General features: G+C 67.9%; 48 protein-coding genes and 1 pseudogene (1 of these 49 cut by a window edge). 29 read left to right on the forward strand and 20 right to left on the reverse strand.

The window, feature by feature from the left end; all coding sequences use genetic code 11:
* Nucleotides 1-60: 60 nt before the first annotated feature.
* Nucleotides 61-1,503 carry an NAD-dependent succinate-semialdehyde dehydrogenase gene (locus tag ACSFA5_RS00250; protein WP_435441994.1) on the forward strand — a complete coding sequence of 481 codons (1,443 nt, stop codon included), beginning with the start codon at nt 61-63 and terminating at the stop codon, nt 1,501-1,503.
* A gap of 29 nt (nt 1,504-1,532) precedes the next feature.
* Here ACSFA5_RS00250 and ACSFA5_RS00255 read toward each other — a convergent pair whose 3' ends face one another.
* From ACSFA5_RS00255 to ACSFA5_RS00270, 4 genes are all read right to left on the reverse strand, one after another.
* Nucleotides 1,533-2,249, reverse strand: coding sequence for an MgtC/SapB family protein (locus ACSFA5_RS00255; protein WP_435441995.1), 717 nt, complete (start codon nt 2,247-2,249; stop codon nt 1,533-1,535).
* 110 nt (nt 2,250-2,359) lie between these two features.
* Nucleotides 2,360-5,128 (reverse strand): magnesium-translocating P-type ATPase, encoded by a 2,769-nt coding sequence (gene mgtA / locus ACSFA5_RS00260; RefSeq protein ID WP_435441996.1) that lies wholly within the window; start codon nt 5,126-5,128, stop codon nt 2,360-2,362.
* A gap of 206 nt (nt 5,129-5,334) precedes the next feature.
* Entirely contained in the window at nt 5,335-5,532 is a 198-nt protein-coding gene (locus tag ACSFA5_RS00265) for a hypothetical protein (RefSeq protein ID WP_435441997.1), read from the reverse strand.
* 379 nt (nt 5,533-5,911) lie between these two features.
* Entirely contained in the window at nt 5,912-6,307 is a 396-nt protein-coding gene (locus ACSFA5_RS00270) for a Slp family lipoprotein (protein ID WP_435441998.1), read from the reverse strand.
* Between the two features lie 351 nt (nt 6,308-6,658).
* On the opposite strand from ACSFA5_RS00270, the gene ACSFA5_RS00275 reads away from it, so the two are divergent.
* On the forward strand, nt 6,659-7,120 hold the full coding sequence (locus ACSFA5_RS00275; RefSeq protein WP_435441999.1) for a low molecular weight protein-tyrosine-phosphatase: 462 nt from the start codon (nt 6,659-6,661) through the stop codon (nt 7,118-7,120).
* A 31-nt stretch (nt 7,121-7,151) separates the two neighbouring features.
* Here the strand turns inward: ACSFA5_RS00275 and ACSFA5_RS00280 are convergent, their stop codons facing one another.
* The 7 genes from ACSFA5_RS00280 to ACSFA5_RS00310 all read right to left on the reverse strand — a co-directional run bounded on the left by ACSFA5_RS00280 (nt 7,152) and on the right by ACSFA5_RS00310 (nt 15,759).
* Nucleotides 7,152-7,571, reverse strand: coding sequence for an acyl-CoA thioesterase (locus ACSFA5_RS00280; protein ID WP_435442000.1), 420 nt, complete (start codon nt 7,569-7,571; stop codon nt 7,152-7,154).
* Nucleotides 7,571-8,872: a TRAP transporter large permease gene (locus tag ACSFA5_RS00285; RefSeq protein ID WP_435442001.1), complete on the reverse strand. Its 1,302-nt coding sequence runs from the start codon at nt 8,870-8,872 to the stop codon at nt 7,571-7,573. The genes ACSFA5_RS00280 and ACSFA5_RS00285 overlap by 1 nt, the downstream gene beginning before the upstream one ends.
* A complete protein-coding gene (locus tag ACSFA5_RS00290) occupies nt 8,869-9,393 on the reverse strand; it encodes a TRAP transporter small permease (protein WP_435442002.1) in 525 nt (174 codons plus the stop codon). The genes ACSFA5_RS00285 and ACSFA5_RS00290 overlap by 4 nt, the downstream gene beginning before the upstream one ends.
* Nucleotides 9,394-9,460: 67 nt before the next feature.
* Nucleotides 9,461-10,513: a TRAP transporter substrate-binding protein gene (locus tag ACSFA5_RS00295; RefSeq protein WP_435442003.1), complete on the reverse strand. Its 1,053-nt coding sequence runs from the start codon at nt 10,511-10,513 to the stop codon at nt 9,461-9,463.
* 37 nt (nt 10,514-10,550) lie between these two features.
* Complete coding sequence (locus tag ACSFA5_RS00300; protein ID WP_435442004.1) at nt 10,551-11,801, reverse strand: alpha-hydroxy acid oxidase; 1,251 nt, start codon at nt 11,799-11,801, stop codon at nt 10,551-10,553.
* A gap of 16 nt (nt 11,802-11,817) precedes the next feature.
* Nucleotides 11,818-13,446 (reverse strand): indolepyruvate oxidoreductase subunit beta family protein, encoded by a 1,629-nt coding sequence (locus ACSFA5_RS00305; protein WP_435442005.1) that lies wholly within the window; start codon nt 13,444-13,446, stop codon nt 11,818-11,820.
* Nucleotides 13,447-13,599: 153 nt separating this feature from the next.
* Nucleotides 13,600-15,759 (reverse strand): thiamine pyrophosphate-dependent enzyme, encoded by a 2,160-nt coding sequence (locus ACSFA5_RS00310; protein ID WP_435442006.1) that lies wholly within the window; start codon nt 15,757-15,759, stop codon nt 13,600-13,602.
* A gap of 100 nt (nt 15,760-15,859) precedes the next feature.
* Between ACSFA5_RS00310 and ACSFA5_RS00315 the strand changes: the two genes are divergently transcribed.
* The 13 genes from ACSFA5_RS00315 to ACSFA5_RS00375 all read left to right on the forward strand — a co-directional run bounded on the left by ACSFA5_RS00315 (nt 15,860) and on the right by ACSFA5_RS00375 (nt 32,558).
* Nucleotides 15,860-16,780 carry a LysR family transcriptional regulator gene (locus ACSFA5_RS00315; RefSeq protein ID WP_435442007.1) on the forward strand — a complete coding sequence of 307 codons (921 nt, stop codon included), beginning with the start codon at nt 15,860-15,862 and terminating at the stop codon, nt 16,778-16,780.
* Between the two features lie 55 nt (nt 16,781-16,835).
* Entirely contained in the window at nt 16,836-18,089 is a 1,254-nt protein-coding gene (locus ACSFA5_RS00320; protein WP_435442008.1) for an NRAMP family divalent metal transporter, read from the forward strand.
* An 86-nt stretch (nt 18,090-18,175) separates the two neighbouring features.
* Complete coding sequence (locus ACSFA5_RS00325) at nt 18,176-18,790, forward strand: type IV toxin-antitoxin system AbiEi family antitoxin domain-containing protein (protein WP_435442968.1); 615 nt, start codon at nt 18,176-18,178, stop codon at nt 18,788-18,790.
* Nucleotides 18,791-18,851: 61 nt separating this feature from the next.
* A complete protein-coding gene (locus ACSFA5_RS00330) occupies nt 18,852-19,685 on the forward strand; it encodes a nucleotidyl transferase AbiEii/AbiGii toxin family protein (RefSeq protein ID WP_435442009.1) in 834 nt (277 codons plus the stop codon).
* 214 nt (nt 19,686-19,899) lie between these two features.
* Entirely contained in the window at nt 19,900-21,507 is a 1,608-nt protein-coding gene (xdhA, locus tag ACSFA5_RS00335; protein ID WP_435442010.1) for a xanthine dehydrogenase small subunit, read from the forward strand.
* Nucleotides 21,508-21,509: 2 nt separating this feature from the next.
* Nucleotides 21,510-23,960: a xanthine dehydrogenase molybdopterin binding subunit gene (gene xdhB / locus ACSFA5_RS00340; RefSeq protein ID WP_435442011.1), complete on the forward strand. Its 2,451-nt coding sequence runs from the start codon at nt 21,510-21,512 to the stop codon at nt 23,958-23,960.
* A 162-nt stretch (nt 23,961-24,122) separates the two neighbouring features.
* Nucleotides 24,123-25,115 (forward strand): LysR family transcriptional regulator, encoded by a 993-nt coding sequence (locus ACSFA5_RS00345; RefSeq protein WP_435442012.1) that lies wholly within the window; start codon nt 24,123-24,125, stop codon nt 25,113-25,115.
* A gap of 79 nt (nt 25,116-25,194) precedes the next feature.
* Entirely contained in the window at nt 25,195-26,595 is a 1,401-nt protein-coding gene (locus tag ACSFA5_RS00350) for an NCS2 family permease (RefSeq protein WP_435442013.1), read from the forward strand.
* A gap of 86 nt (nt 26,596-26,681) precedes the next feature.
* Nucleotides 26,682-28,232, forward strand: coding sequence for an ABC transporter ATP-binding protein (locus tag ACSFA5_RS00355; protein WP_435442014.1), 1,551 nt, complete (start codon nt 26,682-26,684; stop codon nt 28,230-28,232).
* Nucleotides 28,225-29,370, forward strand: coding sequence for an ABC transporter permease (locus tag ACSFA5_RS00360; RefSeq protein ID WP_435442015.1), 1,146 nt, complete (start codon nt 28,225-28,227; stop codon nt 29,368-29,370). The genes ACSFA5_RS00355 and ACSFA5_RS00360 overlap by 8 nt, the downstream gene beginning before the upstream one ends.
* 1 nt (nt 29,371) lies before the next feature.
* A complete protein-coding gene (locus ACSFA5_RS00365) occupies nt 29,372-30,292 on the forward strand; it encodes an ABC transporter permease (protein WP_435442016.1) in 921 nt (306 codons plus the stop codon).
* Nucleotides 30,293-30,343: 51 nt separating this feature from the next.
* Entirely contained in the window at nt 30,344-31,513 is a 1,170-nt protein-coding gene (locus ACSFA5_RS00370) for a BMP family ABC transporter substrate-binding protein (RefSeq protein ID WP_435442017.1), read from the forward strand.
* A 127-nt stretch (nt 31,514-31,640) separates the two neighbouring features.
* Nucleotides 31,641-32,558: an AraC family transcriptional regulator gene (locus ACSFA5_RS00375; RefSeq protein ID WP_435442018.1), complete on the forward strand. Its 918-nt coding sequence runs from the start codon at nt 31,641-31,643 to the stop codon at nt 32,556-32,558.
* Between the two features lie 49 nt (nt 32,559-32,607).
* Here ACSFA5_RS00375 and ACSFA5_RS00380 read toward each other — a convergent pair whose 3' ends face one another.
* The 3 genes from ACSFA5_RS00380 to ACSFA5_RS00390 all read right to left on the reverse strand — a co-directional run bounded on the left by ACSFA5_RS00380 (nt 32,608) and on the right by ACSFA5_RS00390 (nt 37,724).
* Nucleotides 32,608-34,173, reverse strand: coding sequence for a metallophosphoesterase (locus ACSFA5_RS00380; RefSeq protein ID WP_435442019.1), 1,566 nt, complete (start codon nt 34,171-34,173; stop codon nt 32,608-32,610).
* Complete coding sequence (locus ACSFA5_RS00385; protein ID WP_435442020.1) at nt 34,170-36,443, reverse strand: hypothetical protein; 2,274 nt, start codon at nt 36,441-36,443, stop codon at nt 34,170-34,172. Before ACSFA5_RS00385 ends, ACSFA5_RS00380 begins: the two co-directional genes overlap by 4 nt.
* Nucleotides 36,444-36,815: 372 nt before the next feature.
* Nucleotides 36,816-37,724: a LysR family transcriptional regulator gene (locus tag ACSFA5_RS00390; RefSeq protein ID WP_435442021.1), complete on the reverse strand. Its 909-nt coding sequence runs from the start codon at nt 37,722-37,724 to the stop codon at nt 36,816-36,818.
* Between the two features lie 176 nt (nt 37,725-37,900).
* Here ACSFA5_RS00390 and ACSFA5_RS00395 point away from each other — a divergent pair.
* The 10 genes and pseudogenes from ACSFA5_RS00395 (at nt 37,901) to ACSFA5_RS00440 (ending at nt 45,966) form a co-directional block, all read left to right on the forward strand.
* Nucleotides 37,901-38,619 (forward strand): annotated as a pseudogene (locus ACSFA5_RS00395) (pirin family protein).
* 161 nt (nt 38,620-38,780) lie between these two features.
* Entirely contained in the window at nt 38,781-39,434 is a 654-nt protein-coding gene (locus ACSFA5_RS00400; protein ID WP_435442022.1) for a hydrolase, read from the forward strand.
* Between the two features lie 17 nt (nt 39,435-39,451).
* Complete coding sequence (locus ACSFA5_RS00405) at nt 39,452-39,727, forward strand: DUF1427 family protein (protein ID WP_435442023.1); 276 nt, start codon at nt 39,452-39,454, stop codon at nt 39,725-39,727.
* A gap of 128 nt (nt 39,728-39,855) precedes the next feature.
* Nucleotides 39,856-41,748, forward strand: coding sequence for an amidohydrolase (locus ACSFA5_RS00410; RefSeq protein ID WP_435442024.1), 1,893 nt, complete (start codon nt 39,856-39,858; stop codon nt 41,746-41,748).
* Between the two features lie 2 nt (nt 41,749-41,750).
* On the forward strand, nt 41,751-42,176 hold the full coding sequence (locus ACSFA5_RS00415) for a DoxX family protein (RefSeq protein ID WP_435442025.1): 426 nt from the start codon (nt 41,751-41,753) through the stop codon (nt 42,174-42,176).
* On the forward strand, nt 42,169-43,767 hold the full coding sequence (locus tag ACSFA5_RS00420) for an MFS transporter (RefSeq protein ID WP_435442026.1): 1,599 nt from the start codon (nt 42,169-42,171) through the stop codon (nt 43,765-43,767). Before ACSFA5_RS00415 ends, ACSFA5_RS00420 begins: the two co-directional genes overlap by 8 nt.
* Before the next feature lie 28 nt (nt 43,768-43,795).
* Nucleotides 43,796-44,353, forward strand: coding sequence for a Dps family protein (locus tag ACSFA5_RS00425; protein WP_435442027.1), 558 nt, complete (start codon nt 43,796-43,798; stop codon nt 44,351-44,353).
* Between the two features lie 17 nt (nt 44,354-44,370).
* On the forward strand, nt 44,371-44,991 hold the full coding sequence (locus ACSFA5_RS00430) for an AraC family transcriptional regulator (protein ID WP_435442028.1): 621 nt from the start codon (nt 44,371-44,373) through the stop codon (nt 44,989-44,991).
* A gap of 23 nt (nt 44,992-45,014) precedes the next feature.
* Nucleotides 45,015-45,332, forward strand: coding sequence for a GNAT family N-acetyltransferase (locus ACSFA5_RS00435; protein ID WP_435442029.1), 318 nt, complete (start codon nt 45,015-45,017; stop codon nt 45,330-45,332).
* 19 nt (nt 45,333-45,351) lie between these two features.
* Nucleotides 45,352-45,966 carry an antibiotic biosynthesis monooxygenase gene (locus ACSFA5_RS00440; protein WP_435442030.1) on the forward strand — a complete coding sequence of 205 codons (615 nt, stop codon included), beginning with the start codon at nt 45,352-45,354 and terminating at the stop codon, nt 45,964-45,966.
* Here the strand turns inward: ACSFA5_RS00440 and ACSFA5_RS00445 are convergent.
* On the reverse strand, nt 45,957-46,688 hold the full coding sequence (locus ACSFA5_RS00445; RefSeq protein ID WP_435442031.1) for a YoaK family protein: 732 nt from the start codon (nt 46,686-46,688) through the stop codon (nt 45,957-45,959). The genes ACSFA5_RS00440 and ACSFA5_RS00445 overlap by 10 nt on opposite strands.
* A 230-nt stretch (nt 46,689-46,918) precedes the next feature.
* Between ACSFA5_RS00445 and ACSFA5_RS00450 the strand changes: the two genes are divergently transcribed.
* The gene (locus tag ACSFA5_RS00450) at nt 46,919-48,370 is read left to right on the forward strand and encodes a catalase (RefSeq protein WP_435442032.1); all 1,452 of its coding nucleotides are present in this window, start codon (nt 46,919-46,921) and stop codon (nt 48,368-48,370) included.
* Between the two features lie 18 nt (nt 48,371-48,388).
* Here the strand turns inward: ACSFA5_RS00450 and ACSFA5_RS00455 are convergent, their stop codons facing one another.
* Together ACSFA5_RS00455 and ACSFA5_RS00460 are read right to left on the reverse strand one after the other, a co-directional pair.
* The gene (locus ACSFA5_RS00455; RefSeq protein WP_435442033.1) at nt 48,389-49,945 is read right to left on the reverse strand and encodes an amidase; all 1,557 of its coding nucleotides are present in this window, start codon (nt 49,943-49,945) and stop codon (nt 48,389-48,391) included.
* Nucleotides 49,945-50,934 carry a Bug family tripartite tricarboxylate transporter substrate binding protein gene (locus ACSFA5_RS00460; RefSeq protein WP_435442034.1) on the reverse strand — a complete coding sequence of 330 codons (990 nt, stop codon included), beginning with the start codon at nt 50,932-50,934 and terminating at the stop codon, nt 49,945-49,947. Before ACSFA5_RS00460 ends, ACSFA5_RS00455 begins: the two co-directional genes overlap by 1 nt.
* 152 nt (nt 50,935-51,086) lie before the next feature.
* On the opposite strand from ACSFA5_RS00460, the gene ACSFA5_RS00465 reads away from it, so the two are divergent.
* Complete coding sequence (locus tag ACSFA5_RS00465; RefSeq protein ID WP_435442035.1) at nt 51,087-52,001, forward strand: LysR family transcriptional regulator; 915 nt, start codon at nt 51,087-51,089, stop codon at nt 51,999-52,001.
* 4 nt (nt 52,002-52,005) lie between these two features.
* Here the strand turns inward: ACSFA5_RS00465 and ACSFA5_RS00470 are convergent, their stop codons facing one another.
* The gene (locus tag ACSFA5_RS00470) at nt 52,006-52,548 is read right to left on the reverse strand and encodes a DsbA family protein (protein WP_435442036.1); all 543 of its coding nucleotides are present in this window, start codon (nt 52,546-52,548) and stop codon (nt 52,006-52,008) included.
* Between the two features lie 40 nt (nt 52,549-52,588).
* Nucleotides 52,589-53,548: a helix-turn-helix domain-containing protein gene (locus ACSFA5_RS00475; protein ID WP_435442037.1), complete on the reverse strand. Its 960-nt coding sequence runs from the start codon at nt 53,546-53,548 to the stop codon at nt 52,589-52,591.
* 201 nt (nt 53,549-53,749) lie between these two features.
* Here ACSFA5_RS00475 and ACSFA5_RS00480 point away from each other — a divergent pair, with 201 nt between their 5' ends.
* Nucleotides 53,750-54,811, forward strand: coding sequence for an adenosine deaminase (locus tag ACSFA5_RS00480; RefSeq protein WP_435442038.1), 1,062 nt, complete (start codon nt 53,750-53,752; stop codon nt 54,809-54,811).
* Here ACSFA5_RS00480 and ACSFA5_RS00485 read toward each other — a convergent pair.
* Nucleotides 54,772-56,079 (reverse strand): MFS transporter, encoded by a 1,308-nt coding sequence (locus ACSFA5_RS00485; RefSeq protein ID WP_435442039.1) that lies wholly within the window; start codon nt 56,077-56,079, stop codon nt 54,772-54,774. The two genes, ACSFA5_RS00480 and ACSFA5_RS00485, sit on opposite strands and share 40 nt — an antisense overlap.
* A 108-nt stretch (nt 56,080-56,187) precedes the next feature.
* On the opposite strand from ACSFA5_RS00485, the gene ACSFA5_RS00490 reads away from it, so the two are divergent.
* On the forward strand, nt 56,188-56,312 hold the beginning of the coding sequence (locus ACSFA5_RS00490) for a LysR substrate-binding domain-containing protein (RefSeq protein WP_435442040.1). 931 nt of this gene lie beyond the right edge of the window; only the first 125 of its 1,056 coding nucleotides appear in the window; it begins with the start codon at nt 56,188-56,190; the stop codon falls past the right edge of the window.

Here is a 56,312-nt window from a genome sequence, read left to right on the forward strand (position 1 = left end):
TGCCGCACCGCAGACCCAGATTCCCCTTTTTCATCCCCAGTCCTCGAAGGAAAGATTCGCATGACCGCCACCTACACCGACACCCGCCTGCTGATCGACAACGAATGGGTCGACGCCACCGGCGGCAAGACGCTGGACGTCGTGAACCCCGCCACCGGCAAGGTCATCGGCAAGGTGGCGCATGCCAGCATCGCCGACCTCGACCGCGCCCTGGCCGCCGCCCAACGCGGCTTCGACAAGTGGCGCAACACGCCCGCGAACGAGCGCGCCGCCGTCATGCGCCGCGCCGCGGGCCTCATTCGCGAACGCGCAGGCGACATCGCCAGGCTGCTGACGCAAGAGCAGGGCAAGCCGCTGGCCGAAGCCAAGGGCGAGACCCTGGCCGCCGCCGACATCATCGAATGGTTCGCCGACGAAGGCCGTCGCGTCTACGGCCGCATCGTGCCCTCGCGCAACCTGGCTGCGCAGCAACTGGTGCTGAAGGAGCCGCTGGGCCCCGTCGCCGCGTTCACGCCGTGGAACTTCCCGATCAACCAGATCGTGCGCAAGCTCGGCGCCGCACTGGCCACCGGCTGCTCGTTCCTGGTGAAGGCGCCCGAAGAAACCCCGGCATCGCCCGCTGCGCTGCTGCAGGCTTTTGTCGACGCCGGCATTCCGCCCGGCACCGTGGGCCTGGTGTTCGGCAACCCGGCTGAAATCTCGAACTACCTGATTTCTCACCCGATCATCCGCAAGGTCACCTTCACCGGTTCGACCCCGGTCGGCAAGCAACTGGCCGCGCTGGCCGGTTCGCACATGAAGCGCGTCACGATGGAACTGGGCGGCCACGCCCCGGTCATCGTCGCCGAGGACGCCGACGTGGCGCTGGCCGTCAAGGCCGCAGGTGCCGCCAAGTTCCGCAACGCGGGCCAGGTCTGCATTTCGCCCACCCGCTTCCTGGTGCACAACAGCCTGCGCGAAGAGTTCGCGCGCACGCTGGTCAAGTACACCGAAGGCCTGAAGCTCGGCGACGGCTTGGCCGAAGGCACGACCATCGGCCCGCTGGCCAACGCACGCCGCCTCACGGCCATGGCCCATGTGCTGGACGACGCGCGCAAGAAGGGCGCCACCGTGGCCGCAGGCGGCGAACGCATCGGCGACACCGGCAACTTCTTCGCCCCCACCGTGCTGACCGACGTGCCGCTGGACGCCGACGTGTTCAACAACGAACCCTTCGGCCCCATCGCCGCGATCCGCGGTTTCGACACCCTCGAAGAAGCGATTGCCGAAGCCAACCGCCTGCCGTTCGGCCTGGCTGGTTATGCATTCACCAAGTCGATCAAGAACGCGCACCTGCTGAGCCAGAAGCTCGAGCTGGGCATGCTGTGGATCAACCAGCCCGCCACGCCCTCGCCCGAAATGCCGTTCGGCGGCGTGAAGGATTCGGGCTACGGTTCGGAAGGCGGCCCGGAAGCGCTCGAGGCCTACCTGAACACCAAGGCCGTGTCGATCATGGGTGTCTGAACCGGCGCACGCCTGGTTCACTCATTCACTCATTCCTCGGCGGTGGCATTCCAGAAAGCCTGCTGCACACCGTCGAGGTTTTCGAGATCGTCAATGACACGGTCGAGCTCCGCGGGCTCGACCGCTGTCGCATAGAGCGTCGCACCGATCTCGGTGTCTGCCGGCCCGAACGGGTGCTGGTCGACATCGCGCACCGGGTAGTTCGCGGCCTCCAGCAGCAACAGCAACTGGTCCATCACCTCGGGCCGCGCCGCGCGTGAACAGATCACGCGCACCACGTACGTCGCTTCGCTCGCTTCCTCGCTGATCGGCTGGCGGTTGATGCGGTTCACCACGGGCCGCAGCAGCGTGTTGCTGGCCAGCACGAAAAGCGCCGCAATCAGTGCTTCGCCGAGCAGGTCCGCGCCCGCGCAGGCGCCCACCGCCGCCGACCCCCACAACGTGGCCGCGGTGTTCAGGCCCGTGACGTTGGCGCCTTCCTTCATGATCGCGCCCGCGCCCAGGAAGCCGATGCCCGACACCACATAGGCCACCACCCGCACCGCGCCACCGCTGCCGTCGAGCCGATTGGCCAGGTCGACGAACACCGCGGCGCCCACGGCCACCAGGGTGTTGGTGCGCAGTCCGGCTGTACGTTGGCGGATCTGGCGCTCCAGGCCGATCAGTGAGCCGAGGATGAAGGCGGCAGACACGCTGATGAAGGTGTCGAGCAGCGAGAGCAGGTTGATGTTCTGGACGGCTTGCATCGAGGATGGTTCCTTGTTTGTTCTTGTGCCCGGCAGTTTGCGAGGCTTGGGTGTCATGTGCGTGTCACGCGGCGCCCTCGTCGGCCGTGTTTCAGCGCTCGTTCACAGGGTCACTGCCATCCATACCGCCGCGCATACCACCCCTTCACAGTCTGGGTCAGCAGCGCATAGCCGACAAGCATCGCAACCAGCCAGGGAAAGTACATCAGCGGCAGCGCCTCCAGCTTGAAGTAGTGCGCCAGCGGCCCCATCGGCAGCCAGATGCCCACTGCGGCAATGGCCCCGCCCATGATCAGCAGTGGCCATGCCGCGCGGCTTTGCAGGAACGGGATCTTGCGCGTGCGGATCAGGTGCACGATCAGCGTCTGCGACAGCAGACCCTCGACGAACCAGCCCGACTGGAACAGCGTCTGATGGTCCACCGTGTTGGCCGCGAACACGTGCCACATCACCGTGAACGTGAGCAGGTCGAACACCGAGCTCAGCGGCCCGAAGAACACCATGAAGCGCCCCAGGTCCGCCGGGTTCCAGCGCTGCGGGCTCTTCAGGAATTCTTCGTCCACGTTGTCGAAAGGAATCGCGATCTGCGACACGTCGTACAGCAGGTTCTGCACCAGCAGGTGCAGCGGCAGCATCGGCAGGAACGGAAGGAACGCGCTGGCCACCAGCACCGAGAACACGTTGCCGAAGTTCGAACTTGCCGTGAGCTTGATGTACTTCAGCATGTTCGCGAAGGTGCGGCGCCCCTCGATCACGCCCTGCTCCAGCACCATCAGGCTCTTCTCCAGCAGGATGATGTCGGCCGATTCCTTGGCCACGTCCACCGCGCCGTCCACCGAAATGCCGATGTCCGCCGCGCGCAGCGCGGGCGCGTCGTTGATGCCGTCGCCCATGAAGCCCACCACATGGCCGTTGGCATGCAGCGCGTGCACGATGCGCTCCTTGTGCGCGGGCGTGAGCTTGGCGAACACCTGGTGCGCCTCGACCACCAGCGCCAGGTCGGCGTCGGCCATGTCCTCGATCTCGCGTCCGAGCACGATGCGCCCCACCGCCAGGCCCACGTCGGCGCAGACCTTGCGCGTGACCAGTTCGTTGTCGCCTGTCAGTACCTTCACCGCCACGCCGTGCTCGGCCAGCGCGCGCAAGGCGGGCGCGGTCGACTCCTTCGGCGGATCGAGAAAGGCCACGTAGCCCAGCAGCGTGAGCCCCGATTCGTCGGCCACGCCGTAGGCGGGCTTTTGCGCCTCGGTCTTCAGCGCGCGGCTGGCCACGGCCACCACGCGCAGGCCCATCGCGTTGAGCTCCGACGCCACGCGGTGGATGCGCGAAAGCACTTCGGCATCGAGCGTCAGCACCTCGGCGCCGCGCTCGACCGAGGTGCACACCGAGAGAATTTCTTCCAGCGCACCCTTGCAGATCAGCAGGTGCTCGCTGCCGCCGTTGGCCACCACCACCGACATGCGCCGGCGCGAGAAGTCGAAGGGCACTTCGTCGATCTTGCGGTAGGCCGTCTGCAGGCGGGTTTCGAGTTGCATCTCGGCGTGGCTCAGCACCGCCTTGTCGAGCAGGTTCTTCAGCCCCGTCTGGTGAAAGCTGTTGAGGTAGGCGAACTGCAGCACATGGTCGGAGTCTTCGCCCCAGGCATTGGTGTGGCGTTCGAGCACGATGCGGTCCTGCGTCAGCGTGCCGGTCTTGTCGGTGCACAGCACGTCCATCGCGCCGAAGTTGTGAATCGCCTCCAGCCGCTTCACGATCACCTTCTGGCGCGACATCACCACGGCGCCCTTGGCCAGCGTGGCCGTCACGATCATCGGCAGCATCTCGGGCGTGAGGCCCACCGCGATCGACAGCGCGAACAGCGCCGCCTCCCACCAGTCGCCCTTGGCCACGCCGTTGATCACCAGCACCAGCGGCGCCATCACCAGCATGAAGCGGATCAGCACCCAGCTCACGCGGTTGATGCCGGCCTGGAAGGCGCTGGTGCCGCGGTCGGTGGCGGTCACGCGCTGGGCCAGCGCACCGAAGAAGGTGCGGTCGCCGGTGTGCACGATCAGCGCGGTGGCGGTGCCGCTGATCACGTTGGTGCCCATGAAGAGCAGGTTCTCGCGCTCGAGCACGCCGGCATCGTGTTCGCCGCGGTCCACCACGAACTTCTCGACCGGCATGGCCTCGCCCGTCAGCGCGGACTGGCTGATGAACAGGTCCTTGGCGGTGAGCAGGCGGCAGTCGGCCGGGATCATGTCGCCGGCCGACAGCGCGATCACGTCCCCCTGCACCAGGTCGCGCATCGGCACCTCGACGCGCACCGTGCCGGTGTGCGTGGTGTCGAAGCCCTCGTCGCCCGCGGCCCCCGGCTTCTGGCCGGGCGCGGGCCGCAGCACCGTGGAGGTGTTGCTCACCATCGCCTTGAGCCGTTCTGCCGCCTTGTTGGAGCGCGACTCCTGCAGGAAGCGCAGCACCGTCGACAGCACCACCATGCTGCCTATCACGAGCGTGGCCTTCATGTCCTCGGTGACGTAGGACACCAGTGCCAGCACCGTCAGCAGCAGGTTGAACGGGTTGCGGTAGCACTGCCACAGGTGCTGCCACCAGGGCAGCGGCTGCTCGTGGCGCACCTCGTTGCTGCCGAGGCGCTTGCGCAGCACCTGGGCGTGGCCTTCGCTCAGGCCGCGCGGCGAGCTGTCGAGGCGCACCAGCATTTCGCCGGCATCGGTGCGAGAGGCGGTGTTCAATGCCTTCGCGATGTCGGGCGGCATTTGCAGCGAGCCGCCGGCGACAGGTTTGGAGCCCAGCAGCGTTTGCCAGCGCTCGAAGTGATGCAGCATGTGACGGCTGCGCAGGAAGCTTTCGAAGAAAGACTTCAGGACATTCTTTTTCATGGGGTTCTCCTTCGGGGCGGCCGCCGCCCGCCCGGGGAGAACCTCCGGGCCTCAACGCGCGGCGGTCAACCCCTTGCGAAGCGCGGCGGCGGGCCGCGTGGTTGCAATCGATCGAAGCGAAGGGGGCGCGCTACGGCGCCAATGAGAGGCGGGATCCATCGTGTGCTCCTGTGCTGTGCGAATCTAAAAAGAGAGGCGCGGCCGGCTCAGCGGCGTGTGCCGTGGGCGGGCTGGAGCACCAGGAAGCTGCGGATGCGCCGCGTGGTCCACAGCGCCGCGGCCTGGTCCAGCGCGGTGTCGGCGGCCGGTGCCTCTGCAGTCGCCGCGGGCGCACCGTTCGGCACGTGTGCCGAGGCGCGAACGAGTGGTTCGTGAGGCTGACGACGAAGATGAAAGTGACGCATGGCAAGGCTCCTTCGCGTTGAAGGAGCCTCGCGCACGGACGCACGCAAGCTGACTTGAAAAGTCAGTGACGAGAACGACGGATTTCGGAAGGGGGAGCACCGCTTGCCGCAATGGGCAAGAGGGTCACGCTGCGTGCACCAAGGCCACACAGCGCGGGAAGCCTGCGCTAGAGAGCCTGGGGTGTCACGCCTGCCGAGGCACGCGTCTTGTCACTGATCCAACTGGCACTGTCCACGCACGAGGCTCCGAAATGAAGATTGCCGATTGTTGCACCGCGGCATGCGACGCGTCAACCTTGAGATGGTTGCCTGCGATGTGGAAAGGGGCGTTGTCGTGACGGATTCTTCGGCCGCGGACATCTCGCCCGACATCGAACCGTCAGTCCTTCTGCGGTTGGAGGTAGCCCGCGTAGCACTCGGGGCTTTTCTCGCTGCCCTGCACGCAGTCCGAGTGCCTGAACAGCGCATCGATCTCGATCACGGGGACCGGCTTGCCCACCAGAACTTGCTGCCCGTCCACGCGGCCGTCGAAGGTCACCAGGCTGAACTGGGTCACCAGAGCCCGGTCGTAGGGCCCCGCGCCACAGGCGATGAACTGCTGCGCGTTCCCGGGCCACTGCAGCACGCCCAGCGCATCGAAAGTGGCGTGCAGCAGGGTGAAACACTGGCGCCCGCCTTCTTGCGCATCGATGGCATTGATGCCACCGCTCCAGCGCACGCGCGCGCCCTGCGTCCCGGATGCCAATGCCTGGGCCGGCGAGAGGGTGGGCTCCATGTTTTCAGGTGTGCGCCCAGGTCGATTGGCTTCGCGATCTGCAACGCGCGCTGGCGGTTGCGTCGCAGTCTTGTCGCCGTCGGAAGGCGCGGCGCAGGCCGCCAGCAGGACGGTGGCACAGAGCATGGCGGTGAGGTGTCGAGCTTGATGAAGGGACATGGGTCCATCGTAGCGTCGCGATGTGCTGTGCGCTGCGCGCAGGACCGCTGTCTCCATGACATGTGCTCAGGCATCATTCGGCGCGGCAGGGACGCATGCGCAATCGATGGATTTCTTTGGAGCGCGGTGCATCGTTCAGCTTGCTCCAGAGCCCGTCGAAGATCATCCGAGTCTTGTTCGCACATGAAAAAAATGACAGTCTTGTTCGTCTGCACCGGCAATATCTGCCGCTCCCCTACAGCCCACACCTTGCTCATGCACAAGGCCCGTGCCGCAAGCTTCGCCATCGAAGTCGACAGCGCCGCCATCTCCGACGAAGAGCGCGGCAACCCTCCCGACCGCCGCTCCGTCGTGGAGGCCAAGCGCCGCGGCATCGAGATGCACGCCCATGCTGCGCGCCAGGTTCGCAAGGCCGACTTCGAACACTTCGACCTGCTCATCGGCATGACGGCCCAGCATTGCGCCGCGCTGCGTCGGCTTGCGCCCAAGGGCACCGAGCACAAGATCCACCTCTTCACCGAGTTCGCCGACGGCATCGAGGGCGACGTGCCCGACCCCTGGTACGGCGGCCAGCAGGACTTCATCGAGGTTTTCGACCTGATCGATCACGGCGTCGACGGCTTGCTCGCCAAGCTGCAAGCCGGAGCGCACTGACGCGCCCGCAGGGCGGCCCGTGGTCGGGGCCTTACTCGCAGAGCACCCGAACCGAAGCCGGAATCGCCACCGCCCGAATGCCGCCGCCTTCGCGCTTCGCCGCGAAGATGCGCACCTCTTCGCACTCGAGGATCAGGTCTTCCCCCCGCGTCACGCGGTAGGTTTGAACGAAGCTCTTGTCGCGCCACTCGGTGATGCGCACCGCGATGTGCAGCGTGTCGCCATAGCTCGCCGTCTTCACGAAGCGCGTGTGCGTGTCCACCAGCGGCGTGCCGATCACGCCCAGCGTCTCGGTCGTCTCTTCCCAGCGCGGCACGCCGCACTCGGCAAAGAAGTGCCGCGACGCCGCATCGATCCAGCGGAAGAAGTTGGGAAACCAGACGATGCCGGCGGGGTCGCAGTCGCCGAACTCGACGCGCGCGATATAGGTGATTTCTTTGTGGGTGCTCATCAGCCCATTTTCGTCGGCAGCCACAAGGCAATGATGGGAAAGGCGATCAGGATCACCAGGCGCACGATGTCGGTCACGATGAACGGCAGCACGCCCTTGAAGATGGTGGTGAAGCTCACGTCCTTCACCACGCTCTTGATGACGAACACGTTCATTCCCACCGGCGGATGAATGAGCCCCAGCTCCACCGTCATCACGATGATCACGCCGAACCAGATGGGGTCGAACCCCAGGTGCACGATCACCGGGTAGATGATGGGCACGGTCAGGATGATCATCGCCATCGCATCCATCAGGCAGCCGAGCACCAGGTACATCAGCATGATGAGCGCCAGCACGCCGTAGCGCCCGATGCCCAGGCCGGTGAGCATCTCGGTCAGCTTCTGCGGGCTCTGCGTGATGGTCAGAAAGTAGCCGAACAGCAACGCGCCGATCAGCACGGTGAACACCGCCGCCGCCGTGCGCGTGGCCGACAGCAGCGCCTCGCGGATCTTCGGGCCGTCCAGCTTGCGCCGCACCAGCCCGAGGATGAACGCGCCGCTCGCGCCCACCCCGCCCGCCTCGGTCGGCGTGAAGAAGCCGCCGTACAGCCCGCCGATGACGAACACGAACAGCACCAGCGGCGCCCACACGTTCTTCAGGTCCTTGATGCGTTCCGACCAGGGCTTGACCTCGCCGCCGGGCAGCCAGTCGGGCCGCAGCTTGACGATGATCGCGATGGTCATCACGTACATCGCCATGGCCAGGATGCCCGGCACGATGCCCGCCATGAAGAGCTTGCCGATGTCCTGCTGCGTGAGGATGGCGTAGACCGCCAGCACGGTCGAGGGCGGCAATATCGCACCCAGCGTGCCACCCGCGGCAATGACGCCGGTGGAGAACGACTGCGGGTAGTTGAAGCGCCGCATCTCCGGGTACGCCACGGCAGAGAACGTGGCGGCCGTGGCCACCGACGAGCCGCAGATGGCCGCGAAGCCGCCGCAGGCGATGACCGTGGCCACGCCCAGCCCGCCGCGCAGGTGGCCGATCATGGAGTTGGCGGCCTTGAAGAGTTCGCGGCTCACGCCCGACACCGACACCAGCGCGCCCATCAGCATGAACATCGGGATCACGCCGAAGGTGTAGTCGGTCACTGTGCGCATGGAGGTCTGGCCGACCAGCTTCAGCGCCGGGCCGGGCCCCACCAGGTAGCTGTAGCCGACCACACCCACCAGGCCCATCGCCATGCCTACGGGCACGCGCAACAGCATCAAGACAAAAAGGGCGACAAAGCCCAGCACTGCCACTGCATCGGGGCTCATTCGTCGGCTTTCTGTTCTGCGTGAACTTCTTCGAGTTGTTCGGGATGAAAGATCAGCCGGTACGTGCGAATGGCAATGAGCAGCACCGCGCACACGTCGCCGGCCCAGGCCACGGCATAGAAGGGCCACGTCGGAATGTTGAGGTCGTAGGTCTGCACGTTGTCGACGTAGGTGCCGCGCACCTTGTCGAACAGCATGGCGGTCTGCACCGCCACCACGAACAGCAGCACCAGCGTGGCGAACACGTCGATGACGCGCTTCATGCGCGGCCCCGCCGCGGTCCAGACCAGGTCGACCGTGATGTGCCCGCCGCGGTAGCTGGTGGCCGCGATGCCCCAGAAGATCAGGATGCCCAGCAGCATGCGGCCGAAGTCGTAGGCGTCGGGAATGGAGGCGTCGAAGAACTTGCGCAGCACCACGGCCACGAAGATGTTGAGCGCGACGATGCCCACGAAGATGGCGGCGAGCCATTCGATCGTGTTGATCGCGCGGTCCATGTAGCTGGCTGAGCGTGTCGCCATGGGTCTGCGTCTTTCCTGTCTTTCCTGAAAAAAGCCCCGCCCGATGTGTCAGGCGGGGCGCGGGCGATCAGAGGGCGGACTTGTACTTGACGAGGCTGGCCTTCAGCGCATCCATCACGGCCTTCGGGTCTTCCCCGACCTTCTTCACGCTCTCGGCCCATTGCGCTTCCGATGGCGCGGCGGCCTTGCGCCATGCGTCGAGCTGCTCCGGCGTGAGCTTGTAGATCTCGTGGCCCGGCAGCGCGGCCATCTTGGCGTGGCCCGCGAACTCGAAGTCGGCCCACGGCGCGGCCACCTTCTGCGCCCACTCGCTGGTGCAGTGGTCGTCGATGACCTTCTTCTGCGTCACGGACATGGCGTCGTACTTGCTCTTGTTCATGACCCATACGAAGGGCGTGACGTACAGCGGCGCGTCCATGTGGTACTTCACCACCTTGTCGATGCCGAACAGGCCGATGGAGCCCCACGGGAAGGTGATGGCGTCGGCCACGCCGCGCTCCAGCATGTCGCGCGACTCGGGCGCCGAGGCCTGCACGTTGGTGCCGCCCAGCGAGGTGATGAGCTGGCCCACGGTGCTGGTGGCCGGGCGCACCTTCATGCCCTTGATGTCGGTGGGCACGGTGATCTTCTTGCGTGCGTGGAAGGTGCCGGGGTCGTGTACGAACGCGAAGCAGTACTTCACGTCCTTCATCTCCTTGGCCGCGTAGTTGCGGTACCAGGCGTCGATGGCGGCCGAGCCTTCCTTGCCGTTGGCGAACAGGAAGGGCAGCGACGCACCCGCCATCACCGGGAAGCGGCCCGGCTGGTAGCCGGGGTTCACGTAAGAGAAATCGGCGATGCCGTCGCGCGCCATGTCGTAGTGGTCGAAGGCCTTGCCGAGCTGCTCCGAAGGAAACAGGATCGCGGTGAGGGTGCCGCCCGATTCCTTCTTGATGTCGTCGGCCCACGCCTGCAGCGCGGGGTTGAGCGGGTGCTGCGCGGGCACCCAGCTCGACAGCTTGAGCTGCACGGGCTTGTCCTGCGCCTGCGCGGCGGGCATGCCGAGCAAGAGTGCGGTGCTGGCCGCCATCAGGGCCAGGGCGGGGAGCCGGGTACGGCGGGGGTGGTGGGCGGTTGTCATGGTCTCCTTCGTTATGTGTTTGAACTGGTTGCGCAATCTAGGCAGTCGCGCGTACCGGGTATATGGAGGGTTTCCCGAGCGTGTTTTCCTTGAGGCCGGCGGCAGCGGCGGCTTGTTCGGAAGGCGAACGGAATTCGGGCCGGTCGACGTGGCGCGCGCCCAGTTCATGGACGTGCGCAGCACCCAGCAAGGTCATCGTGCGTTCGGTCTCCTGCGCGAGCAGTTGCAGCACCGAGAGCACGCCTTGCCGGCCGTCGCAGGCCAGCCCGTAGACCGGTGCGCGGCCGACCAGCGCGGCGCGCGCGCCGAGCGCCAGCGCCTTCACGACGTCGCTGCCGCGCCGGATGCCGCCGTCCACCAGCACGGGAATGCGACCGTCGACCGCGTCGACGATGCGCGGCAGGGCGGCGATGCTGGCCGGTGCCGCATCGAGTTGCCGGCCCCCGTGGTTGGAGACCACGATGCCATCGGCGCCGTGGCGCACCGCGCGCTTCGCGTCTTCCGCGCCCAGCAAGCCCTTGATGAGCAACGGCCCGTCCCACAGCTTGCGCAGCCAGCCCAGGCTGTCCCAGGTCAGCGTGCGGTCCATGGTGCGCGAGAGCAGGGCGGCCTGGGTCTGCGCGGAGACGGCCGCACCGTCGCCATCGTCTTCGCTGGGCAGCAGGTTCGCGAACTGCGGCATGCCGCTGCGGGCCAGCCGCAGCAACCACGCAGGATGCCGCGCCATGTCGAGCACAGTGCCCGGTGTGAGCCGCATCGGCACGCGAAAGCCGTGGCGCAGGTCGCGCTCGCGCAAGCCGCCGACCGGCACGTCCACCGTCAGCACCAGCGCCTCGAAGCCGGCGGCACGCGCGCGCCGCACGACGCGCTCGGCAATTGCGCGCTCGCCCATCACGTAGAGCTGCATCCACAGCGTGGCGTCGGGTGCGGCGGTGCGCACGTCCTCGATGCGGGTGTTCGAGGCGGTCGAGAGAATGAACGGCACGCGCGCGGCTTGCGCGGCGCTGGCGAGCAAGGCATCCGCGCCCGGACGCACCAGGCCCGCCAGCCCGATGGGCGCGATGGCGAAGGGCGCGTTCCAGCGGCGCCCGAAGAGTTCGATGCCGATGTCCATGGCGCTGGTGTCGCGCAGGCATTCCGGCACCAGCGGCAGCGCCTGCAGCGCGTCGCGGTTGCGCTGGAGGCAGCGCTCGTCTTCCGCGCCACCGTCGACGTAGTCGAACACCAGGCGCGGCAGCACTTGCCGCGCGCGGCGCCGGTAGTCTTCGACATTGAGCAACTGCGTCATCGCGGGCTGCTCCGTGTCAGGCGCCGCCGGTGGGCTTGCGCTTCATCCAGCGGATGGGCTGGGCCTTGACCGGGCGGGCAGGCGCGCCGTGTTCGACCAGTGCGGCGTCCAGCGCACGGCCGGCATCGTCGGCCAGCGCGGCGGTGCGTGCGGCGGCCACGGCCTGCGCGCGTTCGGCGGGCGCCACGCCGGGTCGCGCGGCGAGGTGGTCGGTCATGTGCAGCAGGGTCTCCTTGCCGCGCTCGTTGGTGCTGCCGTAGCCCTTGATGAGCCGGCCGCACAGCGCCAGTTCGTGTCCCAGCGCCCATGCGTCGCGGGTGCCCGCTTCCACGGCGGCAAGCCAGCGGTCGATCAGCGCCTGCTCCTCGGCGAAGCGGCTGCCGCGACGGCGCAGCCAGCGCAGCGACGCCAGCATGCGCAACGACGCCATGCCGATCACCGAATGGCTGCCCACCTTCAGCGGCAGCGCCCAGGGGGCCAGGCCGCGCGCCTGCCGGCCGCGGTCCCATGCCGTCACGCGGCGCGACAGGCCGGGCGGCAGCAGCGCGGCAAACTCCGCGGCGCCGGGCTTGAAATGGTCGTAGACCTTCACGATGTCGTCGTCGCCCGCGCGCACCTCGGTGCGCACGCGCTGTGCGCGGCTCGCGCGGCCCTTGAGTGCGGCCACCCGCACGATGTCGTCGAAGGCCATCCACAGCGCGAGCCAGCGCGCGGCTTCGCGGGTGATGGCGAAGCCTTGCGCGCCGGCCGGGTCGGCGGCGCGCTCGGCGTCGAGCACGCGACCCAGGCGTTGCGCGTACAGCGCGGCGTAGGCGGCGTCCTGATAGTCGAGCACGCGCGCATGGCCCAGCGTGAGCATGTCGTGCACGGCCGACGGAAAGCGCTGCGCCAGTTCGGCGGGCAGGGCGTTCGCGGGCGGCGGCGCGTCGTTCGTGTCGCCGGCCAGCACGCTGCTGACGAAGGCGGCCTGCGCACGCGGCGCGCTCACCGCGTCGAAGGCGGCCGCAAAACCGCGCAGGCTGGCCGCGGCCATCTTGTTGAGCTTCTCGGGCGCGCTGGTGTCGCCGCCGCGCACCACATGCTCGTACGCCTCGCGCGGAAACGGAAACAGCCCGCTGCCCGCGACGGCGCCCAGCATCACCGCGCTGACCACCGTGCCGGCGTCGCGCGACATCGCGTTCATGTCGAACACATGGTGCTCGCGGCTGAAGGCCTTCACCACGTCGAGCAGGCGCTGCGCGTCGGCGCGGCCGTCGCCGGGCTCCATGCGCTCGGCCGTCGTGAGGATGCGCGCCGACGAGCTGATGACCAGCGTGCGCAGCGGCGCGCTCATGCCGTTGCCGACCTGGCGCGCGGTTTCCAGCAGCTCCGACGACACGATCGCATCGAGGGTGCCCGGCACCGGGCTCAGGCTGAACACCGGGCGCTTGCCGCCGAGCTGCGCGAGCGGCACCGGAAACACCTCGAGGTAGTAGGTGGTGGCGCCGGTGCGCTGCGCCACGCCGGGGATCGACGTGCTCTGCGAGGCGTAGCCGGCATGGCGGGCGATGTCGACCAGCCATTCGGTGAGCACGCCGCCGCCTTCGCCGCCGAGGGCGCAGATGAGGAGGGTGATGGGGCGGGTTTGGTTCGTGGTCAGGCTCATGGGGTCACTTCTGTTCTCGGCTGTTGCTCCCTCTCCCCTTGGGGAGAGGGCGGGGGTGAGGGCCGACGGCGATGGCAGAGGCGGCGCACGCGCAAAGGCCCACACCCTCACCCCAACCCTCTCCCCAAGGGGAGAGGGAGCAAGAGGTGGCGTTCATGTGGTTTGCATGACGCGAACCACAGCGCCACGCACACCATTCAGCAGCCGTTCATGCCACTTCGCGTTCTGCACCACCTCGGCCCGGTAGAAGCTGGGGCACAGCGTGGCCGCATGCGCGTTCTCGCCGCACAGGCCGCAACCCACGCAGCCGTCGATCACGGTCGCCACCGGGTCCACCTTCAGCGGATCGGGGTTGTCCTTGAGCGTGAGCGTGGGGCAGCCCGACAGGCGGATGCAGGCGTGGTCGCCGTTGCACACGTCCTCGTCCACGCCGTACTTCACACGCACCACGCGCTCGCCCTTTTTCAGCAGCCCGGCAATCCACGGCTTGATGCGGCGCTGCCGCTCCAGCTGGCATTCGCCTTCCGCAATTACCACCTTCAGGCCGTTGAAGTCGCTGGTGAGCGCCTCGGTCAGCGTCTTGCGCATGCGCTCCACGTCGTAGGTGGTCACGGTGCGCAGCCATTTCACGCCCAGGCCCTTGAGCGTGTCCTCGATGGTCTGGTTCTTGTCGACCAGGCTCTGCTGCTTGTCGACGGCACGCTCCTTCGTTTCGTCGTCGGGCGTGGAGATGATGTCCTGCGTGCCGGTGGCCGAGGTGTAGCCGTTCTTGAAGATCAGCAGCACCGCGTCGTCGTCGTTGAAGAGGGCGCTCTGCACCCCGGTGAGCAGCCCGTTGTGCCAGAAGCCCCCGTCGCCCATGATCGACAGCGTGCGGCGGTTCATCATCGGCGCCACGCCCGCGCGGCTCGCGAGGCTCATGCCGTAGCCGAGGATCGAGTGGCCCATCGAGAAGGGCTCGAAGGTGCCGAAGGCATGGCAGCCGATGTCGGCCGCGATGTGCACCGGCCCCGTCTCCTGCTGCGCCAGCTTCAGCGCCGAGAACACCGGCCGCTCCGGACAGCCGATGCAAAAGCTCGGCGGCCGGTTGGGCAGCGGTGCGCTCAGCTGGCGGGCCACCGCCTGGCGGCGCTCGCGGTTGCCGGTCAGCCAGGCCTGCGCGGAGGCCGACGCATCGCCGGCCGCGATGTACTTCGCGGCAAAGGCGCCGATGCCGCCGGACAGCACCTCGACGCCGTACTCGCCGGCCGCCGGCAGCACGTCTTTGCCGTGCAGCGGCGTCTGGATGTCGCGCCGGCGCAGCAGCGTGGCGATGTCCTGCTCGATGTACTCGGGCTGGCCCTCTTCCACCACCAGCACCGCGCGCTTGCCCACGCAGAAGTCGGCGACCTGCTCGGGTACCAGCGGGTAGGTCGCGTTGAGCACGAGGATGGCGATGTCGGTGTCGCCGAAGGCGTCCGCCAGGCCTTGCTGCTGCAGGCTGCGGACCAGCGCGTTGTACAGGCCGCCCTGCACCACGATGCCCAGGTCCGGGTAGCGTCGGCCCGGCATCAGTTCGTTCAGCCCGTTCTCCACGATGTAGCGCCGCGCCGCCGGAATGCGCTCGTCGCCCTTGAGCTTTTCGTGGCGGAAGGTGACGGGCGGGTGCGCGAGCCGCATGTAGTCGAAGCCGGCCGGCTCCGTCATCGGGGCGCGGGTCGACACCGCCGGTGCGATGTTGTCCTTGCACTCGAAGCTGCCGCGCACGTGGCAGGTGCGAATGCGCAGCTCCATCAGGCAGGGCATGTTGGACGCTTCGGACAGGCGAAAGCCTTCCTCGACCATGCGCACCATCACGCCCAGGTCGGGCCGCGGATCGAGCAGGCACATGCTCGACTTGAGCGCATAGGCATGCGTGCGCTCCTGGATCACGCTGGCACCTTCGCCGTAGTCCTCGCCGACCACCACCAGCACGCCGCCGGTCACGCCGGGCGACGACAGGTTCGACAGCGCATCGGCCGCCACGTTGGTGCCGACGATCGACTTCCAGGTGACCGCGCCGCGCAGCGGGTAGTGGATGGACGCGCCGAGCATCGCCGCGGCCGAGGCCTCGTTGGAGCAGGCCTCCACGTGCACGCCCAGTTCGTCCATGTAGGCCTTGCCCTGGACCATCACGTCCAGCAGGTGCGACACCGGCGCGCCCTGGTAGCCGCCGACGTAGGCCACGCCCGACTGCAGCAGGCCCTTGGTGATCGCGAGGATGCCCTCGCCGTGGAAGGTGTCGCCGGCGCCCAGGCGCAGCATTTCCACTTCCTTGCTGAATGAAACTTCCATCGTGTCTCGTTGTTGTTGTTCGGCCCCAGGGAGGGAGCAGGGACAGGCGAGTGTGGTCATGCACGCGCCATACTTCAATAAAATAATCCGGCTATCCAATATGAAATCTGTGCATATCGACGCAGTCGACCTCAACCTGCTGCGGCTGTTCGATGCGGTCTATCGCACCCGCAACGTGAGCCGCGCGGCCGAGGCGCTGGGCCTCACGCAGCCGGCGGCCAGCCACGGGCTCACGCGGCTGCGGCTGCTGCTGGGCGATGCGCTGTTCACGCGCAGCCCCGGCGGCGTGGCGCCCACGCCGCGCGCCGAGCGGCTGGCGGTGCCGGTGCAGTCGGCGCTGGCTACGCTGCAGCAGGCGCTGAGCGAGCCCGAGCGCTTCGAGCCGGCGGCCTCGCGCAAGCTGTTTCGCATCCACATGAGCGACATCGGCGAGGGGCGCTTCCTGCCGGCGCTGATGGCGCGGCTGCGCGAGCTGGCGCCGGGCGTGCGCGTGGAGACCATGCCGCTGGCCACGGGCGAGATCGCCACCGCGCTGGACAGCGGCAAGGTCGACTTCGCCTTCGGTTTCCTGCCCCGCGTGAAGGACACCCAGCGCATCCAGCTGCTGCGCGACCGCTACATCGTGCTGCTGCGCCGCGACCACCCCTTCGTGAAGCGGCGCCGCAGCGGGCAGGCACTGCTCGAGGCCCTGCAGGAGCTCGACTACGTGGCCGTGCGCACGCACGCCGACACCCTGCGCATCCTGCAGCTGCTGAACCTGGAAGACCGGCTTCGCCTGACGACCGAGCACTTCATGGTGCTGCCGGCCATCGTGCGCGCCACCGACCTGGCGGTGGTGATGCCGCGCAACATCGCGCGCGGCTTTGCCGAGGACGGCCACTACGCCATCGTGGAGCCGCCCTTTCCGCTGCGCGACTTCACCGTGTCGCTGCACTGGAGCAAGCGCTTCGAGGCCGATCCGGGCAACCGTTGGCTGCGACAGGTCATCGCGGCCTTGTTCTCGGACAAGGCGAAAGCATGAACCGGCGCGCGGTTCATGTACAGGTCAGGCTCGGCATGCAACCATCGGAGCGAACATGAAAAAACGCATCCCCTCCTTCCTGCGCCACGTCGGCCCCGGCGTGGTCACCGGCGCGGCCGACGACGACCCGTCGGGCATTGCGACCTACACGCAGGCCGGGGCGCAGTTCGGCACCGGGCTGCTGTGGACCGTGTTCCTGTCGCTGCCTTTCATGGTGGCCATCCAGCTGGTGTCGGCGCGCATCGGCCGGGTCACGGGCAAGGGCGTGGCGGCCAACCTGCGCGAGCACATGCCGCGCAGCTTTTTGATCGTGCTGGTGGCGTTGCTGGTGGTGGCCAACACCATCAACATCGCGGCCGACATCGCGGCCATGGGCGAGGCGCTGCAGCTGGTGGTGGGCGGCGGGGCGCACTTCCATTCGCTGGTGTTCGGCGTGGTCACGGTGCTGCTGCAGGTGTTCGTGCCGTACCGCAAGCTGGCGCACATCCTCAAGTGGCTCACGCTCACGCTGTTTGCGTACGTGGCGGCGGTGTTCGTGGTGCAGGTCGAGTGGGCACATGTGCTGCACGACCTGGTGGTGCCCAAGCTGCAGTGGAGCGGAGACTACTGGATGATGATCGTGGCGCTGCTGGGCACCACCATCTCGCCCTATCTTTTCTTCTGGCAGGCCTCGCAAGAGGTGGAAGAGCTTCGCCTGAAGGGCGGGCAGCGCGGCACCGACGTGCAGGTGCGGCGCGACCTGAAGCGCGTGCGGCTGGACACCTGGGTGGGCATGACTTTTTCCAACCTCATCGCCTTCTTCGTGATGGTGGTGGGCGCCTCGGTGCTGTTTTCGGCCGGCGTGCACGACGTGACCTCCGCCGCGCAGGCGGCCGAGGCGCTGCGCCCGCTGGCCGGCGACTTCGCGTTCTGGCTGTTCGCCGGCGGCATCATCGCCACCGGCCTGCTGGCGGTGCCCGTGCTGGCGTCTTCGGCGGCCTACGCGGTGGCCGAGGCCTTCGGCTGGGAAGAAGGGCTGGAGCGGCACTGGCGCGAGGCCAAGGAGTTCTACGGAATCATCGCCGTGGCCACGCTGGTGGGCACCGCGCTGGACTTCACGCCCATCGACCCCATGAAGGCGCTCTACTGGAGCGCGGTCATCAACGGCGTGGTGGCCGTGCCGATCATGGCGGCGATGATGATCCTGGTCACGCGCGAGAAGGTGATGGGCGTGTTCACCTCGGGCCGGCGCACCCGCTGGCTCGGTTGGGGCGGCACCGCGCTGATGGGCTTCGCGGCGCTGATGATGGGGTGGGACCTGGTGCGCTGAGGGCGGTGCCGGCCGTTGTTCGGGTCGTTGCGTTATTAATGTCTTTGTTGACTTGTACATAGTTTTTGCAACAAACTCCCGGAATGATGATTCGTCCTGATGCCACGCGCGAACGGGCCGTCCTTGCACTGGCCGAGGGGCACCCCCTGCTGCGCGCACGCGACGTTCTGGCGCATGGGCTTCCCACCATGACACTGGGCCGGCTGGTCGCCGCCGGCAAGCTCGAGCGCGTGGCGCGCGGTGTCTACAGCCTTCCAGGCCGTCCATTGAGCGAACATCGCTCGCTCGCGGAAGTCGCCCTGCGCGTGCCGCGAGGGGTGGTCTGCCTGCTTTCGGCACTGCGCATGCACGGCATCGGCACCCAGGCGCCTTTCGAGGTGTGGCTGGCACTCCCGTCCAACGTGCCCGTGCCGCGCATCGCACACCCGGCACTGCGCGTGGTCAGGATGTCCGGCGCGGCACTTGCCGAAGGCATCGAACCGGAAGAGGTCGATGGCGTGCAGATCCCGGTCTTCAATGCGTCGAAGACCGTGGCCGACTGCTTCAAGTTCCGCAACAAGATCGGCCTGGACGTCGCGCTGGAAGCGCTTCACGACGGGTGGTCGCAGCGCAAGCTGAGCATGGACGCGCTCTGGCACTACGCCGCCGTCAATCGGGTGACGAACGTGATGCGCCCCTATATGCAGAGCGTGAGCGCATGAGTGCGAAGCCGGGCCGCCCCGAGCAAGCTCGCATTTCGGTGCGAAGCACGCAGGTTCCGCAATGAGCCGCAACCTCGCCGCCTCCATTCGGGCGCGCCTGAAGCAGCAGGCCGACGCATCGAAGCAGGACTTCAACCTCACGCTCACACGCTACGGCCTGGAGCGGCTCCTCTACAGGCTGTCCGTCTCGCCGCATGCGCCGGACTTCCTTCTGAAGGGTGCGTTGCTTTTTTCGCTGTGGTACGACCATCCTCACCGACCGACGCGCGATGCCGACCTGCTGGGCTTCGGCCCGAGCGACGTCGCGTCGGTGGTCGCGGCCTTCGTTCAGATTTGCCGGGTCGAAGTCGACGACGGCGTCGTCCTCGATTCGGCGTCCGTCAAGGGGTCGGAGATTCGCAAGGAGGTTGGCTATGGCGGCGTGCGCATCGACCTCCAGGCAAGGCTCGACGGCGCGCGCATCGCGCTGCAGGTGGACATCGGCTTCGGGGACGCGGTAACGCCGGCGCCGCAAGCTGTCTCTTATCCGGTCTTGCTGCACGACATGCCCGCGCCCCAGTTGCGCGCGTACCCCAAGTACACGGTGGTCGCCGAGAAATTCCATGCCATCTGCCTGCTGGGCATGGTCAACACCCGATTGAAGGACTACTTCGACCTGTGGGTCCTGCTCGTCGAAAGCCGGCTGGACGACCAGGAGCTGCGCCGCGCCATCGAGGCAACCTTCGCACGCCGGCAGATGCCGCTGCCTGCCGGCCTGACCGATGCCTTCGGGGCCGATGCCGACAAGCACAAACAGTGGGCGGCATTTCAAAAGAAGAACCGGCTCGCGACCGCTGCGCTGGGCGACATCGTCCGGGCGCTGCGGGCCGCTTTCGAGAAGGCCGGCGTCTTCTGACTGGGGCAGCGCCGCCTCGCGCGCCTTGGTGGTGCCGCGTGCGGCCGGCCCTTCGAATGGCCCATTAATTGCAACACCCCCAGCAAGGGTTTTCCAGCACGTTGCATACCGCACCCCACATACGCAATATGGCCGCCACGGTATGTTCGCCGCGACCGAAGCAGCTAACGTCCAGCCTTGGCCGAAAACCGAGCCGCCCACGAGCCCAAAGAGCATGAGCACCGACAGCAGTCACCAGATTCAACCCATCCGCTTCTTCCATCGCGGAAAGATCGTCGACGTGACCGGCGTCCACCCGACCCGTTCCGTGCTCGACTGGCTGCGCGAAGACGCCCGCTGCACCGGCACCAAGGAAGGCTGCAACGAGGGCGACTGCGGCGCCTGCACCGTCGTCATCGGCGAGCTGGCCTCCGACCCGCAGGCGCCGGGCGCGGTCGGCGGGCTGAACCTGCAGACGGTCAATGCCTGCATCCAGTTTCTGCCCACGCTGCACGGCAAGGCGCTGTTCACGGTCGAAGACCTCAAGGGCCAGTGCGCCAGGACCGTCGACAAGAAGCAGCACGCCGTGCACCCGCTGCACCCGGTGCAGCAGGCCATGGTCGACTGCCACGGCTCCCAGTGCGGCTTCTGCACCCCCGGTTTCGTGATGTCGCTGTGGTCCACCTACGAGCACCACCAGGCCGAAGGCACCCAGCCCACGCGCCAGCAGCTGGCCGACGACCTGTCGGGCAACCTGTGCCGCTGCACCGGCTACCGCCCGATCCTCGATGCCGGCCAGCGCATGTTCGACCTGCCTTCCGTGCGCCTGGACACGACGCCGGTGGTCGCCGCGCTCACCGCGCTGCAAAACGATGGCCTGGACTATGCCGCCCCCCTGGGCGCGCGCATCGACCACTTCCACGCCCCCAGGACTTTGGCCCAGCTCGCAGCGCTGCGCGAGCGCAAGCCCCGCGCCCAGCTGCTGGCCGGCTCCACCGACGTGGGCCTGTGGGTCAACAAGCAGTTTCGCGACCTGGGCGACATCATCTACGTGGGCGACGTGGCCGAAATGAAGACCATCGAAGACCGCGAGAACGATGCGGGCGGGGAGCTCTACATCGGGGCCGGCGCCTCGCTCGAGTCCGCCTTCGAGGCCCTGGTGCAACGCGTGCCCAACCTGCAGGACGTGTGGCTGCGCTTCGCCTCGCCGCCTATCCGCCATGCCGGCACCATGGGCGGCAACGTGGCCAACGGCTCGCCCATCGGCGATTCGCCGCCGGTGCTGATGTCGCTCGATGCGCAGATCGAGCTGCGCCGCGGCGACGCGGTGCGCCGCATGCCGCTGAGCGAGTTCTACCTGGACTACATGAAGAACCAGCTGCAGCCGGGCGAGTTCGTGCAGGGGCTGGCCGTGCCGCATGCGGCACTCAAGCGCCAGGTGCGCGCCTACAAGATCAGCAAGCGCTTCGACTGCGACATCTCGGCGCTGTGCGCGGGCTTCGCCATCGAGTTCGAAGCCGGCGGCGACACGGTCAAGGCCGTGCGCCTGGCCTTCGGCGGCATGGCCGCCACCGTGCGGCGCGCGGCCAACGCCGAGGCGGCCATTCTCGGCAAGCCCTGGACGCAGGCCAGCGTGGCCACCGCCAAGCTCGCGCTGGCGCAGGACTTCAAGCCGCTGTCGGACATGCGCGCCTCGGCCGACTACCGGCTGCTGGTGGCGCAGAACCTCGTCCAGCGCCTGTGGCTGGAAACCCGCGCCGCCGACGCCCTGTCGCTGGAAGAAACCAGCGTCTGGAGCGTGATGCCCCATGCCCCGGCCAAAGCGGCTGCCGAAGGAGTCTGACCATGAACAAACCCATCGACGCTCGCCTGCTGCAGCCCGCCGAGGCCTTTGCCGACTACCTGGCCAACACCGCCGCGCGCATCGACGTGGGCGCCGAGGCGCTGGCGCACGAGCGCGGCATGCGCGTGGGCATCAGCCGCCCGCATGAATCGGCGCACCTGCACGTGGCCGGCGAGGCCACCTACATCGACGACATTCCCGAGCTGGCCGGCACGCTGCACTGCGCGCTGGGCCTGTCGCCGGCCGCGGCCGGCCGCGTCACGGCCCTGTCGCTGGACGCCATCCGCGCCATGCCGGGCGTGGTCGCGGTGCTCACGGCCGACGACATTCCTGGCACCAACGACTGCGGCTCGATCGTTCACGACGACCCGATCCTGCTGCCCGTGAACGACGGTGGCGAAATTCGCTACCTCGGCCAGCCGGTGTTCGCCGTGATCGCCGAGACGCGGGAGGCTGCCCGCCGCGCCGCCGCGAAAGCGAAGGACGCGCTGACCATCGAGGCGCAGCCGCCCGTCATCACGCCGCAGGACGCCCATGCGCGCGGCCAGTACGTGGTGCCGCCCATGCACATCGTGCGCAGCGGCGGCGGCGCCAACGAAGGCGACGAGGCGGCCGTGCGCGCCGCCATCGCACAGGCGCCGCACCGCCACAAAGCCACGCTGGACGTGGGCGGGCAGGAGCAGTTCTACCTGGAGGGGCAGATCAGCTACGCCATTCCCAAGGAAGGCGGCGCGCTGCACATCCACTGCTCCACGCAGCATCCGAGCGAAATGCAGCACCTGGTGGCGCATGCGCTGCACCTGCAGTCGAACGAGGTGCATGTGGAGTGCAGGCGCATGGGCGGCGGCTTCGGCGGCAAGGAGTCGCAGTCGGCCATCTTCGCCTGCGTGGCGGCCGTGGCGGCGCGCCAGCTGCAGCGCCCGGTGAAGCTGCGGCTGGACCGCGACGACGACTTCATGATCACCGGGCGGCGCCACTGCTTCTGGTACGAATACGACGTGGGCTACGACGACGAGGGCCGCATCCTGGGCGCCGAGATCACGATGGTCTCGCGCGCCGGCCACTCGGCCGACCTGTCGGGCCCGGTGATGACCCGCGCGCTGTGCCACTTCGACAACGCCTACTGGCTGCCCAACGTGGCCATGCACGGCTTCTCGGGCAAGACCCACACTCAGAGCAACACCGCGTTTCGCGGCTTCGGTGGGCCGCAGGGCGCCATTGCCATCGAGAACATCCTCGACTCCGTGGCGCGCGAACTGAAGCGCGACCCGCTCGATGTGCGGCGCGTCAACTTCTACGGCAAGGCAGAGAACAACGTCACCCCTTACCGCCAGACCGTGACCGACAACATCATCCACGAACTCGTGGCCGAGCTGGAAGCATCGAGCGACTACCGCGCGCGGCGCGAAGACATCGCGGCCTTCAACAAAAAGAGCACTGTGCTCAAGCGCGGCCTGGCGCTGGCGCCGCTCAAGTTCGGCATCTCGTTCAACGTGAAGCACTTCAACCAGGCCGGCGCGCTGGTGCACGTGTACACCGACGGCTCCATCCTCGTGAACCACGGCGGCACCGAGATGGGCCAGGGCCTGAACACCAAGGTTGCTCAGGTGGTGGCGCACGAGCTGGGCGTGAGCTTCGAGCGCGTGCGCGTGACCGCTACCGACACGACCAAGGTGGCGAACACCTCGGCCACGGCGGCATCGACCGGCGCCGACCTGAACGGCAAGGCCGCGCAGGATGCCGCGCGCCAGATCCGCGAGCGCCTGGCAGAAAGCGCGGCAGCGCGCCATGGCGGCGAGGCGAGCGCCGTGCGCTTCGCCAACGACAAGGTCGAGGTCGCCGGGCGCACGCTGGCCTTCAGCACCGTGGTGGGCGAGGCCTACCTCGACCGCAAGCAGCTGTGGTCCGACGGCTTCTACGCCACGCCGGGCCTGAGCTGGGACAAGGACAAGATGCAGGGCCGCCCGTTCTACTACTACGCCTACGGCGCGGCGGTGAGCGAGGTGATCGTCGACACGCTCACCGGCGAATGGAAGCTGCTGCGTGCCGACATCCTGCACGACGCGGGCAAGTCGCTGAACCCGGCCGTGGACATCGGCCAGGTGGAAGGCGCCTTCATCCAGGGCATGGGCTGGCTCACCACCGAAGAGCTGGTGTGGCACCCGCAGAGCGGCAAGCTCACCACGCACGCGCCCAGCACCTACAAGATTCCGACCGCCAACGACTGCCCGCCCGTCTTCAACGTGCGCCTGTTCGAGGGCCAGAACTTCGAGGACTCCATCCACCGCAGCAAGGCCGTGGGCGAGCCGCCGCTCCTGCTGCCGTTCTCGGTGTTCTTCGCGATCCGCGACGCGGTGTCAGCGGCCGGCGACCACAAGGTCGATCCGCCGCTGAAGGCGCCGGCCACGAGCGAATCGATTCTTCGCGCCATCACCGCCGTTCAGACCGCCTAGTCACTCGTAGACTTTGGCGCATGTCCAAAGCTCTCTCCATGCCCCACGCCTTGACTTCATTCGCGAAACACCGCGGAACCGGCTTCGCCGGGCCGCTGGTGTTGCCCCCGGTAGGGGGCGGGCGTTGCGACACGAAGTGCGCGAAGACTGGGGGGGAGCAACATGCGTGACCAGGCGCTTTTCGACAAGATCGACCTGCATCTGATCCGGGTGCTTCACACCGTGCTGACCGACCGCAGTGTCTCGCGCGCAGCCATTCGCTTGGGGATGTACCAGCCGGCCGTTTCGGCCGCGCTCAAGCGCCTGCGCGAACTGTCGGGCGACCCGCTGCTGGTGCGCTCGGGCTCGGGCATGGTGCCCACCGACGCGGGGCTGCGCATGGTCGAGCCCGCCGCGAGCATCCTGCGCGCGGCCGAGATGCTGTTCTCCGACGCGCGCGGTTTCGATCCGCAGTCGGCGGCCACCACCTTCCGCATCGCGGCCAGCGACTACATGGACCCGCTGTTCCTGCCCATGCTGGTGGCGCAGGTCAAGCGCGACGCGCCGCTGTGCCAGATCGAGATCCACGCGCTCTCGCCCGACTCCGACTACCACGGGCACCTGGCGCTCGGCCAGGTCGACCTGGTCATCGGCAATTGGCTGAAGCCGCCGGAAGACCTGCACATGGCGCGGCTCTTCGGCGACGAGGTGGTGTCGCTGGTCAACAAGGACCATCCGGCGGTGCGCCGCGGCTGGGACCTGGAGACCTGGCTGGCGGCCGAGCACATCGCGCCCACGCCCATGCACCCGGGCGGGCGCGGCATCATCGACCAGATGCTCGACGCGCTGGGGCGGCAGCGCAACATCACGGCGCGCTGCGCGCACTTCGGGCTCATTCCCGACATGGTGGCCTCCAGCCTGCTGGTGCTGACCACCGGGCGCCAGTACTGCGAGCGCTTCGCCGCGCGCCTGCCGCTGAAGATCCTCGACTGCCCGGTGGCGCTGCCGCGCCTCATGTACTACCAGCTCTGGCACGAACGCACCCATTCCTCGAGCTCCGCGCGCTGGCTGCGCGAATGCATCAAGGACGTGGCGGCGTCGCTGCGTCCACCGGTGTCGCCCCTGCCCGTGGCACCCGGCCGGCTGCCTGCCGACCCTGAGACTTCCGATCCCTGAGAGATCCCCGCTCGCGCCGGCGTCGTGAGCGGGGGCAACGATGAAGCAACCGCCACTACAACAGCTGGAGACAAGCGAAATGAGTACGTTGGAACAGGCGCCCCAAGGCGCCGAGCCCCGCATTCCGGGGCATGACGAGTCCGCACGTGCGCGTGCAGCCGTGGGCGGCGCAAACCGCCCGGGCCTGCTGGAGCGGGTGTTCAAGCTCAGCGAGCACGACACCACGGTGCGCATCGAGCTGGTGGCGGGCCTGACCACCTTCCTCACCATGGCCTACATCATCTTCGTGAACCCGAGCATCCTCGGCGACGCGGGCATGCCCAAGGGCGCGGTGTTCGTGGCCACCTGCCTCATCGCGGCGCTGGGCACGCTGATCATGGGGCTGTATGCCAACTACCCGATCGCCATGGCGCCGGGCATGGGGCTGAACGCCTACTTCTCCTACGTGGTGGTGCTGGGCATGGGCTACACGTGGCAGGTGGCGCTGGGCGCGGTGTTCATCTCGGGCTGCCTGTTCCTGGTGGTGACCGTGACGGGGCTGCGCAAGCTGATCATCGACGGCATACCGCATTCGCTGCGAACGGCGATCACCGTGGGCATCGGCATGTTCCTGGCGCTGGTTGCGCTGAAAAGCGCGGGCGTGGTCGCGGCCTCGCCGGCCACCTTCGTCACGCTGGGCGACCTGCACACGCCGCCGGTCATCCTGGCCACGCTGGGCTTCTTCATCATCGTGGTGCTCGACCGGCTCAAGGTGCGCGGCGCGATCCTCATCGGCATCCTGGCGGTGACGGTGCTGTCGTTCTTCGTGGCCGACAACAAGTTCCACGGCGTGTTCGCGGCGCCGCCGTCGGTGGCGCCCACCTTCATGCAGCTGGACGTGATGGGCGCGCTCAAGGGCGGCATCCTGAACGTGGTGCTGGTGTTCTTCCTGGTCGAGATGTTCGACGCCACCGGCACGCTGATGGGCGTGGCCAAGCGCGCGGGCCTGCTGGTGCCCGGCAAGATGGAGCGCATGAACAAGGCGTTGCTGGCCGACAGCGGCGCCATCTTCGCGGGCTCGCTGCTCGGCACCTCCAGCACCACGGCCTATGTGGAAAGCGCGGCCGGCGTGCAAGCGGGCGGCCGCACCGGCCTTACGGCGGTGGTGGTGGCGCTGCTGTTCCTGGCCTGCCTGATGATCTCGCCGCTGGCGGGCTCGGTGCCGGCCTACGCCACGGCACCGGCGCTGTTCTTCGTGGGCTGCCTGATGCTGCGCGACCTGACCGAGCTCGACTGGGACGACACCACCGAGGTGATTCCGGCCGCGCTCACCGCGCTGGCCATGCCGTTCACCTACTCGATTGCCACAGGGCTGGCCTTCGGCTTCATCTCGTACGCGGTGCTCAAGCTGTTCACCGGACGGGCACGGGAAGTGCATGTGTCGGTGTGGATCATCGCGGCGGTGTTCCTCTTCAAGTTCGCTTACGTCGGCGCCCACTGACGGCGCGCCGCCGGTTGCGGGGACGCTATTAAACTGATAGCTGTTCCCGCCTTGATGTGTTGAACGAGACAAACCACGAAACCGGCATGACAACCCCCAGACTCCAACTCGCGCACATCACCAAGCGGTATCCCGCGGTGGTGGCCAACAGCGACATCTCCCTGGCCGTGCAGCCCGGCGAAATCCATGCCGTGCTCGGCGAGAACGGGGCCGGCAAGTCGACCCTGATGAAGATCATCTACGGGTCGGTCAAGCCCGACGAAGGCAGCGTCCTGTTCGATGGCCAGGCCGTCAACCTGCGCAACCCGCAGCAGGCGAGGGCGCTGGGCATCAGCATGGTGTTCCAGCACTTCAGCCTGTTCGACACGCTCACCGTGGCCGAGAACGTGTGGCTGGGCCTGGACAAGTCGCTGCAGCTGGCCGAGGTGGCGCGCAGCATCACCGCCAAGGCCGGCGAGTACGGGCTGGACATCGACCCCGCGCGGCCGGTGCACACGCTGTCGGTGGGCGAGATGCAGCGCGTGGAAATCATTCGCGCGCTGCTCACCAACCCCAAGCTGCTGATCCTGGACGAACCGACCTCGGTGCTCACGCCGCAGGCGGTCGTCAAGCTGTTCAACGTGCTGAAGAAGCTGTCGTCCGAGGGCTGCAGCATCCTCTACATCAGCCACAAGCTGCACGAGATCCAGGCGCTGTGCAGCGCCTGCACCGTGCTGCGCGGCGGCAAGGTCACGGGCGTGTGCAACCCGCAGAACGAAAGCACCCAGTCGCTGTCGCGCCTGATGATCGGCAGCGAACCGCCGCCGCTGCAGCACCGGCCGGTGCATGCGGGTGCGGTGGCCCTGCGCGTGAAGGCACTCACGCTGGCACGCGAAGACCAGTTCGGCGTAGACCTCGAGCGCGTTTCGTTCGACGTGCGCGCGGGCGAAATCGTCGGCATTGCGGGAGTCTCGGGCAACGGCCAGCGGGAGCTGCTCTACACGCTGTCGGGCGAGGACGTGCGCGCCGAGGCATCGATGGTCCAGGTGTTCGACAAGCCCGCCGGTCGGCTGCGCCCGCGCGCGCGGCGCGCGCTGGGCCTGCACTTCGTGCCCGAAGAGCGGCTGGGCCGCGGGGCCGTGCCCACGCTGGGGCTCGCGCACAACCTGCTGCTCACGCGCAGCGACGCGGTGGGCCGTGGCGGGTGGATCCGCACCGGCGCGCTGGAGCGCCAGGCCCGGGGCATCATCGAGCGCTTCAAGGTCAAGGCCGGTGGCCCGCGCGCCGCGGCGCGTTCGCTGTCGGGCGGCAACCTGCAAAAGTTCATCGTCGGCCGAGAGATCGACGCCAACCCCAAGCTCTTCATCGTCTCGCAGCCGACCTGGGGCGTGGACGTGGGCGCCGCCGCGCTCATTCACGCCGAGATCCTGGCGCTGCGCGACGCGGGCTGCGCCGTGCTGGTCATCAGCGAGGAACTCGACGAGCTGTTCAACATCTGCGACCGCCTGCATGTGATCGCCAAGGGCCGGCTGTCGCCGTCCATCGACCGCGCCGCGGCCACGCTGCCGCAGATCGGCGAATGGATGAGCGGCCTGTGGGACACCACGGCCGCCTCCGCCGACGCTGCCCCCGCCGCCAAGGAAGCTGCCCATGTTTAAGCTCGAACCCCGCCCGGAGCTCTCGCGCTTCTGGAGCTATGCCTCGCCGATTTTGGCGCTGCTGATCACCGTGCTGATCGGCGTGGCGCTGTTCGCCGCGCTCGGCAAGGACCCGGTGAAGGGCCTGCTGGTGTTCTTCTACGAGCCCATCAAGAACGGCTATGCCATCGGCGAGCTGATGGTCAAGGCCACGCCGCTGCTCATCATCGCGCTGGGGCTGGCCGTGTGCTTCCGCTCGAACGTGTGGAACATCGGGGCCGAAGGGCAGTTCGTGTTCGGCGCCATCGCGGCGGGCGGCGTGGCGTTGCTGGCCGACAAGACCACGGGGCAGTGGATCGTGGTGGTCATCCTGCTGGCCGGCACGCTGGGCGGCATGGTGTGGGCGGGCATCGTCGCGTTCCTGCGCGACAAGTGCAACGCCAACGAAATCCTGGTGAGCCTCATGCTGGTCTACGTGGCCACGCTGCTGCTGGGCTACATGGTCTTCGGCCCGTGGAAAGACCCGAACGGCTACAACTTTCCGCAGTCCAAGACCTTCGAGGCGGTCACGCAGATTCCGCGCCTCTTCAAGGGCTCGCGCGTGACCATCGGGCTGGTGATCGCGCTCGTCGGCGCGGGCGCGCTGTGGGTGTTCTTGTTCCGCACGCGGGCGGGCTTCGCGCAGCAGGTCGGTGGGTTGGCGCCCGCGGCCTCGCGCTACGCGGGTTTTTCGGCGCGGCGCGCGGTGTGGATCGCGCTGCTGACCTCGGGCGGCGCGGCCGGCCTGGCCGGTGCGCTCGAAGTGGCCGGCCCGCTCGGCCAGCTCACGCCGTACGTGCCCGCGGGCTACGGCTTCGCGGCCATCATCGTGGCCTTCGTGGGGCGGTTGCACCCGGTGGGCATGATCTTCTCGGCCATCCTGATGAGCATGTTCTACATCGGCGGCGAGCTCGCGCAGTCGCGCCTGGGCCTGCCCAAGTCGCTCACGGGCGTGTTCCAGGGCCTGCTGCTGTTCACGCTGCTGGCGTGCGACACCTTCATCGCCTACCGCATTCGCCGCAAGGCCTCGGCCAAGCCCGCCACCCTGACGACAAGCTCGCTGCAGGCCAGCACACCGCTGACGGCGCCTGTCGCCAGCGCCACCGAAGGGAGCCATTGACATGGACAGCTACGCACTCCTGCTGGGTTCCACGCTGAGCGCGGGCACCGTGCTCGCCATCGCGGCGCTGGGCCTGTTGATCAACGAGAAGGCCGGCATCGTCAACCTCGGCGCCGAGGGCCTGATGCTGTGCGCCGCCATTGCCGGTTTCGCGACCGTGGTCACCACGCGCAACCCCTGGCTCGGCTTCCTGGCCGGCATGGCGGCGGGCGCACTGCTGGCGGCCTTCTTCGGTGTGCTGGTGATCTGGCTCAACACCAACCAGTACGCCACCGGCCTCGCGCTGAGCCTGTTCGGCGTGGGCTTCTCCGCGTTCGCCGGCATCAACTTCGTGCAGGCCAAGCTGCCGGAAAGCGTGTCTTACGCCATTCCCGTGCTTAGCGACATTCCGCTCGTCGGCCCCGCGCTGTTCCGCCACCACCCGATGGTGTACTTCGCCGTGGTGCTGACCGTTGCGCTCATCTGGTTCCTGTACCGCACGCGCGCCGGCCTGGTGCTGCGCTCGGTCGGCGAATCGCCCGAGTCGGCGCATGCGCTGGGCTACCCGGTGCGGCGCATCCGCTTCATGGCCGTCATCGCCGGTGGCGCGCTGTGCGGGCTGGCGGGCGCCTACCTGTCGACCGTGTACACCCCGCTGTGGGTCGAGGGCATGGTCGCCGGCCGCGGCTGGATCGCGCTGGCGCTCACCACCTTCGCCACCTGGCGCCCGATGCGCGTGCTGCTGGGCGCCTACCTGTTCGGGGGGGTGTCGATGCTGGGCTTTCACCTGCAGAGCAGCGGCGTCGACGTGCCGCCGCAGTTCCTCAGCATGCTGCAGTACATCGCGCCCATCGTGGTGCTGGCGCTGATCTCGCGCAACCCGACTTTCATTCGCGTCAACATGCCGGCTTCCATCGGGAAACCGTTCTACCCCGGCTCATAATCGCGTTTTTCGTTTTCCCGCCAACCCGTCCTTTTTTGAGGATTTCCGACAATGAATGATCTGAACAAGCGCTCCCTGCTCAAGCTGGCTGCCCTCACGGCGGTTGCTTCGGCGGCCCTGATCGGCTGCGGCAAGAAAGAAGAAGCGGCAGCACCGGCAGCGGCCCCCGCGCCTGCACCGGCACCCGCCGCGGCCGCGCCGGCACCGGCGGCGCCGCTGAACATCGCGTTCGCCTACATCGGCCCGGTCGGCGACGGCGGCTGGACCTTCGCGCACGACAACGCCCGCAAGGCGCTCGAGAAGGAATTCGGCGACAAGATCAAGACCACCTTCGTCGAAAGCGTGCCCGAAGGCGCCGACGCCGAGCGCGTGTTCCGCGACCTGGTCGGCCAGGGCAACAAGCTCATCTTCGGCACCACCTTCGGCTACATGGAGCCCATGCTCAAGGTCGCGGCCGACACCAAGGACGTGAAGTTCGAGCACGCCACCGGCTACAAGACCGCCGAGAACATGCGCACCTACGACAGCCGCACCTACGAAGGCGCGTACATGGCCGGCGTCATTGCCGGTGCCATGACCAAGAGCAACACGCTGGGCGTGGTCGGCTCGGTGCCGATTCCCGAAGTGCTGCGCAACATCAACAGCTTCACGCTGGGCGCGCAGTCGGTCAACCCGAAGATCACGACCAAGGTCGTGTGGGTGAACGAATGGTTCAGCCCGCCGAAGGAAACCGAAGCGGCCACGGCGCTGATCAATGGCGGCGCCGACGTGCTGTTCCAGAACACCGATTCGCCGGCCGTGCTCAAGACCGCGCAGGAAAAGGGCAAGCGCGCCTTCGGCTGGGATTCGGACATGACCGCCTACGGCCCCAAGGCCCACCTGGCCTCGGCCACCATCAACTGGGCTCCGTACTACATCAAGGCCACCCAGGAAGCCCTGGACGGCAAGTGGACGACCGGCCAGGCGTGGTGGGGCGTGAAGGAAGGCGCCATCGACCTCGTGTCGATCGCCGACGACGTGCCCGCCGAAGCCAAGGCCAAGGTCGAGGAAGTGAAGAAGGGCCTGAAAGACGGCAGCTTCGTGATCTGGAAGGGTCCGATCCTGGGCCAGGACGGCAAGGAAGTGGTGGCCAAGGACGCCGTGGCCGACGACAAGTTTCTGTCGGGTGTGAACTTCTACGTCAAGGGCGTGGAAGGCAAGGTGCCCGGCGACAAGAAGTAGCCCGCCCCAGGCTGCGCGCACGTCGTGTCGCCATCGAGGCCGCCGCAAGGCGGCCTTTTTCATGGGCCGACGGGTGCCGATGACCCGTGTCATCACGGGGCAAGCCTGGCGGCATAACATGCGCCCGATGCCGCCGACCACCTGCCACGACACCCGCTTCGGCCAGCGCCTGGCCAGGCAGTACGGGGTCGATGCGGTGCCCTCGCTGGTCACCACCTCGCGTTGGGGCTCGGAGTTCGGCATCGCGCGCATGCACTACGACCAGCCGCACCTGTTCGTGCTGCCCCCGTTGCCGAGCGAAGACGCCTTTCTGCTGCGCGTGGAAATCGCCTCGGGCGGCAGCCGGCGCATCAGCAAGGGCGGCACCACGCAGCAACTCGGCCTGCAACAGGAGGGCGCCTTCCACATCACCGACCTGTCGGAGTGCGCCTCGGCCTATGTGTGCAGCCCCTTCAGTTCCATGCTGTTCCACATGCCTCGCGCGACCATCGACGCTTTCGCGCAAGAGATGGACGTGCCGCGCGTCGGCGCGCTGCGCTGCGAGGCCGGCACCGTCGACACGGTGGTGGCCAGCCTGGCGCGCGCCATGCTGCCGGCGCTGATGCAGCCGGAAGCTGCAAGCACCCTGTTCGTCGACCACCTCACGCTGGCGCTGAAGGCGCACGTGCTGCATGCCTACGGCGGGGTGGCGGGCGCGCCGAATGCCGAGGCGCGCGGCCTCGCCCCGTGGCAGGAGCGCCGTGCCAAGGCGTTCCTGCTGGCGCACCTGGCAGGCGACGTGTCGCTGGCCGAGGTGGCGCGCGAGTGCGCGCTGTCGCGCAGCCATTTCAGCAAGGCCTTCAAGCAGAGCACCGGGCAGACGCCGCACGCATGGCTGGTGGCGCAACGCGTCGAGGCGGCGCGCCGGCTGCTGGGCGAGGCCGAACTGCCGATCGCGGAGATTGCCGCGGCCTGCGGCTTCGCGGACCAGAGCCACCTGACGCGGGTGTTTTCCGCGCAGATGGGCACGTCGCCGGCGCGCTGGCGGCGGCTGAACGCCCGTTGAATGCGCGTCGGGCGAATGGCGGTCGGGTCTGACAGGCCGGAAGACCGGATCAGCGGGCGTCTAGACACGTGCCGGCCGATGCAATGGCCTCGCCTGCCGTGTTCCTCGACCATGTCATCACCGTGGCGCCTGGTTTGCTTTCATAGGGTGGCACGGCCACGAAGGTGTAGCACGCCGGAAGATCCTCCGGCTGCAGGTCAAGCACAGACCGTTTGGCCTGCCCGTTTGCATTGCGGAGAATGGCGTCGATCTGCTCGGCACTCGCAACGCGCTGGAATGCGCCCGTATTCACGAAACTGACCTGCTTGACCCCGCCCGGCATCCTCGCAAGCGTGACAGCGGTGGCGGGCACCGCGCGGTGCGTGTGACCGTATACATAGAGGGACGCGGCACGTTCCCCAGGGCGCTGGATCCTGGGCAAGACTTCTTCCAGATACCTTGCAAGCAGTTTCCGATCGCTGACCAACAATGCCTTCACGCCCGCGCCAAGCGTTCCGCCGCCCATGGTCGGGCACTTCGGCCCTTTTGCCGAGACTTGCTTGGCGCCGCACAAGGCATCGATCTCGATCTCGGTCAACGCGTTGCGCTCGAGAAAAAGAACCTCTTTCGACAGGGCCTCGCTGGCCTTTGCACTCAATGCCGGCGCGTCCTTGAGGAGGGGCAGGAAAAATGCGACGGGCTTCTCGCGCACCGCCGCGTAGTTCCACTTGACGGCGGTGCCGTTGGTTCCAAGAGCGATGGCCCCCTGCCTGAGAGACTGCTGAAAGAGAAAGAATCGGAAGAACTTTCCTACCGCGGCAGCCGAAGACGACAAGCCAGCCTGTTCAACGGCATATTGCAGTCCGGCCTTCTCGTCGGAGAGGTTGTCGACGATGGGAAAGACTTCCTCGTACTGGTTGTAGAACTGCTGCACCATGTTCTCGCCCCACGGCTTGCGCAGATACGAGACGCCGTCGCGGTCCACGAACGGGCTGGGCCATTTCCCGAACTTGTTGACATCGTCGAACTGATGACCGTGGTCGGCGTAGATGGCGCCGTCCGCCGAAAGCCAATAGCCAGCGGTCAGCACTTCGACCCTTGTCCCCGCGAAACGATCCAGCAATGTCCTGCGGACTTCGTTGAAGAGCAGTGCGGCGTCGTGATTGCCCGGAATGAAGTAGACGCGGTTGTCGCCGGCCGAGCCGAATTTCCTGATCGATTCAACGAAGTCGGGGTGCTGCTTTAGCGTGTACTCGAGTCTGGCCACTGCCTCCTTCTCGCTGCAGCCGATCTCGGTGTCGTCGTCATGGCAGTCCGGAACAGTGCAGCCAGGATTCGCCAAGTCGCCGGAGCAGGTCATCGAAGGCGACTGCCAGAGTTCGAAGACGTCACCGACAAGCACAAGGTCGGTCTTGCCCTTGCCCTGCGCATCGACGAAATCCAGAAACTTGTCGAACTCGGGCTGCCAGCGGAAGTCCTCGATGTTTCGCCATTTTCCCTGGGGCGTGCGGCCTGCGCCGACGTGCAGGTCGCTGACGAAGACAGCTTGACGGTCGGATGAAGCCCATGCCGCCGTGCTTGCCCAGAACAGCATGGCGAAAACAAGAAGATGCAGGCGAAATGTCAGTGGTTTCATGGTGCGGCTCTCTTGATCGGCGCGCAGATGCGCTGGAAGGGATTGCCGATGAGGATGTACTTCAATGCCTCGCCGGTGAACTCATAGGTCTTCTCTCCCCATCGCTTGCCTTTTTCGGTGGACCACAGGCATTGGGTGGTCAGCGCATGAGCTTGTCCAATGGTCAGGTCCGAGCTCTGTGCCAGGACCGACTTGAAGCAGTCGACATAGGCGGCCGCGAGCTTTCCGGAGATGGCCGATGTCGTCGCCACGGTAGACGCGACGCCGCGCTCGGCGAGTACCCCGACCGGCGTTTGATCGTTGATGTGATCCAGCGAAATGCGACAGGCGTTGAGGATCGCAATCGAGTTGCCATTGAATGAGCGCTCGATTCGCCCCGGCCTGACTTCCCCTTTGCCCTCTTGGAAATACAGGCGATTGGTGTCGTGGTGTCCAAGGTATGCGAAGACGAACGACTGTGAAGAGTCCTCGCCCTGATTCAGCCATGCACGCAGATTGGTCAACTCGAAGCTGTCGTAAGCGGCTTCACCTTCGTTCAACCAGTTTTTCTCCATGCCGTTCAGCGCGACCATCGCGTCTTTGAGCGGCCCGTCTTCGAGATCGGTGTTGTTCAGCGGAAGCGCGAAGTGCCAGTCCGCTGGACAAGACGTACCGCCCTTGACACTTTGCCCGCTGAGCAACAGGGACAGAGCGAAGCGTTCTCCGAGGTAGACGGCCTTGCTCTCGTCGGTGTCATAGATGCCGACGGCAGCCATCGGCAGCACGAGACTGGAATACCTCGGTTGCTGATTCCTGCTGCTGCTGAAGACACGCGTGACCATGGTTGGAGGTGTATCGCCATCCTTGTAGTCGGCCTTGCGCAGGATGATTTTTCTCGCCAGCGCCGCGCGTTCGCGGTTGCCTTGTGCCGCAGCCACGTCTTCGTCGGGCCCCGCGCGCGCTGGACGGAAAAGCGTGCTCCCCAAGTCGATGCCGAGTTCGAGCAGCTTGTCGCCAGGCACGGTGTCTACGGACTGAGCGGCTCTTGCTGTCGCAACGAGGCTCTCCAGGCCCGGCCAACTGGTCTTGGTTCGCCAGCTGACAAGGCTGCGGACGCCAGTGTCCGGATCGTTGAACCAAAGCTCTGCGATCACCTTGGCAGCTTCATGTTGCGTGTCTGTCGTCTTCAGGTCGTAGAAGAAAAGTGCCAGGTCGAACGGCGCGCTCTGTGCATGAAACAGATTGCTGGCGCCCGCATCGAGCTGGACACTTTGCGGCCATGGCTTTCCGGGTGTGATGTCGACGATGAGGGATTCCAGTGGATAACCCGTGGTGCGATCGACAAGGGTGATGCCCACCTGATGCGTGCCGTTCCTCTTCGCAATGAAGCTGAAGTTGAACTCAGCGATCGTCGCCTTTCGTATGACGTCGAGGATCGCCATGCCCTCTCCCGGGCGCGGCCGGGACTCGGGTTTGAGCAGCAGATCGCGAACGGACGCCAGATCGATCTTGAAGGATGTGAAATCGTTCCCGGGCACGATCTCCAGGCGATCGTCGTCCACGGAATGGATCACCACGTCGACGTCGAATTCGGGACGCAAGGGGTCTTCGGCTGCAGCCTTCAGCGCTCGCAGCGTTTCGCTCGAGACGGCCGTCGTGCCAACCCGCTCGAACAAGGACGCAAGATCGAGCGTCGACAAGCGGAACTGCAACCGATGCCTGGTGCCCAGCGCCAGTTCGCCCTCTTCGGGTTGGGGCACGGGATCGGAACCCTCTCTCATGTCCAGCCAGTAGTTCCACAGTACGGCGTCTTCGACAAATCCTTGCTTCGGACGGGGCGACGCGGTGGCGTCCAACGGTGGCAAGGAGGCATCTGTGTCTTGCCCTTCCGATCGGGCGGCAAGGCTGAAATTTTGCAAGGCGTGGTTCGATCGCCATCGCCGAGAACTCAACGACGTGACACCTGTTGAAGTGGCGAACTCGCGTGGCTTCGATGATGCGACTTCCGTTTCGGGAGTTGGTGGCGGTGCAGGCTCGGAGGACGGCGTTCCCGGCAAGGCGCTTGCTGCCTGAGGCACGGTCGCGCCCGATTCGGGCGTCGCGACCGATGCGCGGGGGCGCGAGTCCGCCACCGGCGGCGGGAGGTTCGGCGGCAGGGGCTTGTTGGGCAAGAGCGCCCACACCGCCAGTGCAATGCAGGCGGCGGCGAGCGCCCCGATCAAAAGGACATCGGGATCCGCCACCCATTCGTGGACTGCCTTGATGGATCCTCCGGAACCTATCGCAGCCACCGCGCTGCTCCCGTTGCCTCGATCAATCCCTTCGACGACGCATCACTGGCCGATTCGCAGTCGGGGTTCACGCGCGGCCCCTTGCGGACCCTGCCGTGAACCGTATCGAGATGGCCTATATTGCTGTTGACGCATCTGCCCTTCATCGCGTTCCTGCCTTTCAAGGCTGCCGCCGGCCTTCTCGGTGCGAGAGGGCCAAACTTGCCGCGACGTGTTCGTTTCCGTGTCGTGTCTGCGCCCACGCAGATTCTTCGACGTCTCGTTCGGCTGATGCTGCGAGCTTCGTTGCGGCGCGGCCATACCTAAAACGAGGGATTTGGTCGCGAATGCCTGTTGTGGTAGGCCAGTGTGCCCATTCGGGCCGCTAGATCTTCACACCGACCGCGGCAACAACGCCGGCACCAGCTGCCGGTTGAGCTGCTTCACCCACCACTTCAGCGCCTGTCCCATCACGCCGGTCTTCCACGCCAGCCAGAAGGCCTCGGGCGCGCGCGGCTCCTCGGTCTGCAGCTCGATCAGCGTGCCGCGCGCCAGCTCGCCCGCGATGCAGGCGCGCGGCAGAAAGCCGTGGCCGAGGCCGGCCACCTGGCAGGCGATCTTCGCGGTCATGGACGGCACCGCGATGCGCGACTGGCCCGCGAGCAGGCCCACGGTGCGGTCCGACAGCGTGCGGGCGCTGTCGCTCACCACGATGGCGTTGTGCTCCAGCAGGTCGCCGCGCTGCAGCGGGTGCGTCACGCGGGCCAGCGCATGCGTGGGCGCCACGCAGAAGGCGAAGGCCAGGCTGCCCACCATCACGGCCTGGTAGCCGCCGCCGGCCGGCCCTTCGCCCGCGGCGATGACGACGTCGGCGCGGCCCTCGCGCAGCGCCTCCCAGCTGCCGGTGAGCGCCTCGCAGCCGATGCGCAGCCGCGTGCCGCAGCGCAGCGCTTCGAAGGCGCGCATGTCGTCGATGAGCGCCTGCGTGGGAATGAGCGAGTCGTGCACCAGCCGCAGCTCCGACTCGAAGCCGGTGGCGATCTGCCGCATGCGCGATTCCAGGTCGCTCGCGGCGCCCAGCAGCCAGCGTCCCTCCTTGAGCATTTCGCTGCCCGCGGCAGTGAGCGTCACGCGCGGGCCGTTGCGCTCGAACAGCTGCATGCCCAGCTGCTCCTCGAGCTTGCCGACCGCGTACGAGATGGTGGAGGGCACCTTGTTCAGGCGCGCGGCGGCGGCCGCGAACGAGCCGTGGCGGTCGATGGCGTCGACCACCTCGATGGCTTCCAGGCTGAGTTTGACCACGTGTCGTTCCTTCGAAAAAGCGGTGCGGATCAATGATCGAAAAAATCGATCATAGACGGCAAAAGGTTTCGCCAACAGCCCCTGCATGAAGCCCGAAGATTCATCCCATGCCTCGGAACTTCCTCCGAAGCCAATTGTGAATTCAATCGAATTCAAACACCGCCAAGGAGTGAATCATGTTGGACATTCGCAGCGCCGCCGACCGTGGCATCGCAGACTTCGGCTGGCTCAAGTCGCGCCACACCTTCTCGTTCGGCCACTACCACGACCCTGAGCAGGAAGGTTTTTCCGACCTGCTGGTGATCAACGACGACCGCGTCACGCCCGGCCGCGGCTTCGGCACCCATCCGCACCGCGACATGGAAATCTTCTCGTACGTGCTGGACGGCGCGCTCGAGCACAAGGACTCGATGGGCACGGGCTCGGTCATCCGCCCCGGCGACGTGCAGATGATGAGCGCCGGCACCGGCGTGCGCCACAGCGAGTTCAACTCGTCGGCCACCGAGCCGCTGCACTTCCTGCAGATCTGGATCGTGCCGGGCGCCAAGGGCGTGGCGCCGCGTTACCAGCAGGTGCACTTCGCGCCGCAAGACAAGCGCGGCCGCCTGCGCCTGATCATTTCGCCGGACGGCACCGACGGCTCGCTCGCGGTGCACCAGGACGCCCGTGTGTACGCCGGCCTGTTCGACGGCGACGAGACCGCCTCGCTGGCCTTCGGCCCCGAGCGCAACGTTTATGCCACGTGGCACGCGGCAGCGTGGAGGTCAACGGCCAGCGCATGTCCGAAGGCGACGGCGCCCGGATGCGCAACGCGCAGCAGATCGACCTGGCGCGCGGCGAGGGTGCCGAGGTGCTGGTGTTCGACCTGCGCCCGAACGAGCTGCCCGCCTTCTGAGCGGCGGCAAATGTCCAAACGGCCTCATTAATCGACAAGACATGCACCCTCGCTGAAACGAGGATGCATGCCAAGGCCCACGACCGTTTTTCACGGGGCGACGTCCCCTTCTTTCTTCCTGCTTCTTGCTTCTCTCATTCACCTCATCACGGAGTTTCCTCATGTCCATCCAAGCCACCCCCACCGCCGGCGCCAAGCTCCTCACCCCCAAGGACCACACGCTGGTGATGATCGACTTCCAGTCGCAGATGGCCTTTGCCACGCACTCGATCGAAGCCATCACGCTGCGCAACAACGCCGCACTCGTGGCCAACGCGGCCGCCGGCTTCGGCGTGCCGACCATCCTGACCACCGTGGCCGAGAAGAGCTTCTCGGGCCCGATGTTCAGCGAGATCGCCGACGCCTTCCCCGGCCAGAAGATGCTCGACCGCACCTCGATGAACACCTGGGAAGACGCGGCCGTCATCGCGCGCATCAACGAGATCGGCAAGCCGCGCATCGTGCTGTCGGGCCTGTGGACCGGCGTGTGCATCGTGGGTCCGGCGCTGTCGGCCATCGACCAGGGCTTCGAGGTGTACGTGATCGCCGACGCCTGCGGCGATGTGTCGGCCGAGGCGCACAACCGCGCGATGGACCGCATGGTGCAGGCCGGCGCGCAGCCCATGACCTCGCTGCAGTACCTGCTGGAGCTGCAACGCGACTGGGCCCGCACCGACACCTACGAGATGACCACCGGCATCGCCAAGAAGTTCGGCGGCGCCTACGGCCTGGGCGTGACCTACGCCAAGGCCATGTTCGGCGCGCACGAAGGCTGAACCCCGCGGTGACCAAGATGAAGCCCTACGTTCTGTCGCTCGCGCTCGGCCTGCTGGTCGGCGTGATCTACGCACTGTTCCAGGTGCGCTCGCCGGCCCCGCCGGTCATCGCCCTCGTGGGGCTTCTCGGCATCCTGCTCGGCGAGCAACTGCCGCCGCTCATCAAGAGCGTGCTCAAGCCGCAGGCGACCGCGACCTCATGGCTGCAGCACCAGGTCAAGCCGCACGTGTTCGGCGAGCTGCCGCAATGCGCCAAGACCGAGCCGGGCGCCGCCGCGCGCAAGGACGCATGAGCGACCCGCTCGACGAACAACGCCGCCGGCTGTGCCTGGGCACGCTCGGCGCGGCCGCCCTCGCCGGAACGGCGAGCGCTCAAACCACCGGGACCGCAACGGCCCAGACCACTCCAAGGACACCCCACATGGCTGGCTCCACCGCCCCCGACCTCATCCTGCACAACGGCCGCTTCACCACGCTGGACCGCGCCAACCCCACGGCCAGCGCCGTGGCCATCCAGGACGGCCGCTTCCTGCGCGTGGGCCGCGGTGAAGACGTGCTGCCGCTGGCCGGCAGCGCCACCCGCGTGGTCGACCTGCAGGGCAAGACCGTGCTGCCCGGTCTCATCGACAATCACATCCACATCATTCGCGGCGGGCTCAACTACAACCTCGAGCTGCGCTGGGACGGCGTGCGCAGCCTGGCCGACGCCATGGGCATGCTCAAGCGCCAGGTCGCCATCACGCCCGCGCCGCAATGGGTGCGCGTGGTGGGTGGCTTCACCGAGTACCAGTTCGCTGAAAAGCGCCTGCCGACCATCGAAGAGCTGAACGCCGTGGCGCCCGACACGCCCGTGTTCATCCTGCACCTGTACGACCGCGCGCTGCTCAACGGCGCCGCCCTGCGCGCCGTGGGCTACACCCGCGACACGCCCGCGCCCCCCGGCGGCGAGATCGTGCGCGACGGCGCCGGCAACCCCACCGGTCTGCTGCTGGCCAAGCCCAACGCGTCCATCCTGTATGCCACGCTGGCCAAGGGCCCGAAGCTGCCGCTGGACTACCAGGTCAACTCCACGCGCCACTTCATGCGCGAGCTGAACCGCCTGGGCGTGACCGGCGCCATCGACGCGGGCGGCGGCTTCCAGAACTACCCCGACGACTACCAGGTGATCCAGCAGCTGGCCGACGCCGGGCAGCTGACCATTCGCCTGGCCTACAACCTGTTCACGCAGAAGCCCAAGCAGGAAAAGCAGGACTTCCTGAACTGGACGGCCACGTCGAAATACAAGCAGGGCGACGACTACTTCCGCCACAACGGCGCGGGCGAGATGCTGGTGTTCTCGGCCGCCGACTTCGAGGACTTTCGCCAGCCGCGCCCCGACATGGCGCCCGAGATGGAAGGCGAGCTCGAAGAGGTGGTGCGCGTGCTGGCGCAGAACCGCTGGCCGTGGCGCCTGCATGCCACGTACGACGAAACCATCGATCGCGCGCTCGACGTGTTCGAGAAGGTCAACCAGGACACGCCGCTGACCGGCCTGAACTGGTTCTTCGACCACTGCGAAACCATTTCCGAGAAGTCGATCGACCGCATCGCGGCGCTGGGCGGCGGCATTGCCGTGCAGCACCGCATGGCCTACCAGGGCGAATACTTCGTGGAGCTCTACGGCGCCGGTGCGGCCGAGGCCACGCCGCCCGTCAAGCGCATGCTGGAGAAGGGCGTGAACGTGTCCGCCGGCACCGACGCCACGCGCGTGGCCTCTTACAACCCGTGGGTGTCGCTGTCGTGGCTGGTCACGGGGCGCACCGTGGGCGGCATGCAGCTCTACCCGCAGCGCAACTGCGTGGACCGCGAGACCGCGCTGCGCATGTGGACCGAGAAGGTCACCTGGTTCTCCAACGAGGTCGGCAAGAAGGGCCGCATCGAGGCCGGCCAGCTGGCCGACCTGGTGGTGCCCGACCGCGACTTCTTCGGCTGCGCCGAATCGGACATCGCCGACACCACCGCGCTGCTGACGATGGTGGGCGGCAAGGTGGTCTACGGCGCCGGCCCTTTCGCGCCGCTGGACGAAGGCACTCCCCCCGCAGCCATGCCTGACTGGTCGCCCGCGCGCACCTTCGGGGGCTACGGCGGCTGGGCCGACACGAAGGAAGGCGCACCGCTGCAGAAGGCAATGCGCAATGCAGCAGCCGCCTGCGCCTGCGCCAACGACTGCAACGTGCACGGCCACCGGCACGCCACGGCCTGGAGCAGCAAGCTGCCGATTGCCGACCTGAAGAGCTTCTGGGGCGCGCTGGGTTGCGCCTGCTGGGCGGTATGAAGATGAGCACTTCACGCACGTCAGGCACTGCCGGCTGGCAGCCCGCCCCCTTCCTGCGCTGGGCGGCCTTGCTGCTGCTGTGCGCCGCCTACCTGCAGGGCGGCCTGAACAAGGCGCTGGACTTCGGCTCGGCCATCGCCGAGATGAACCACTTCGGCGTGTCGCCCGCGGCGCCCATGGCGGCGGTGGTGATCGTGCTGGAGCTGGGCGCCTCGGTGCTCATCCTCACGGGCTTCTACCGCTGGCTGGGCGCGCTGGCGCTGGGGGCGTTCACGCTGTTCGCCACCTTCGTGGCGCTGCGCTTCTGGCAGCTGCCGGTGGGGCAGGAACGCTTCATGGCCGCGAACTCGTTCTTCGAGCACCTCGGGCTGGTCGGCGGCTTCGTGCTGGTGGCCTGGCACGACCTGAAGGAGCGTGCGCATGGCTGAGGCGGCCCACGCCGCAGCGCCTGCAAAGCCCGCCGGCAGCTTCGCGCCGCTGCGACAGCCGGTCTTCGCCGTGCTGTGGGCCGCCACCGTGCTGGGCAACATCGGCAGCTTCATGCGCGACGTGGCCAGCTCGTGGCTGGTGACCGACCTGTCGGCCAGCCCCACGGCGGTGGCGCTCATTCAAACGGCCGCCACGCTGCCGATCTTTCTGCTGGCCATTCCGGCGGGCGTGTTGTCGGACATCCTGGACCGCCGCCGCTTTCTGATCTTCGTGCAGCTGGTGCTGGCCAGTGTCAGCGGCACGCTGCTGGTGCTGTCGCACACCGGGTCGCTCACCGTCGAATACCTGATCGGGCTGACCTTCGTCGGCGGCATCGGCGCGGCGCTGATGGGGCCGACCTGGCAGTCGATCGTGCCCGAGCTGGTGCCGCGGTCCGACCTGAAGAGCGCGGTGGCGCTGAACTCGCTGGGCATCAACATCGCGCGCTCCATCGGGCCGGCCGCGGGCGGGCTGATATTGGCGAGCTTCGGCGCGGCCATGACCTACGGTGCCGACGTGCTGAGCTATGTGTTCGTCATTGCGGCGCTGCTGTGGTGGAAGCGGCCGGCCGCCGTGGACAGCGGCCTGTCGGAGAACTTTCTTGGCGCCTTTCGCGCCGGCCTGCGCTACACGCGCGCCAGCAAGGAGCTGCACCGCGTGATGCTGCGCGCGGCCGTGTTCTTCCTGTTCTCGAGCTCGGTGTGGGCGCTGCTGCCGCTGGTGGCGCGCCAGATGCTGGGCGGCACCGCCGGCTTCTACGGCGTGCTGCTGGGCGCGGTGGGCGCGGGCGCCATCGCCGGTGCGCTGGTCATGCCGAGGCTGCGCGCGCGGCTGGACGCCGACGGGCTGGTGCTGCTTGCCTCGGTGATCACCGCCGCAGTAATGGCCGCGCTGGTGTTCGCGCCGCCCAAGTGGCTGGCGGTGCTGCTGCTGTTGCTGCTGGGCCTGGGCTGGATCATTGCGTTGACCACGCTCAACGGCGTGGCGCAAGCGATCTTGCCGAACTGGGTGCGCGGGCGCGGGCTGGCCGTGTACCTCACCGTGTTCAACGGTGCGATGGCGGCGGGCAGCCTGGGCTGGGGCCTCATTGCACAGGAAGTCGGCGTGCCTTACACGCTGGTGGCCGGCGCGGTCGGCCTCGTCATCGTGGCGCTGCTGTTCCATCGCGCAAAGCTGCCCACGGGCGAGTCGGACCTGCAGGCCTCCAACCACTGGCCCGAGCCGCTGGTGGCGGAGCCCGTCGCGCACGACCGGGGCCCGGTGATGGTCCAGGTCGAGTACCGCATCCGCAAGGAAGACCGCCCGGCCTTTCTCGACGCCATGAAGCGCCTTTCGCTGGAGCGCCGCCGCGACGGCGCCTATGCCTGGGGCGTGACAGAGCACACCGGCGACGCCGAGCGCGTGATGGAGTGGTTCCTCGTGGAGTCGTGGGCCGAGCACCTGCGCCAGCACCACCGCGTGTCGAATGCCGACGCCGACCTGCAGGGCGAGGCCGTGCGCTTCCACATCGGGCCCGAGAAACCCGTGGTGCATCACTTTCTTTCTCTCTGAAACCCAAGGAACTCCAAGGAACAACCTCATGGCCACCTCCAAACCCGTCAAGACAGCCAAGTCCGTGAAGGCACTGGCCAGCAGCACCAAGGCACGCCGCACCGCGTCGCTGCACACGCCCAGCGACCTGGGCGCCGACGCCACGCGCGACATTTCGGCGGCGCTCAACGTGCTGCTGGCCGACGTGTTCGCGCTGTACTTCAAGACCAAGAACTTCCACTGGCACATGTCGGGCCCGTCGTTTCGCGACTACCACCTGCTGCTCGACGAGCAGGCCGACCAGATCTTCGCCACGGTCGACCCCATCGCCGAGCGCGTGCGCAAGGTTGGCGGCACCACGTTGCGTTCCACCGGCCATGCCGCGCGGCTGCAGCGCCTGTCCGACAACGACGCCGACTTCGTGACGCCCATCGGCATGCTGGCCGAGCTGCGCGAGGACAACCAGCGCCTGGCCGGCTTCATGCGCGCCACGCACACGGCGTGCGACGAACACGGCGACGTGGCAAGCGCCAGCCTGCTGGAGAACTGGATCGACGAGGCCGAGCGGCGCACGTGGTTCCTGTTCGAGTCGGCGCGCCAGGGCTGAGGCGGCGGTCTCTCACGATGCACGCGAGTGGCGCCTACGGCGATCTGCTCGGACAGTATTTCGAACTGCCGTGCGCGCCCGCGCTCGTCATGCGGCCGGCACTCGCGCTGGCCGCGGCATCCACGGCACCCGCGACGCCGTTCGCCGTCACGCGCATCACCTGCCTGCCCCACCAGTTGGGCATGAAGCTGGAGATTCCGGCCGAAGACGCCTTCCTGGTCACGCTGCATCTGGTCGGCGTGGCGCACCACGAACTCTGGATGCGCGGGCGGCCCTCGGTGGTGCGCGCCTACGCGCCGGGCGCGATCAGCATCGTCGACCTGCGCGACGAGGTGGCGAGCTACCTCGGTACGCCGCTGGACGCGCTGCAGTTCTACGTGCCGCATGCGCTGGTGCATGCGGTGGCGCACGCCGCGGGCCTGGCGCGCGTGAGCGGCCTGGCCTGTGCGCCGGGCCTGGTCGACCCCGTGATGTGCAACCTGGGCGCGGCCGTGCTGGCCCTGTTCGAGCGGCACGAGGCCGAAGGCTCGGCGGTGCAGCAGCACCTGGCCCTGGCCATCTGCGCCCACCTGGTGCACCGGTTCGGAAACAATGCCGACACCAAGTCAGCAGCGCGGCAACTGCCGCACCTGCATTGAAGCGCCCTTATCGAGAACCTTTCATGACCACTTCTTCTTCTCCCTCTGCCGTTCAGGACAACCCCGCGAAGCACCGCTTCGAATACGCGTCGCAGGGCGAACGCGCGGTCGCCATCTATTCGCTGGACGGCGACGTCATCACCTTCATCCACACCCTGGTGCCCGAGGCGCTGCAAGGGCAGGGCATTGCGAAGCAACTCGTGCTGGCGGGCCTGGCCTCTGCGCGCGAGCGCGGGCTGCGCGTGATTCCGCAGTGCCCCGTGTTCGCCGCCTACATGCGTACGCATCCCGAGACGCACGACCTGCTGGCCGAAGAAGGCCGCACGCTGCTCGGCCTTTGAAGACCCGAGGAGTGCACGCATGACCGACGACGAACGTCACCCCGGGCTGCGCACCGCCACGCTGGACGAGATCGTCGGGCGCGCGTTGCCCGGCGCCGAGACCGTCACCGCCGTGATCCGGCAGACGGTCAGGCGCGAGTCCGTGGCCACCTACGAGCAATGGCTGAAGAAGGTGGTGCCGATCGCCGCGCGCTTTCCGGGGCACCGCGGCGTGAACGTCATCCACCCGGCGGCGGGCGGCCTGCAGTACACCGTCACCATCCGCTTCGATTCGCTCGCGCATGCGCAGGACTGGTTCGCCTCCGCGGCGCGCCGGCAATTGGTCGAAGAGGTGGCCCCGCTGCTCGACGCCGACGAGACGGTCGAGACGCGCACCGGCCTGGAGTTCTGGTTTCACCCACCGGCCGGGCAGCCGCCGGCCAGGCGCTACAAGCAGTTCCTGCTGACGCTGTCGGTGATCTACCCGTTGACCGTGGCAGTGCCGGCGGTGTTTCACCGGTTGCTCGCGCCGGTGCCGGTCGTGTCGAATGACTGGGTCGAACACCTGTTCGCCTCGGCGGCCATCGTCGCGCTGATGGTGTACGTCGTCATGCCGAGGTACACGCGTCTGATGGCGCGCTGGCTCTACAAGTGACCCGCTGAGGCCTTCAGTGCCGGCGGCGCCGCTGGCGCAGTGGGGTCGCCCTCGTGCGTGCTGCGCTGGAGCACCACCGACAGCGCGGCCAGCACGGGCGGCACCGCGAAGCACCACACGCTCCATCGCGCGTAGATCAGCGCCGCCGCCGCGCAGCCGGCGGCGAACCAGGCCACGGCCAGCGCCATGCGCCGCATGCGGGTGCGCACGGCGGCGGCTTCTTCGGGCGCCTGTTCGCCGCGCAGCAGGTCGGCCAGGTCGACCATCACCTGCGTGGTCGTGCCGGTCATCAGGGTGGTCGGCGGCGCGCTGCCCAGGTGGATGCGGTGCACCGCGTTCTGAATCGCCATGGCCGACACCAGCACCAGGCCCGCGAGCATCGCGGTTGCGCTGTCGCCGTCGGCGAACGGGCCGTAGTGGATGGCGAGGATGCCGCCCGCCAGCAGCAGCACGGTCTTGATGACGAGCATCGTGCGCAGCACCGGCAGGCCGTAGCGCGGCAGGCCGTAGCTCAGCCAGCGCGCGAGCATCACCACCACGCAGAACACCGGCAGCGCCAGCAGCTTGGTGATCGCGCCCGAGCTGCCGTGCACCAGCGCCGCGCCGATGGTCACGAAGTTGCCCGTCACGTGCGCGGTGAACAGGCCGTGCAGCGCCAGGAAGCCCGCGGTGTCGACGAAGCCGCCGTTGAGGCTCATGAGCTGGGGCAGGGTGGGTTTCATGGAAAGACCTTCACGTGGGGGCGACGAGGAAGCAGGGGCACACGGTACGAATGGTGCGCCCTGTCGCCGGTGCGGTCTTGTCGTGTTGGCGTGTGCTTTGCACATTCGCCTGTCCGTGGCGCGCGGGCACGGTGTTCAACCCGCACGACTCTTCTTCAAGACGCTCCGGCCGCGCCGCGGTACACATTGCCATGGGCATCCGCCCCGAGCCACCGACCAAAGCCAATCCCATGCCCCCCGAAAGCAGCAGGCCGCCCACCCTGACCACCGCAGGCGGCGCGCCCGTGGCGAACAGCCAGCACTCGATCACCGCGGGTCCGCACGGGCCGATCCTGCTGCAGGACTACCAGATGGCCGAGAAGCTCGCCTACCTGGCGCGCGAGCGCATTCCCGAGCGGGTGCTGCACGCCAAGGGCGCCGCCGCGTTCGGCACGCTGCGCATCACCGGAGACATTGCGCGCCACACCCGCGCGCACGTGTTGCAGCCGGGGCAAAGCACGCCGGTGCTGGTGCGCTTCTCGGGCCTGACCGGTGAGCGCGGCAGCGCCGATGCCGAGCGCGACATGCGCGGCTTCGCGCTCAAGGCCTACACGCAGGAAGGCAACTGGGACCTGGTCGGCAGCCACCTGCCAGTGGCCTGCATCCGCGACCCGCAGAAGTTTCCCGACCTGGTGCGCGCGCTGAAGCGCCACCCCGTCAGCCACCTGCGCTCGCCCACCGCCATCTGGGACTTCTGGTCGCTCTCGCCGGAAAGCATGCACCAGATCGTGATGCTGTTCTCCGACCGCGGCCTGCCGCTCGGCTACCGCCACATGCACGGCTACGGCGCGCACGCCTTCGGGCTCATCAACGCGGCCAACGAGCGCACCTGGGTCAAGTTCCACCTGAAGACGCAGCAGGGCATTCGCCACCTGACCAACGCGCAGGCGCGCGAAGCCATTGCCGACGACCGCGAAAGCGCGCAGCGCGACCTGTTCGAGGCCATCGAGCGCGGCGAGCACCCGCGCTGGGCATTGCATGTGCAGCTGATGAGCGAGGCGCAGGCACAGGCGCAGAGCCTGCCCTTCAACCCCTTCGACCCCACCAAGGTGTGGCCGCAGGACGCGTTTCCGCTGGTCGAGCTCGGCGTGCTCACGCTGGACGCCAACCCCGACAACTACTTCGCGCAGGTGGAGCAGGCCACCTTCGACCCGGCGCACCTGGTGCCGGGCATCTGCATCTCGCCCGACAAGCTGCTGCAGGGGCGGCTGCTGGCCTATGCCGACGCGCAGCGCTACCGCGTGGGCACGCACCACGCGGCGCTGCCGGTGAACCGGCCAAGGTCCGAAGTGCACACCTACCACGCCGACGGCGCCATGCGCTTGGACGTGCCGGCGCGCACCGACGCCTACTACGAGCCCAACTCCTTCGGCGGCCCGCGCCCCGACCGGCGGCTGGCGGAGCCCGCGCTGCCGCTCGGCGGCGATGCCGCGCGCTTCGACGACCGCCAGGGGCTGGGCGACTACGCGCAGGCCGCCGCGCTGTACCGGCGCATGGACGACGGCGAGCGGCAGCGGCTGGCCGCGAACATCGCGGCGTCGATGCACGGCGTGCCCGAGACCATCCAGCGCCGGCAGATCGCGCACTTCGGGCTGGTGGATGCTGCGTTGGGCGATGGCGTGGCGGCGCACCTGCTGCGCTGAACGGTCGAGCGCCAGACCTCAGACGGCCGACACGGCGGCGGCCACCGAGCCCGCGCTGCTGTAGATCGGCGGTGTCCTGACGATCGACGTCAGCGCAGGTTCGGCCACGCGAAGCGCCGACAGGTCGGGCCTGGGGCGGCGCAACTGCGCATGCCCCGAAAAGGCCTGTTCCATGGCCCGCGCCGCGCCCAGCACCTGGTGGTCGGCCCTGAAGCCGCCCACCACCTGCAGCCCGAACGGCATGCCCGCGTGGTCCAGCCCGCAGGGCAGCGAAATGGCGGGGTGCGTGGTCAGCGTGACCACATAGGTCAGCGCCAGCCAGCGGTAGTAGTTGGCCTGCGGCTCGCCGTTGATGTGGCTGGCGTACGGCTGCGTCCAGGGAAAGGGCGTGACCGGTGTGGTGGGCGACAGCACCAGGTCGTAGTCGGCGAAGGTGGCCTGGAAGCGCTTGAGCAGGCGCGTCTGCTCAGCCTGCGCCCAGGCGCTGTCGAGCAGGCTCATGCGCGCGCCCATCTCGTAGTTGGCGCGCGGGTTCGCGCCCAGGCTCTCGGGGTCGCGCTCGTAGGCCGCGTGCATGCCGGCCACGAAGGCCTCGGCGCGCAGCACGTCGAAGCAGCGGTGCGCCTCGCCCAGGTCGAACTCGACCTTGTCGCAGCGCCGGAACAGGTGCCGCATGGCCTCGATCTTCTGGCGGAAGGCGCCTCGGATGCCGTCGTCCACGGCGCAGGTGCCGAAGTCTTCGGTCCACGCCACGCGCAACGTGGACAGGTCGACATGCGCGGGCGCCAGGAAGGACAGCGGGTCCAGCGGATAGGTGAGCGGGTCGCCGGCGTGCATGCCGGCGGAGGCCGCCAGCTGCAGGCAGGCGTCGTCCACGGTGCGGCCCATGGGGCCGACCACCGAGATGGGCGTCCAGCCCAGCGGCTTGCGCACGCTGGGCACCACGCCGGGCGAAGGCCGGAAGCCCACCACGCCGCACTTGGCCGCCGGAATGCGCAGCGACCCGCCGGTGTCCGAGCCGGTGCACACGGGCAGCATGTCGCAGGCCAGCGCGGCCGCGGAGCCGCCGGACGAGCCCCCGGCGTTGAGGTTCGGATCGAACGGGTTGCCGGTGGCGCCCCACACCTCGTTGCGCGAGTTGGCGCCCGCGCCCATCTCGGGCACGTTGGTCTTGCCTGCCACGACGGCGCCCGCGCGGCGCAGGCGTGCCACGAGCTCGATGTCTTCCGTCGGCACATGGTCGCGGTAGATGGCGGAGCCCCAGGTCGTGAGCAGGCCCTCGGTGGGCTCCAGGTCCTTCACGCCCAGCGGCAGGCCGTGCAGCAGGCCGAGCGTGTCGCCGCGCATCACGGCGCGTTCCGCCGCGGCGGCTTCGGTGCGCGCGCGCTCGAAGCAGGTCGCGGTCACGGCGTTGACGAAGGGGTTCACCCGCTCGATGCGCGCAATGCAGGCCTCCAGCAGCTCCACGGGCGAGACCTGCTTGGTGCCGATCAGGCGGCGCAATTCGACGGCGGATTGTTCGACGAGTTCGGTGCCCGCTGCGCCTGGGTCGTGCGGTGTGTGCGTCGGGTTCATCAGTCGGCCGTGATGTTCGCGCGCGCCGCCACGGCGCGCATCACCGGCAGTTCGCGGTTGATGAGCTCGCTCGTCGCGGCGGCGTTGCTGTAGGCCGGCTCCAGGCCCTGGGCCAGCAGCTTGGCGCGGGTGTCGGGGTCGGCAATGGTCACGGCCAGCGCCTTCTCGAGCCTCGCCTTCACGTCGGCGGGCAGGCCCTTGGGGGCCACCAGCGCGAGCCAGGTGTCCATGTCGATGCCGGGGTAGCCGCTCTCGGCCATGGTGGGCACGTCGGGCAGCAGCGCGGAGCGCTTGGCGGTGGTGAGGGCGATGGCCTTGATCTTGCCGCTCTTGAGCTGCGGAATCGCCGCGCTCACGGTGTCGATGCTGAACGGAATCTGCCCGCCCATGAGGTCGGTCATGGCCGGGGCGCTGCCCTTGTAGGGCACGTGCGTCATCTTCAGGCCGGCGGCATGCAGCACGCTTTCGCCGGCGAACTGCGCGGTGGTGCCGGTGCCGAAGGAGCCGTACGAGTACTTGCCGGGCGAGGCCTTCACGTAGTCGACGAACTGCTTCACGGTCTTCACCGGCACGTCGCTGTTGGCCAGCAGGATGAGGCCGGTGCGCCCGGCGATGCCGATCGGCTCGAACCCCTTTACCGGGTCGTACGGCAGGTTGGGGCGAATAGCGGGGTTCACGGTGAAGGTGGTGCCCGAGCTGACCAGCAGCGTGTAGCCGTCGGGCGCCGCCTTCGACACGTAGCTGGCGCCGATCACGGTGCCCGCGCCCGCGCGGTTCTCGATGACCACCGGCTGGCCCAGCTCCTTGCCGAGCCGCTGCGCGATGACGCGGCCGTTGACGTCGGTCGCGCCCCCGGGCGGAAACGGAATGACCAGCGTGATCGGGCGCGTCGGGTAGGCCGTCTCGGCGGCCGCGGCGGTGAGCGGCACGGCGCCGAGTTCAAGGCCGCACAGCAGTGCCATGCCGGCCATGAGAGGGAGACGGTTCATCGGGCAACTCCTGGAAATCGAGGGAACCTGGGGGAAGGGCAAGCTCATCCTAGGAGCCGCAGGCAGCTGCCACAAGCGCAATGTTTAGAATCCTGCGTTGCCGAATCGGCAATCGACACGGGTCGCTCCAGGCCTTGCCTACAGGGAACTTCATGCCGCTTCGCGCCTTGCAGGAAACCGCCGTGCGCTACTTTCTCGAGGTCGTGAAAACCGGCTCCGTGAAGGAGGCCGCGCTCAGGCTCAACGTCGCGCCCTCGGCCGTGAGCCGGCAGGTGGCACGGCTGGAGCGCGAGCTCGACACGCTGCTGTTCGACCGCCACGCGCGCGGCATGGTGCCCAATGCCGCCGGCGAGCTGCTGGCCGCGCATGCCAAGCGGGCGCAGCACGACATCGAGCGGGTCGCCAACGACATCGCCGGCCTGCGCGGCCTGCGCAGCGGGCATGTGCGCGTGGCGAGCACCGAGGGCTTCGCGTTCGACTTCATTCCCACGCTGATCGCGCGCTTCCGGCGCAAGCACGAGGGCATCCGCTTCCACCTGGAGGTGTGTTCGCCCGGCGACATTTCCAGGCGGGTGCGCGACGGCGAGTCCGACGTGGGCATCACCCTGAGCGCGGCGCCCGAGCCCGGCATCGAGATCGAGCTGCGGCACCCCAGCCCCATCCTTGCCGTGATGGCCAAGGACCATCCGCTGGCCGTGCAGCGCCAGCTGGCGCTGCGCCAAGTGGTGGCGTATCCGCTGGGGCTGCCGCAGGAAGACAGCTCGATACGGCGCCTGCTGGACGCCAGCTGCGCCCGGCAGGGGCTGCGCTATGCGCAGGCCATGTCCAGCAACCATGCGAATGCGCTGCTGAGCTTCGCGGCGGCCGGCGGCGGCAGCATCGCCTTCTATGGCGCGCTGTCGATGCGCACGCTGCTGCAGAGCAAGGCGCTGGTGGCCCTTCCCCTGAAAGACCGCGAGATGAACGAGCGCCACCTGGCGATCGAGACCATGGCCGGCCGGCCGCTGCCCGATGCGGGCAAGGCCTTCGTTCGCTTCCTGGTGGAGGCCGTGAAGGCCACGGGTTGACGCGTTACCTCAACGCGCGGTCGACGGCGTCGCGCAGCTGCTGCAGCCCGAAGGACACATCCGTGAAGGTCCCGTTCACATAGAAGGTGGGCGTGGCGCGCACGTTCAGCCGGCGCCCGATGTCCATCTGCTCCTGCACGCGCTGGCGGTACACGCTGTCTTTCAGCTCGTTGTCGAAGCGCGGCATGTCCAGGCCGAGCTGCTTTGCATAGGTGTCCAGGTGGCCGGCGTCCAGATGGCTCTGGTGGTTGAACAGCAGCTCGGCGTACGGCCAGAACTTGCCTTGCGCACCGGCCGCCTCTGCGGCTTCGGCGGCCAGCTCCGCATGCGGGTGCACCTCGCGCAGCGGAAAGTGCCTGAACACGAAGCGCACCTGGTGCGCGAAGTGCGACAGCAGCAGCTGCACGGCCGGGTGCGCCTGCCGGCACGAGGGGCATTCGAAGTCGCCGAACTCGATGACGGTGACCGGGGCCGAGTCGGGTCCGAGGATGTGCTCGGTGGCCTTGTCGGGCATGAGGAGGGGGTTCGCGTGGGGCAGTGCGCTCATGAAGGCCTCGCAGGGTGAGTGGGTGGGAAAGGAAGGCCGCTTATCGCTCGACCCGCATCTTTCGCCGCCAGGTCCCGGGCGGCGTGCCCGTGTACTGCGAAAAGACGCGCGTGAAGTGGCTCTGGTCCGCGAAGCCGCAGGCCGCGGCCACGTCCGCGAGCGGGCGCTCGAAGTCCATCAGCAGCGTCTGCGCGCGCTCCAGGCGCTGCGCGATCAGCCACTGGTGCGGCGTCTGGCCGGTGGTCTCGCGGAAGGCGTGGATGAAGTAGCTGCGCGACAGGTTGCAGGCGTCCGCGATCTCGGCCACGGAAATGGCGCCGTCGATCTTGTCGCGCAGCATTTCCTTGGCGCGCGCCTCGTGCGAGCGCGAAAGCAAGCGCTGGGTGCGGGGCTCGGCGGACGGTGCCGTGTGGCCGTGCGCATCGGCCAGGTAGCTGGTCATGGCGAGGCAGACCTGGTCGACGAACAGCAGGCTGGCCTGCGACGGGTTCTCGAGCGCGGGTACCAGCGCGAGCGCCAGGTGGGCCAGCACCTCGTCCCGCACGGCCGTTGCCGCCACGAGGCCGCTGGTGCGCGGGCCCGGCTTGTCGTCGATGGCGCGCTCCAGCGCGGCGTGCGAGATTTCGAGCAGCACGAAGTCGAAGCCGCTGTGCATGTCCGCGCGGTAGCGGTCGCAGAAGTCGCGGATGTAGATGGCGCCCTTGCCGAAGTCGTGGCACACGGCGTGGTGCTCGTGCAGCACGCGCCGGCGGTGGCCCTCGCGCAGCGAAATGCCCACGAGCACGCCGCGTCCGCTCGGGGGCGTCTCCACATGCTGGCGCTCCTGGGTGTCGACCGTCTTGCGGTAGATGCGCACGCCGTTGGCCGACAGGTCGCGGTCGTTGCTCAGGTGGCCGGCCGAGCAGCCGAGCCCGTCCTTGGGCGCGGGTTCGCTCGCGGGGTGCAGGGCCGGTTGAAGGGCCGGGCCTGTTGCCGAGGAGAGGCTGCTGTCGGCGCGCATGGAGTGGCAGGCGTGATGAAAATGGGTGGAACACCCGATTGACGGTGCTGCGGCGAATTATGGATAGAAGCTTTGTCTGCTTTATTGAAAATACGGCGCCGGCGCGATGGAATCTGTAAGGTTTGGTGTATGGCACCGGCGCAGCCTGCGCTTATGCTGTGCGCGACCGCAACGCAGCAGCCCCTTCCCAAGTTACCCACCATGACCGATTTCCGTCCCGCCTACGACACGCGCTTCGACCGCATTCCTGCCGACCGCCTGCCCGAGTTGCTGTGCGCCATGCCCAAGGCCGAGCTGCACATGCACATCGAAGGCTCGCTCGAACCCGAGCTCATCTTCGCGCTCGCGCAGCGCAACGGCGTGAGCATTCCGTACGCCAGCGTCGAAGAACTGCGCCGCGCCTACGCCTTCACCAACCTGCAGACCTTCCTGGACATCTACTACGCCGGCGCCAGCGTGCTGCTGAAGGAGCAAGATTTCCATGACATGGCCTGGGCCTACCTGGAGCGCGCCGCGGCCGACCACGTGGTGCATACCGAGATGTTCTTCGACCCGCAAACGCACACGGCGCGCGGCGTGCCTATGGAAACGGTCATCCACGGCCTGCACCGCGCCTGCGTCGATGCGCAACCGAAGCTGGGCGTGAGCGCCTCGCTCATCCTGTGCTTCCTGCGCCACCTGAGCGAGGAAGAAGCCTTCGAGACGCTGGAGCAGGCGCTGCCGTTTCGCGAAAAGTTCATCGGCGTGGGGCTCGACTCCAGCGAAGTGGGCCACCCGCCCGAGAAGTTCGCGCGCGTGTTCGCGCGCTGCCGCGAGCTGGGCCTGCACCTTGTCGCGCATGCGGGCGAAGAGGGTCCGCCGGCCTACGTGTGGAGCGCGCTCGATGTGCTGAAGGTCGAGCGCGTCGACCACGGCGTGCAGAGCGCGAAAGACCCGGCGCTGATGGCGCGGCTCGCGCAAGACCGCATTCCGCTGACCGTGTGCCCGCTGTCCAACCTCAAGCTCTGCGTGTTCCCCGACCTGTCGCAGCACAACCTGGGAACGCTGCTCGACGCAGGGCTGGTCGCCACCGTGAACTCCGACGACCCGGCCTATTTCGGCGGCTACATGAACCAGAATTTTCTGGAAACCTTCGCCGCCACCGGCCTGAGCGTGCGGCACGCCTGGCAGCTTGCGGCCAACAGCTTCGAGGGCAGCTTCATCGACGAGGCCGCCAAGCGGTCTTACGTCGACCGGCTGAACGCGGTCTTCGCGAGCTTCTGATCTGAAGAGGCGTCCGCGGCGACGGGCCGCGGCACCAGCAGCGGCATCGCCACCAGCGCGCAGGCGCTGGCCGCGAGCCACACCAGCGGCCAGCCCTGCAGGGCCAGCAGGTGCGGAATGGAAAAGGGCGTGACGAAGCACACCAGGAACACGCTGGTGTTGGCCATGCCCAGCGCGGTGCCGGCACGTGCCGCGCCGGCCAGCGTGGCGAGCTCGGTGTAGGCCACGCCGTGCCAGGCCGACACGCACACCCCGCTCACCCCCAGCAGCACGACCAGCGCGATGCGCAGCGCCTGCGAATCGGCCGCATGCGTGCCTGCGGCCAGCACCAGCGCCGCGAGCCCTGCGAACAGCAGCACGCTGAGCACGCTGCAGGCGCGCAGGTAGGCGGGTCGGTTGCGCCGGCGGTCCGTCCAGCGGCCGCTCCACACGCGCATCACCATCGCACCCACCTGCGTGAAGACCATGGTGGCCGTGATCGTCGCCAGCCCTGCATGGCCGAAGTCGTGCAGGAACACGGTGCCGAAGGACAACACCGCGAACTGCGGCGCGCAGAGGATGCCGATGCCCGCCACGATGCGCCACACGCGCGCGTCGCGCAGCGGGCCGCTCTTCGGAGCCACGGCTTCCAAGGTCTTGCCGGCGCGGGGTGCAACCGGCGGCTCGTGCACCCAGGCCCAGGCCATCGCCGCGCTCAGCGCGCACAGCAGCGCCAGCAGCCCGTACAGCGCGGCAAAGCCGAAGTGCAGCGCCACGAAGGGCAGCACCAGCGCGCCGATGCCGCCGCCCAGCGGCACGGCGGTCTGGCGGATGCTCATTGCCAGGCCGCGCTCGCTGGCGTCGAACCACGTCATCACTGCGCGGCCGCTCGCGCCGTTCACGCTGCCGCCCAGCAGGCCCACCAGCAGCAGCCCCGCGGCAAGCCAGCCCAGGCCGGGAATGCGCCCTGCGTCGGGTGCCGCCCACAGCGCCATCGCGATCAACGCGAGCGCCGTGCTGCCCAAGCCCATCAGCAGCACCGGCCGGTCGCCCCAGCGGTCGGTCAGCAGGCCCCAGGGCAACTCGCTCACGGCGATGCCCAGGCCCATGAGGCCCAGCACCAGCCCGAGCGTGGCGTTGTCGAGCCGGTAGCCGGTGCGCATGAGCACGGCGGTCATGGGGATGCCGCTGAAGGCGACCGAGAACGCCGCGTTGGCGGCCACGCCCGCGGCCAGCACCTTCCAGCGGTGGCGCGGCGATGGCGGTAGGGAGGAGGGCGAATGTGTCATGTTGCGGCGCAGTGTCTGCCGGCGCAAAGGTTTTGAAAATCAGAAAATAATGAGACCATCGTCCTGAAAAACAGGATGATCGAAAAGAACCCCCCACAAGGACCCGTCATGAGCCAGGTGATGTTCGATCTCGACGTGCTGCGCACTTTTTCCACCGGCATCGCGCTCGGCAGCTATGCGCGCGCGGCCGACCGGCTGGGCCGCTCGACCTCGGCCGTGAGCGCGCAGCTGAA

Source organism: Variovorax monticola, assembly GCF_051216855.1.
Taxonomy (GTDB): Bacteria; Pseudomonadota; Gammaproteobacteria; order Burkholderiales; family Burkholderiaceae_C; genus Variovorax.

Excerpts from the sequence above, each read along its gene's own strand:
- ACSFA5_RS00265 (WP_435441997.1), bottom strand. The coding sequence starts at position 5,532 with ATGCGTCACTTTCATCTTCGTCGTCAGCCTCACGAACCACTCGTTCGC.
- ACSFA5_RS00465 (WP_435442035.1), top strand. The coding sequence starts at position 51,087 with ATGCCGCTTCGCGCCTTGCAGGAAACCGCCGTGCGCTACTTTCTCGAG.
- ACSFA5_RS00300 (WP_435442004.1), bottom strand. The coding sequence starts at position 11,801 with ATGACGCAGTTGCTCAATGTCGAAGACTACCGGCGCCGCGCGCGGCAA.
- xdhA (WP_435442010.1), top strand. The coding sequence starts at position 19,900 with ATGAGCACCGACAGCAGTCACCAGATTCAACCCATCCGCTTCTTCCAT.
- ACSFA5_RS00370 (WP_435442017.1), top strand. The coding sequence starts at position 30,344 with ATGAATGATCTGAACAAGCGCTCCCTGCTCAAGCTGGCTGCCCTCACG.
- ACSFA5_RS00295 (WP_435442003.1), bottom strand. The coding sequence starts at position 10,513 with ATGACAACCGCCCACCACCCCCGCCGTACCCGGCTCCCCGCCCTGGCC.
- ACSFA5_RS00485 (WP_435442039.1), bottom strand. The coding sequence starts at position 56,079 with ATGACACATTCGCCCTCCTCCCTACCGCCATCGCCGCGCCACCGCTGG.
- ACSFA5_RS00350 (WP_435442013.1), top strand. The coding sequence starts at position 25,195 with ATGAGTACGTTGGAACAGGCGCCCCAAGGCGCCGAGCCCCGCATTCCG.
- ACSFA5_RS00470 (WP_435442036.1), bottom strand. The coding sequence starts at position 52,548 with ATGAGCGCACTGCCCCACGCGAACCCCCTCCTCATGCCCGACAAGGCC.
- ACSFA5_RS00455 (WP_435442033.1), bottom strand. The coding sequence starts at position 49,945 with ATGAACCCGACGCACACACCGCACGACCCAGGCGCAGCGGGCACCGAA.
- ACSFA5_RS00445 (WP_435442031.1), bottom strand. The coding sequence starts at position 46,688 with ATGAAACCCACCCTGCCCCAGCTCATGAGCCTCAACGGCGGCTTCGTC.
- mgtA (WP_435441996.1), bottom strand. The coding sequence starts at position 5,128 with ATGAAAAAGAATGTCCTGAAGTCTTTCTTCGAAAGCTTCCTGCGCAGC.
- xdhB (WP_435442011.1), top strand. The coding sequence starts at position 21,510 with ATGAACAAACCCATCGACGCTCGCCTGCTGCAGCCCGCCGAGGCCTTT.
- ACSFA5_RS00345 (WP_435442012.1), top strand. The coding sequence starts at position 24,123 with ATGCGTGACCAGGCGCTTTTCGACAAGATCGACCTGCATCTGATCCGG.
- ACSFA5_RS00430 (WP_435442028.1), top strand. The coding sequence starts at position 44,371 with ATGCACGCGAGTGGCGCCTACGGCGATCTGCTCGGACAGTATTTCGAA.
- ACSFA5_RS00460 (WP_435442034.1), bottom strand. The coding sequence starts at position 50,934 with ATGAACCGTCTCCCTCTCATGGCCGGCATGGCACTGCTGTGCGGCCTT.
- ACSFA5_RS00360 (WP_435442015.1), top strand. The coding sequence starts at position 28,225 with ATGTTTAAGCTCGAACCCCGCCCGGAGCTCTCGCGCTTCTGGAGCTAT.
- ACSFA5_RS00375 (WP_435442018.1), top strand. The coding sequence starts at position 31,641 with ATGCCGCCGACCACCTGCCACGACACCCGCTTCGGCCAGCGCCTGGCC.
- ACSFA5_RS00275 (WP_435441999.1), top strand. The coding sequence starts at position 6,659 with ATGACAGTCTTGTTCGTCTGCACCGGCAATATCTGCCGCTCCCCTACA.
- ACSFA5_RS00330 (WP_435442009.1), top strand. The coding sequence starts at position 18,852 with ATGAGCCGCAACCTCGCCGCCTCCATTCGGGCGCGCCTGAAGCAGCAG.
- ACSFA5_RS00355 (WP_435442014.1), top strand. The coding sequence starts at position 26,682 with ATGACAACCCCCAGACTCCAACTCGCGCACATCACCAAGCGGTATCCC.
- ACSFA5_RS00255 (WP_435441995.1), bottom strand. The coding sequence starts at position 2,249 with ATGCAAGCCGTCCAGAACATCAACCTGCTCTCGCTGCTCGACACCTTC.
- ACSFA5_RS00440 (WP_435442030.1), top strand. The coding sequence starts at position 45,352 with ATGACCGACGACGAACGTCACCCCGGGCTGCGCACCGCCACGCTGGAC.
- ACSFA5_RS00305 (WP_435442005.1), bottom strand. The coding sequence starts at position 13,446 with ATGAGCCTGACCACGAACCAAACCCGCCCCATCACCCTCCTCATCTGC.
- ACSFA5_RS00415 (WP_435442025.1), top strand. The coding sequence starts at position 41,751 with ATGAGCACTTCACGCACGTCAGGCACTGCCGGCTGGCAGCCCGCCCCC.
- ACSFA5_RS00315 (WP_435442007.1), top strand. The coding sequence starts at position 15,860 with ATGAAATCTGTGCATATCGACGCAGTCGACCTCAACCTGCTGCGGCTG.
- ACSFA5_RS00405 (WP_435442023.1), top strand. The coding sequence starts at position 39,452 with ATGAAGCCCTACGTTCTGTCGCTCGCGCTCGGCCTGCTGGTCGGCGTG.
- ACSFA5_RS00480 (WP_435442038.1), top strand. The coding sequence starts at position 53,750 with ATGACCGATTTCCGTCCCGCCTACGACACGCGCTTCGACCGCATTCCT.
- ACSFA5_RS00270 (WP_435441998.1), bottom strand. The coding sequence starts at position 6,307 with ATGGAGCCCACCCTCTCGCCGGCCCAGGCATTGGCATCCGGGACGCAG.
- ACSFA5_RS00380 (WP_435442019.1), bottom strand. The coding sequence starts at position 34,173 with ATGAAACCACTGACATTTCGCCTGCATCTTCTTGTTTTCGCCATGCTG.
- ACSFA5_RS00400 (WP_435442022.1), top strand. The coding sequence starts at position 38,781 with ATGTCCATCCAAGCCACCCCCACCGCCGGCGCCAAGCTCCTCACCCCC.
- ACSFA5_RS00290 (WP_435442002.1), bottom strand. The coding sequence starts at position 9,393 with ATGGCGACACGCTCAGCCAGCTACATGGACCGCGCGATCAACACGATC.
- ACSFA5_RS00250 (WP_435441994.1), top strand. The coding sequence starts at position 61 with ATGACCGCCACCTACACCGACACCCGCCTGCTGATCGACAACGAATGG.
- ACSFA5_RS00475 (WP_435442037.1), bottom strand. The coding sequence starts at position 53,548 with ATGCGCGCCGACAGCAGCCTCTCCTCGGCAACAGGCCCGGCCCTTCAA.
- ACSFA5_RS00435 (WP_435442029.1), top strand. The coding sequence starts at position 45,015 with ATGACCACTTCTTCTTCTCCCTCTGCCGTTCAGGACAACCCCGCGAAG.
- ACSFA5_RS00320 (WP_435442008.1), top strand. The coding sequence starts at position 16,836 with ATGAAAAAACGCATCCCCTCCTTCCTGCGCCACGTCGGCCCCGGCGTG.
- ACSFA5_RS00310 (WP_435442006.1), bottom strand. The coding sequence starts at position 15,759 with ATGGAAGTTTCATTCAGCAAGGAAGTGGAAATGCTGCGCCTGGGCGCC.
- ACSFA5_RS00420 (WP_435442026.1), top strand. The coding sequence starts at position 42,169 with ATGGCTGAGGCGGCCCACGCCGCAGCGCCTGCAAAGCCCGCCGGCAGC.
- ACSFA5_RS00425 (WP_435442027.1), top strand. The coding sequence starts at position 43,796 with ATGGCCACCTCCAAACCCGTCAAGACAGCCAAGTCCGTGAAGGCACTG.
- ACSFA5_RS00365 (WP_435442016.1), top strand. The coding sequence starts at position 29,372 with ATGGACAGCTACGCACTCCTGCTGGGTTCCACGCTGAGCGCGGGCACC.
- ACSFA5_RS00280 (WP_435442000.1), bottom strand. The coding sequence starts at position 7,571 with ATGAGCACCCACAAAGAAATCACCTATATCGCGCGCGTCGAGTTCGGC.
- ACSFA5_RS00410 (WP_435442024.1), top strand. The coding sequence starts at position 39,856 with ATGGCTGGCTCCACCGCCCCCGACCTCATCCTGCACAACGGCCGCTTC.
- ACSFA5_RS00325 (WP_435442968.1), top strand. The coding sequence starts at position 18,176 with ATGATTCGTCCTGATGCCACGCGCGAACGGGCCGTCCTTGCACTGGCC.
- ACSFA5_RS00450 (WP_435442032.1), top strand. The coding sequence starts at position 46,919 with ATGCCCCCCGAAAGCAGCAGGCCGCCCACCCTGACCACCGCAGGCGGC.
- ACSFA5_RS00285 (WP_435442001.1), bottom strand. The coding sequence starts at position 8,872 with ATGAGCCCCGATGCAGTGGCAGTGCTGGGCTTTGTCGCCCTTTTTGTC.